Here is a 49,287-nt window from a genome sequence, read left to right on the forward strand (position 1 = left end):
TTTGAAACGTTTCGCGGGGACGGCTTAATCATTGCTACCCCAACAGGAAGTACAGCTTACAACAAATCCATCAATGGAGCCGTTGTTGATCCTAAACTTCCTTGCTTCCAAATTAGCGAACTTGCTTCCCTTAATAATAATCGTTACCGTACACTGGGTTCATCGTTCATTCTCAGTGGAGAGCGAACATTGAAGCTTACCGTCCGTCAAGATGGAAACGATCACCCGATTATCGGTATGGACAACGAAGCATTCTCTATACGTAACATCCATGATGTAACCATTAAACTTAGTGAGAATGTCATTAAGACAGTCAAACTTAAAAACAATACCTATTGGGATCGTGTTAAACGAACATTCCTTTAATGGAAAACGAGGGGCTTCCAAATAATTGGAGGCCCCTCGTTAGTTAATATCATTCAAATAAGGTAAGGATCTTTGTTCATTACTATTACCTTTGATAAACAATTTCTTCATCAACCACTGTCATGGTTACAGTAGCGTCAGCAAGCTCGTGGGATTTGAGTGCAAAGAGATCCCGGTCCAATACCGTAAAATCTGCGAGATAGCCTTCCTCTATCATTCCTTGTTCCCTTTCTTTGTTGATCGCTTGAGCGCTTCCTTTCGTATAGAGAGAAATAGCCTCATAAACGGTCAATTTTTCCTCTGCTTGGTAAACCGCATGATCATATGTGGCTCTTCGATCGACTGCTGCCCTGATTCCAAGCAAAGGATTTATTTCTTCAATGGGGGCATCGGAGCCGCCCGCACATTTGATACCTGCATCTAATAGTGTTTTCCAAGAATATGAATTTTTCAACCTTAAATTTCCTAGGCGTTCGATTACCCAAGGAAAATCAGAAGCAACGAAGGTCGGCTGAATATCCAGCACAATATTTAAACGTTGCAATTTATGAATAAGATCAGGACTTAATATTTGCGCATGAATAATCCGATCACGCTCTCCGTTTTTCAGTGGATTAGCCGCTATAGCATCAGCAACTGCTTCAACAGCCCCATCTCCGATAGCATGGACAGCTACCGGCATATCCCTTTTTCTCGCTTCCTTTACTAACGAATCAAGCCCCTCATCTGTATGAATAGCGACACCTTTATTTTCAGGGTCATCGGCATAGTCATCTTTCAACCACGCTGTTCTGCCTCCTAAGGCTCCATCAGAAAAAATTTTCAATGCACCCAATTCTACAAAATCAGTCCCTTGCTTGAACCCAAGTCCTTCTTGGTCTACTTGGTCGATCACTCCATGATGGACCAAAAGATGAGCCCTGAATTTTGTCTGTTTGCCATCGATCACATGAAGGAAAGCATCAAACGTTTTTCTAAAGCCCCCGTAATAATTCAAATCTTCACTATGACCACCAACAAGACCATAGGAATGCATATCTTTTACTGCTAAATCAGCAGCTTTCCTTAAATATTCTGGTGTTACTTCCGGCATGGCTTGTTTGATGATTTCCTGGGCTTGGTCATGGAAGTACCCGACAGCCTCTCCCTGTTCATCTCTTACAATTACTCCGCCTTGAGGGTCTGGTGTGTCTTTGTTAACTCCGGCCATGTCCATTGCTTTTGAATTAGCAAGCAAGGCGTGACGACAGACCCTTGTGAGCATCATCGGATGATCAGCAGAAATTTCATCAAGCTCTTGCTTATGTATAATCCGTTTATCTTCCCACTGATTTTCATTCCAGCCATCACCGATAATCCACTCTCCAGCAGGCAGTTGCTCAGCATGCTGTTGCAATGCTTGTTTTACCTCTTCCGCTGATTTCATAAAGGAAAGATCCAATCTCATGAGGCGTTCTCCATGACCAATGATATGCAGATGACTGTCAGTGAAACCTGGATACATAACTGAACCTTTCAGGTCACATTCTTCAGTAATATCCTCTTTATAAATTTTATAAAGTTGTTGTGTATCCCCAGTCGCTTTAACTTTTCCCTCGGAGGTTACAACCGCTTCTACCCATTCTCCCTCATTTTTCATCGTATAAATTTTTCCACCGTACCAGAGTTTCATTTTCTCCACTCCTTCTCTCCTTTAATTCTATCTATATCCTATTTTACTTAAAAAAAGAAATATTGTCCTAAAAAACCCCAGCTTTTTATAGCTGGGGGGAATTTTATAATAAATCATCAAAATCATCTTCCTCTTGACCTGTATGTTCGTCTGGTGAGACTTCAATAATATAACTTTCTTGCAATGCCTTTTCAATATCTCCATTAAAGTCTACATTTGATTCGTAATAGTTCGCTTTCTCTCTTGTAGGTTTTGTCTTTGGAGATTTGGGTACAAACACTGTGCAACAATCTTCAAATGGACGAATGGAAATGTCATACGTTCCAATTGTTCTAGAGATATCAATAATCTCAATTTTATCCATAGATACGAGTGGACGAATAATTGGATAGTTAGTTACCTCGTTGATTGTATTCATACTTTCCATCGTCTGACTTGCAACTTGCCCGAGGCTTTCCCCTGTAGTAATAGAAAGAAGACCATTTCTCTCAGCGATCCGTTCACTTATTCGCATCATCATTCGTCTCATGATTGTCATACTGTAGCCTTCAGGCATTTCACGATGAATTGTTTGCTGAACTCCCGTGAACGGAATGACATGAATTTTCACCTTGGAACCAAATTTGGACAGCTCCTGTGCTAAATCAATAACTTTCTGTTTTGCTCTCTCACTTGTATATGGAGGAGAATGGAAATGAATCGCTTCAATTTCCACCCCACGTTTCATAGTTAAATAGCCGGCGACCGGACTATCAATACCCCCAGAAAGCATCAACAAGCTCTTCCCTGTTGTTCCTACAGGTAATCCTCCGGCACCTGGGTAATCCTGTGCTGTAACATAACAGCCTTCATGACGGACTTCCACTTTTATCTCAACATCAGGGTTATGGACATCAACGGTGACCCCTTCAGTGTGACGTAAAATATGTCCACCTAATAAGGGATTCATTTCTTGAGAAGGAATAGGAAAGGTTTTGTCCGTACGTTTAGAAGAAATCTTGAACGTTCGAGCACCTTTCGCATCTTGGAAAGCTAGTAATGCCGCACCTTTCATTTCTTCCTCATCTTTTTCAATTTTTACAGCAAAACTCAAACTATGAATGCCGAAAATTTCCTGACATTCCTTCATCACCTGATGTGGATCTTCTCCATTTAATAAAACATACATCCGTCCTTGAGTCTTTTGTATAGTTGTATTTGAATACTTTTTTAGTTTAATGGCAATATTGCTTTGCAACTTTTGTTCAAACGCTCTTCTGTTTTTTCCTTTTAGTGCCATTTCACCATAGCGGATCATAATGCGATCGAATTTCATTCAACTCACCCCATCGTTGCTTTTAAATTTTCTACGGTTTGATCTAATTTTCTCAGAAAAGTGTGGATCTCATCCATTTCATTCAACGTAGAAAGACTGACTCTTAAAGCAGAGGTAGTTCGTTCATAATCTAAATGACATGCCTTTAACACAGCACTTACATCTGGCTGCTTGGAAGAACATGCGGATTTAGTAGAAATGAATATTCCTTCCTCTCCTAACGCATGAATGACCACTTCTGGTTTGTACTTCGGAATTGAAAAGTTAAGAATATGAGGAGCCCCATCTTCTGGAGAATTAATCATATAACTCGCTCTTTCTTCAAGGCCTTTCCACAAAACCTGTCTCATTTCTGCCAAATGGGCCACCTTTTGTTCCAGGTTTTCATTCAATAGTCGAAGGGCTTTCACGAAAGCTACAGTGCCTGGCAGATTTTCTGTACCTGCCCTTACCTCCGACTCTTGACTCCCTCCATGTAAGAGGGGAAACAGTGTAACATGTGGTTGTTTAATAAGTGCGCCTGTCCCTTTCAAACCATGAATTTTATGACCGGATAGTGTACACAAATCAATGCCCCATTCTTTAATGGAAAGATCCACTTTTCCTAAGCCCTGTACATGATCAACATGGAAAAAGACTTTAGGGTATGATCTCAGAAACTGTCCGATTTGTCTTACAGGTTGGATGGTACCTACTTCATTATTCACGCTCATTACACTGACAAGGATTGTATCGGGTCTTATAGCATTTTTAATATCATCGGGGTTAACCTTCCCGTTCCGGTCCACATTTATATAAGTAACATCAAAGCCCAGTGTCTCCAGTGCCCGAAATGCTTCCATAACCGACGGATGTTCAATCTGAGTTGTAATTAAATGTTTTCCTCTGGATTGGTGCTGCAGAGCTATTCCTTTAACAGCCATATTATTTCCTTCCGTTCCTCCTGAAGTAAAAATAACCTCTTGGGGGGCTACATTCAATATTTGAGCTGCCTGTTTTCTTGAGCGGTCCAGCAAACGTTCCGCCTCACTTCCAAAACTGTGTACAGAGGAAGGATTGGCATAATATTGGTCCGCGACCTTTTGGAAACTATTTAACACTTCCGGATGCGGGTGTGTAGTAGCACTATTATCTAAATAGATCATGAGCTTTGACTCCTTTACTTCAAATTGCAGTCCATTATTTTATCATAACATGTAAACAAAAGAAACAAATTGTTCTATGCCTACAAAAGCGTCTAACGGAATTTAATCATGTTAAGCCGAGCATTAAAATAAAAGTTTTTTCATAGAGTCACTACAGATTTAAGGATCCAGGGATATTTAAAATCATTCCTGTTATATAGCTTCTGAAAATTGCAAAAGAGCGGCTGCCGACGGCAGCCGCTCTTTCCTTAACTAATCTTCAACATCACTCACCAAACTCTTAGATAGGCACTTCCCCACACGAGAAAGGTTCCTGATGCAAGTCCAATCAATAGGCGTTTTTTCATCGTTTCCCATCCTAGAGAAGAACTTCTTCCTCCTTATCGATCTTAGAAAGGGCTGCAGGATCCACTTCCTTAATGGCTTCAGAAGCAAGTTTCAGTGCCTCCTCATAATGACAGGACCTAAACTTTTCTTCTGATTCGAGAAGTTTCGCAGCCAGAATAGGATATTTACTTCTGTACCGGTTGCCGTATTGAATGACACGTTCAGCTAAATGGGCCGTTTCCATTACCTTCTCAGCATCTTCATTTAGCTGCTCTATCATACCGGAAGCTTCTTCTAACATCTCATTCACCACAACCATATCTAAGGGATGCATCTCCATGCCTCGAAAAACTTCATCTACTTTCTCACTGGCAGCTTTCATATCATCATAGACAGAAGTAGGGATGCCAGGGATATTACTGCGTTTGAGCCGTCGGTGTGTGTCAAGAAGCAGATTTTCCATTTTTGTTAATTTCTGTTTTGCTTCCCGCTCATCTTTTCTAAGGTTTTGTACACGTTCATGGAAATAACTATGTTGTTCTTCAAGCTCCTTCAATTGCCTCTGGGCTTCTTCTAAGTCATCACGCAGACTGGCGTAAGATGTTTCCCCATCCTCCCGCCTGAATTCAAGGCTTGTTACACGTTTATGCATTTGACTAAACCAATTCATTAGGCTGCGATGTGCTTCTATATCTTCTTGCTCTACTTGATAAGTTTTCTGAATCTCATCCAATTCACGTTCAGTTTCTGCCAATACATGCCCCAATTCATCCAATTGGACTTTCAGGGGTACGAATTGTTTTTCTACATAATGATGAGCAATTGCTTCACTTTCTAATAATTGATACATCTCCTGGATTCGGGTTTCGATTTCTTGCAAAGACTCTTCCACACCTGTCTGATCACCCATTTCCAGCTGACTCATCATTTCTTCTAGGGAGCGCTCAAAACTATGTATCTCTGGAAGCAAATCGAATTGAGAAATTCGATAACCTTCTGCTTTCATATCTTCCACACCATTTTTTAGCTCTGCCAACTGCTCAGGGAGTTCTGTTCTCACTAACTTATATCGTTCCGGGAAGTACTGAACATCTTCTTGGAGCTTCGTAGTCTCTTGACGAATCGTACGAACGAGAGCATTTGCTTCAATATAATTCCCTTTATTCGCTAATTGTTCGTACCCCTCAAGCTGTTGTTTTAAGTCTTCTACCCTTTGTTCGAATACACGTACCGCTTTCCCATATTGGTGGCGGTTCTGAATTAATACTTTCGTCAGTTCTTTAAGATCCGGCTCCATAGATTCAATTTCCAAACGGCTTTGCTTTTCAGAATCCAGAAGATCTTCTAATTCCTGAAGCATCGCTTTGATGTCTTCCTCAATGGCTACCAACTTTTTTTCCGTTTTTCCTAAAACGACTTTGACACGTTTCATGCGATAACGGTCAGCCGCTTCTTCCGCATCGAAAAGATCTTCCTCAAGCTCAGGGAGCTCCTTCGTCAAAATCTGATCCCAGCGCTCCCGCCACTCTTCAAATTTTTCTTGAGTCTCGCCGGAAAGGTTCAAGCTTTTCACTTTAGATAACTCTTCGGTTACGCGCCGATTCATGATATCCATTTTCCAACCTTCTAGGCGATCCACTTCATCATAGACCTTTTTCCGCCAAATCAGCCCGATGATGAACAATGCGATGAGTAGTAAAATAGCCCCGATGACGAACTTCATAAATAGCCTCCTTACAATAAACGTGCCATACGGATGTATTGCGTTCCGATATATGATTTAGTTGTTTATAATGATACCATGTAAATCATACTTTTGGCTAAAATATTTCAAATTTATTATCGTATTGACAAAAAATTCAATCACAAGGGAGAGACCGCAAAATGATGGATGGACACATTCATTCCCCATATTGTCCACATGGGACTTCTGACTCCTTAAGAAACTACATTGAACAGGCGATTGATCTAGGTTATCATTCCATGACTTTTACTGAACACGCTCCACTTCCGGAATCTTTCTCAGACCCTGTCCCTGAAAAAGACAGCGGCATGTCCTTACACATGGTGGAAAAGTACTTACAAGATGTTCAACAACTGAAAGAAGAATATGAAAGTGAGATTCAAATTAACAAAGGGTTTGAGGTTGACTTCATCGAAGGTTATGAAAGAGAGATTGAAGGTTTCCTTGATACCTACGGGCCCTCACTTGATGACAGCATTCTCTCCGTCCATTTCCTAAAAGGGCAAAAACATTGGTATTGTATTGATTACAGCCCTGATATGTATACAGAGGCGGCTAACGACTTAGGCGGAATCAGTCAACTATACACGGCTTATTACAAAACATTAGTTCAATCAGTCAAAGCGGAATTAGGGAAATATAAACCCACACGGATCGGGCATATGACCCTTGTGAAGAAGTTCCAACATCTATACCCTGCACCTGAAGGTTGGGAGACGGATGCCGCTGCCCTTCTAAAAATAGTTAAAAACTATGGTTATGCCCTCGATTATAATGGAGCAGGCATTCATAAAGAACATTGTAAAGAGACTTATCCGCCGTTGTATTTGGCAAGACAAGCCTCATCTATGGGAATCCCTCTGGTATATGGTTCGGATGCGCATCACGCCCTCGGTCTAGGACAGGGGGGCCATGCTATTGACAAGAAATTACTTACGCTTTAGCCAATACTTTTACCGATGGGTAATCATTCATTAAACTGCTGTACATGTCAACGAAATGATTTAAAGATGCTTCTGTAATAAAAGGGTCCTTAAATTCATGAGGCATCATAAAAGGAGCATTTAAAAGCCCTTTTAATTGTAACAAACATAATTTTTCCTTAAACGTTACCTCAATGTGTGATTTCTTCTGGAAAAGAATCTGAGTAAACAGATGATTTTCTTTAGCCAGATAGGTCACAAGCATTTCCCTGGCGAATGTTGTATTTAAGGTTAATTCCCTGTTTAGCAAACACGAGAGTTGATAATGGGATTGTTTATAATGTAAAATCTTTTTCACTAATTCATTTAATCTATATTCTTCCTCTGAGGGTAGCTCACACTCAAGCATTTCCAAATAAGGTTCGAAATAGCTGACAGCGAGCGATTCAAAAAGTCCTTGTTTGCTCTTAAAATAGTAATGGATTAATGAGACATTAACATTAGCAGCCTTTGCGATATCCCGGACAGATGTTCCATTGAAACCTTGACTGTAAAAAAGGCGACACGCTACATCTAACACTTTGTCGCGAGTTACATTTGTTGGTCGGCTCATTATTTTTCCCCCTCAGGAAAAGATTCTCTATATTTGTGGGATTTCCTGCTGACAATCGTCCATCAAATACCGACAGCTGATTCATGATTTTGTCGAATTGTATATATTTTTAAGGAGGTTTATTTATGTTCCAGTCCACGGTTTACACAGGTACAAAAACCAAAAATTATGATCTAGTAATCAAACAATTAACATCTCTCCTTGAGGATGAACCAGATCCTATTGCAAATTTAGCGAACGCTTCTTCGTTATTAAATCAATTCTTAGAAGATGTCAATTGGGTTGGTTTTTACATATGGAGGAAAGACCAACTTGTCTTAGGGCCATTCCAAGGGCTGCCTGCCTGTGTGCGAATTCCATCAGGGAAAGGCGTTTGCGGCACCGCTGTTTCAGAAAATAAAGTCCAGCGCATCCAGGATGTCCATGCTTTTCCTGGTCACATTGCCTGTGATGCAGCAAGCCAATCAGAAATCGTTATCCCTATTGAGAAAAACGGAGAGATTTACGGGGTTCTTGATATCGACAGCCCTTCAAAAAATAGATTTGATGAAGTGGATGAAGAAAAATTAGTAGAATTTGTCCAAACTCTCCAACAGTATATTTAGGACTAAGATTTAACTGTTTAAAATGAGAATAAATGATGAACGCCATAAAAAGTAGTGGACCACCATTTAGAGGTGGTCCACTACTTTTTATATATAGCGCCTGAACATCCTGTTGAACAATTGATTTACGATTAGGTCTGAATCCTCCCTTCAAGGGGCAAGTTCACATGAATAGTCCCTTTCTCTTTGGTTCTCCCTATCCCTTACTAACTGCCATGAGAAGACAAACCTATCGATCAGTCGTTTAAAAACTGAAAACATGAAAGTCCCTTGACTTCTTTCCTAAATAAAATTATAATATTCGTTGTGTAAAATAAATGGCAGCCTATGTGAACCACCATTGTCATCATTTTGTTCCTCTACGGAGGTGCATCGTGTAACTCTCTGCTGCTGGGGCGAAGGTGCATGAAAACATAATGAGCAATGGAAGAAGGGACACACTGTTTTTATTTTATGCAAAATAAAATAAAAAGGAGGAAATTCCTATGGCACGATATACAGGTCCAACCTGGAAAAAATCACGTCGCTATGGCATTTCTTTAAGCGGAACTGGTAAGGAACTTGAAAAGCGTCCTTACGCACCTGGACAACATGGTCCAAACCAACGTAAAAAACTATCCGAATTCGGTCTTCAACTACAAGAGAAGCAAAAGCTTCGTTTCATGTACGGTTTGACAGAACGTCAATTCCGTCGTTTGTTTGAAGAAGCGGGTAACATGAAAGGGATCCACGGTGAAAACTTCATGATCCTTCTTGAATCCCGTTTGGATAACTTGGTTTACCGCCTTGGTCTAGCTCGTACGCGCAATCAAGCTCGTCAGCTAGTTACACACGGTCACGTAACAGTAGATGGTGGTCGCGTCGATATCCCATCTTACCGCGTAGCTCCTGGTCAAGTGATCAGCCTTCGCGAAAAATCTCAAAAACTTAACGTTGTCGAAGAGGCAATCGAAGTCAACAACTTCGTACCAGAATACCTTACTTTCGACGAAGACAAGCGTGAAGGTACGTACACTCGTTACCCTGAGCGTTCTGAGCTTCCTTCTGAAATCAATGAAGCTCTTATCGTTGAGTTCTACTCTCGTTAATTCTTTACCGAGAAAAAACCGTCGGATTTTCCGACGGTTTTTTATATCCAGTATTAAATATAAAAATTGCCCCCATCCATAAGGAGGGGGCAATTTTTATATTTTATTGAAACTTAATTAAGAAATATTTTTTCTTCCCACGTCTGATAATTGTAAAACGATCTTCGATACGGTCTTCCTCGTTAATCGTATGCTTTAGATCCTGATTACGTTCACCATTAATATAAACCGCACCGTTACCAATGTCCTCTCTCGCTTGACGTTTAGATGAAGAGATGCCCGCATTTACAAGCAAATCTAAGAGCTGAGGTTCTTTTTCTTCAGATGTATACGTAGGAACATCCTTAAACCCTTGCTCAATCTCCGCTCCAGACAATGCTTTAATATCACCACTGAATAAAGCAGCAGAAATGCGTTCTGCTTGTTTCAAAGCTTCCTCATCGTGGACTAGTTTTGTCATTTCTTCAGCTAAACGGCGTTGAGCGACCCGTTTCTCCGGTTGGGTCTCCACTTCTTTTTCAAGCTCTGCAATTTCGTCAAAACTAAGGAAAGTGAAGTACTTTAAGAAGCGAATAACATCACGGTCATCAGCATTGATCCAGAACTGATAAAATTCATAAGGGGATGTTTTTTCAGGATCGAGCCAAATGGCTCCTCCTGCGGTCTTCCCAAATTTAGATCCATCAGCTTTTGTAATTAATGGAACGGTCAAACCATATGCTTCTACCTCTTCTTCTCCACCAGCAGACCGTCTTAACAATTCAAGACCAGCGGTAATATTTCCCCACTGATCGCTTCCTCCAATCTGAAGGGTACAATTCTCTTTCTGATATAGTTGTTGAAAGTCAAGAGATTGAAGGATCATATAAGTGAATTCCGTAAAGCTGATTCCCTGTTCAATACGAGATTCCACCGAGTCTTTTGCTAACATGTAATTGATTCCAAAATGTTTACCCGTATCACGCAGGAAGTCAATAATCGTCATTTGGGACAACCATTCATGATTATTTCGTGCAACAGCTGCATTATCTCCTTCATCAAAGTTAAGAATTCTGGCTAACTGCTCCTTAATTCTTTCACTATACCCTTTAACGACTTCTGCACTATTCAACTGTCTTTCCGTCGACCGTCCACTTGGGTCGCCAATCATTCCAGTTCCCCCGCCCACGAGTGCAATAGGGCGGTGCCCAGCTTTTTGGAATCTCTTTAACATCAGTACTGGAAGCAGGTGGCCAATGTGCAAACTGTCCGCAGTTGGATCAAATCCACAATAAAGAGTTACTTGTTCATTTTCTAAATGGCTTCTCAAACCATCTTCGTCTGTCACCTGATTAATTAACCCACGCTGCTGCAAGTCTTTCAATATATCCATTCGATCACTCCTACTTAATAATGGTGAAAATGGTGCTGCGTTTCTAAAGGATGTGGAGGCGAATGTTCTAAAAAAGAAAAGACCCCATCCCCTGAAAAGGGACGAGGTCTTTCGCGGTACCACCCTTGTTGCACACCAAACGTGTGTGCCACTTCTATCGATAACGGTATTTCACCGTCCTCTGATTTATACCAGAAGATTGCTCCAGGTCGTAATTCAAAAACAAGTATGTGCCGACTTGCACCAACCGCCGACTCTCTGTACCAGTGACTTGTTTTTTACTCCAATCCTTCAACGCACACATATTTAACTATGTATATATTTATCATATTCCTCTCTAAAAAGCAACAAAACCACGTGTGGAATTATGTCCTATTATAGGCGGGTGTGTTATAATGTTGTTGGATTTTTTAGGAGGTATTATCATGTTTAATAACCAAAAAAATGGGCGAAAAAAGCTGGATTTCCGCTCTTTGTGGGAAAGTGGGACCATCCAGAAAAACAGCCGGATTACCTATGATGTCGTATGGAACGTCATCTTATTTTTTATCATCATCGGTGTAATCGGGCTGTTCTTCGCTGGTGGAGTCGGCGCAGGCTATTTCGCTTCCCTGGTCAAGGACGAAGAGGTCCGAAGTGAAGAAAATATGAAAGAAACCATTTATAATTATGCTGAAACCTCGACCATGTATTTCAATGACGAAAATGAAATCGGGGACATCAGATCAGATCTCTATCGGGAAGAAGTCCAATTGGACCAAGTTAGTGAGCATTTAAAAAATGCCGTGATTGCGACAGAAGATGAATATTTCGGTGAACATAAAGGCGTCGTACCTAAAGCTGTTATGCGGGCTGTGGTACAGGAAGTAACCAACTCTTCTGTTAAATCAGGGGGGAGTACCCTGACTCAACAGCTTGTTAAAAACCAAATCTTAACGAATGAAGTTTCTTTTGAAAGAAAAGCAAAAGAAATGCTTCTTGCTTTAAGGATTGAAAGGTTCCTTGAAAAAGATGAAATTTTAGAAGCCTACTTAAATATCGTATCTTTAGGCAGAAATTCAAATGGTCAAAATGTTGCGGGTGTCCAGACTGCCGCGCAGGGAATCTTTGGTGTGGATGCTAAAGATCTAACGCTCGCACAATCGGCCTATATTGCCGGGATGCCTCAATCCCCATTCGGCTATACCCCATTCTATAATGATGGTTCAATTAAAGAACCAGAAAACTTGCAGCCAGGAATTGACCGAATGCACGAAGTTTTAGAACGGATGTTGGAGGCTGGTTATATCACGAAGGCTGAATATGATGAGGCCATGGAATTTCAAATTAATGAAGAAACCTTAGCTGATCCAAAAGCTACTGTTCTAGGTACTTATCCAGCGATCAATCAGGAAGTTCACTCCAGAGCTAAGAAACGAATCAAAGAATACTTAATGGAAAAAAATGGCCACACAGAAGAAGACCTTGCTGAAGATGAATCTCTTCGTGAAGAGTATAATACAATGGCCGAACGTGAACTATCTTCCGGCGGATACAAGATTCATACAACAATAGATAAAGAAGTCTATGATGCCATGCAGAAAGTAAGAGATTCATATACAAAAAACAACTGGCCATGGGGGCAGAAGACTGTCCTTAACAATGAAGGACAGGAAGTAAAAGTAGACACTCCCCTTCAACTGGGTAGTATGATCATTGAGAACTCCACAGGAAAAATATATGGCTTTATTGGTGGTTATGATTTTGAAGAAGAAAATATGAACCACGCCACACAAGCCCGTCGTTCCAATGGAAGTACAATGAAACCCCTTCTTGTGTATGGACCAAGCTTTGATATGGGAGCTGCTCAACCAGGATCTGTTATTGCGGATGTCCCTTATTACTATAACGGCGGAAAAGAAGTTCGGAACTTCTCAAGAAGTCACCGAGGGTTTGTATCCGCGCGATATGCGCTGGCAAACTCCTATAATGTTCCAGCTGTCAAGCAATACAACAAAATTTTAGATCAAAATCCTGTAAAAAACTATCTTGAGAAGATGGGAATGGGAGAAGACCTTGTTAAACAAGATTATTCTAGCGAATCGATGGCCTTGGGGGGGCTAAGTTACGGGGTTACAGTTGAGAACAATATTAATGCTTATGCTACTTTCGGCAACATGGGGAAATTCGTTGATGCCTATATGATTGAAAAAATCGAAACTAAAGACGGAGAAACGATTTATGAACATGAGACTGAAGAAACAGATGTCTTTAGCCCACAGGCCGCTTATTTGACAATCGATGTCATGCGGGACGTACTAGAATACGGTACCGGACAAAGAGTACGCGGGTTGCTGTACAACCGCGGAGTTGACTGGGCAGGGAAAACCGGAACCTCTCAATCGACCAAAGACTCCTGGTTTGTTGCTACAAACCCTAACGTAACCGTTGGAATGTGGACAGGGTTTGCTGAAGGAAATATGCAGCACTTAAATTACAACCAGCGTACACAGGGATTGTGGGCAGATGTTGTGAATGCTGTTTCTGAAATCCGCCCTGAATTGATGATTCCAACTAGTGGATTCCAAAGCCCTGGTGGTCTTGTTACTAGGTCTTATTGTGCAACCTCTGGTTTACTTGCATCCAACTTATGTTCATCTATCGGTCTGGCTAAGAGTGATATCTATGATGCAAACTATGCCCCTAGTAAAGTAGATGACAGTTTAATCAGCGGGGATTTTGTCAGAGTCAAAGATCAACTCGTTGTAGCAGGCCAAAATACACCTAGTGAATTCATTATAGATGGCGGCGGCGTCACATTAAGCCCTGAATTTTTAAAAGAGAATGGTTACACAAGCAGTGAAGTTTTGAGAGAGCTTCTACCGAATTCCGGTGCGTGGTCTAAGGTGGCTCTCCCATCTACACAATCGGTCGGCTCGACTTCTTCTTCCATTGATAATGATGGCCGGGCGCCAGCAGCACCTAATTCCGTTAAAAACAGTGGCTCTTCCATCTCTTGGGCACCATCCTCCAGTAATGATGTCGTCGGATACCGCGTTTATCGGGCTTCTACACCTGGCGGTTCCTTTTCTCTTATCGGAAGCACTGTAGACCATTCACTTAGCTTCTCAGGGGATGAAGGGATATATGCTGTTCGAGCCGTCGATTACTTTGGTGAAACCTCAGGGTTATCCGAAACTATTACCGTAGGAAACCCTGGCGAAACTGATCCATCAGGGAGTGACTCTGGCTCTTCTGGTGACTCTGAAGGGGATTCTGGAGCTAATTCTAATTCAGGTAACTCAGACTCTGATAATGGTGAATCCAACGAAAATGATTCCGGAGAAAGCGAAAGTGACTCAGAAGAAGGTAACTCTGATGGAGGGGAATCTGGTTCTGGTGATGACTCTAGTGAAAGTGATACCGACAGTGAGTCCGGTAACGGGGATAACAATCCTGGCTCTGAAAGCGACTCCGAAAATGAGGATTCGGCAACAGATGATGGAGCAAATGATGAACCAAACGATGAATCAAACTCCGGAGATGAATAACTATATTTTATTAAATCCGATCGGGTACCCGATCGGATTTAATTTTTACGGCAGAATGAAAATATCAGGCCGTTTCATGTATAATGAAGGAAATCGGTAATAAATCTACTAATCTATTTCAGGTGGTGACTGAATGAATCATGCAAAAACCTATCATTATGAGGCCTTGGACACGGAACACGGACCGGTCATCGTCGAAGGTCCACTGCCTTCAAAAGAACTGAATAAATACACGTTTAACGAAGGATTAACGGCCTTCCGACCTGCAGAAAAGCAGTTCGATGCAATTAAGGGCATTGCAGATTTTGATGAAGGGCGAATTATCATAGCAAGGAATAATGAGGAAATTATCGGTTATGTTACTTACCTTCACCCTGATCCATTGGAACGTTGGTCTGAAGGAAATATGGAAGACCTCATAGAACTTGGTGCCATTGAAGTCATCCCTAAGTTCCGCGGCTATCGAATCGGTTCCCGTTTGCTGAAAGTTTCCATGATGGATGACTATATGGAAAATTACATTATCATCTCTACCGAATATTATTGGCACTGGGACCTAAAAGGAACGGGACTGAATATTTGGGATTATCGTAAAGTAATGGAAAAAATGATGGCAGCCGGAGGACTGACCCCTTCTCCGACAGATGATCCGGAAATCATATCCCATCCTGCCAACTGTCTGATGGTTAAAGTAGGTCAGCTTGTTCCAGAAACATCTGTTGAACAATTTGACAAACTAAGGTTTTTAACAAGACATCAATATCGCCAAACAGGGAGGTAGTTGTATGTTAGTGGAAGAGATAATGAAGGAGAAAGTGATCACCCTATCCCCCGAAGATACAATCGAAGCTGCTCTGAAACTACTACAGGAACATCACATTCGACATATCCCAATCACCAATGATAAGAATGAAGTTGTCGGCATTGTTTCTGACCGGGATATCAGGGATGCAAGCCCAAGTATTTTCGAAAAAGAAACGATCCATGAAGAGCTAAAAAACCCGATTTATTCCATCATGACGGCACCCGTAACAACAGTCCATCCATTGGATTTCGTAGAGGAAATTGCGTCTATTTTCTACGAACAGGAGATCGCATGTGTCCCTGTTACAAGAGACGATATGCTTGTCGGGATTATTACAGAGAAAGATATGCTTTATACACTGATCCAACTGACAGGTACACATGTGCAAAGCTCTCAAATAGAAATAAAAGTGATCAACAAACCTGGGATACTTCCTCAAGTAACACAAGTTTTTGGTAAAAGAAAAGTGAATATCAGCTCTGTCCTCATCTATCCCTATAAGCCAGATCCTAGATACAAAATTATCGTCGTAAGAATCCAAACCATGAATCCCTTATCAACAATAGAAGACCTCAAATCAGAAGGCTATGAAGTACTATGGCCGAAGATGCCAGGGATCCCATCATGACTTGTCATTCTGGATTTGTCTATACCGATGACTTTACGACATACCGCTTCCGTGACGATCATCCATTTAACCAAATGCGCGTCGTCCTTACTAAAGAACTGCTGGAATCTACAGGCTATTTATCAGAAAAAGATATAATAGCCCCTCGCCTTGCAACAGAAAAAGAACTATTACTGGCGCACAGCAGATCTTATATTGAAGCTGTAAAAAAAGCTGGTCAGGGATTATTAACAGTAGAGGAAGGGATGGAATATGGAATAGGGACAGAAGATACTCCCATGTTCAAGGGGATGCACGAAGCTTCCCAGTTGCTTGTGGGAAGTACCCTAGCTGCCATAGATGCTGTAATGAAAGGAGAAGTAAAACATGCGTTAAATCTAGGAGGAGGACTCCATCATGGTTTCGAACGTAAAGCATCCGGCTTTTGTATATATAATGATTGTGCTGTTGGAATTAAATACCTTCGACAGAAATACAATTGCAAGGTGCTTTATGTAGATACAGATGCTCATCACGGAGATGGAGTTCAATGGGCTTTCTACGATGACCCTAATGTTTGTACCTTCTCTATTCATGAAACCGGACGGTACTTATTTCCAGGCACAGGTCATGTGAATGAGCGAGGATTAAAAGAAGGGTATGGATATTCCTTTAATCTCCCCATTGATGCCTTCACAGAAGATGACTCCTTTTTACATGTTTATGAAGACGCTTTCAGTGAAATCGTAGAATTCTTCCAGCCAGACGTTATCATCACTCAAAATGGTGCCGATGCCCACTACTTAGACCCATTAACTCATTTGTGTTCCACTATGAAGATTTACGAACGTATTCCAAAGTTGGCGCATAGGCTTGCTCATGAGAATTGTCATGGGAAATGGATTGCTTTAGGTGGCGGAGGTTATGATATATGGAGAGTTGTTCCACGCGCCTGGGCTCAAATATGGAAGGTTATGAATGATGACATCCCCTTCCAGGGGGAACTGCCTGGAGAATGGCTTCAGAAATGGCAGAGACATGCCCCTTTGCCTTTAATAAATACATGGAATGACCCACCCGGGGCGTGTAAACCAATTCCACGCAGAAGGGAAATTAACGAGAAAAATAAGAAGCTCCTTGAAAAGGCCTTACAGTTAATCCATAACCAAAAGAAGTACAATTCCATTCAATAGAAAATTAAAAAGCTCATGCGCCTCATTCATCTCCTTGGTTTCTTATGCACCTTGAGGAATGGCATAAAACCAGAAACACCTTGGTACCTCTTGAAAAAATGAAAAGCCACTACTTTGTCAGTAGTGGCTTTTTAAGTAGATTCTTTTGCATCAGAACTATTATATTCCGGATCTAGGATCACGATTTCAACCCTACGGTTCTTGCTCCAATTCTTTTCTGAGTCATTAGGAACAACCGGCCTTGTTTCTCCATAGGCGACAGCTGTAAGTCGTTTAGGATCCAACCTCTCTGTCTGATTGATTAAATAGCGAACCACACTGCTTGCCCTTGCCCCTGAAAGTTCCCAGTTCGAAGGGTAACGATAGGTGTTAATTTGACGGTTATCCGTATGTCCTTCTACTTTAACGAAATTAGGTATATTTTCTAATAATGTACCCACCTTCGTCAAAAATGGTTTGGCTCCATCAAGAATTTCCGCTCGGCTCGTTTCAAATAGTAATTGTTCTTCTAAGACTAATACAACTCCACGGTCGGATTGTGTAGCCGATATGATATCACTTAAGTCATTCTCCTTTAGATACTCATCGACTTCTTCTTTAAGCTTATCAAGATCTTCAGCAGCATCCTTTTCATCCATATCAGCAGCCAGATGGTCTGGATTCTCTGTAGGGGATTCAAACTCATTGTTTTTCTTCCCATTCTCTTGAATTTTCGTTTGCTCTGTAGGGTAGTCGTTCTCTACTGCCAAGGGATAAAAGTCAAAAATCATACGGTTACGAAATGACTCTGCAATAGCTTCGAATTTAACAAGATTAATTTGCGACATCGAGAATAAAAGGATAAAAAATACGAGTACCAGTGTTATCATATCAGCATATGTAGTCATCCATTTAGGGGATCCTTTACGTTTTACTTTTCTAGGTCTAAGCTTCATTAGCTGCTTCCCCTACTGTCCCGTCCTGCGGCAATTCCTCTTCCTCTACCCTTTTTTCCTTTTCAGACAAGAAGGCACTCAATTTTTCTTCCAGGATTCTTGGATTCTGTCCATCCTGTACTCCCATAACTCCTTCAATAATGATTTGCTTCAAGTATATTTCATGATAGGTTTTATTCTCAAGCTTACCAGCCATTGGAATGAAAACTAAGTTTGCAAGCAAAGTACCATAGAAGGTCGTTAATAACGCAACAGCCATTTGCGGTCCGAGAGTGGAGGGGTTAGTTAAACTCTGCAGCATTAACACAAGGCCGATGAGTGTACCAATCATTCCCCACGCAGGCGCATACTCTCCTGCCTTTTCGATTATCGCCCTGCCCCTTTGATGGCGTTCTTCAACAGCAACAATCTCCGCTTTCATAATATCATTGATAACCTCAGGTTGAATCCCATCTACAGCAAGTAGGATCCCTTTCTTAATAAAAGGGTCTTCAACTTCTTCTAATTCTGTTTCCAGTGCCAATAACCCTTCTCTTCTTGCTTTTTCAGACAATCTTACAAAAAGAGCCATTAATTCTTTCACATTCATATCACTCGTTTTGAAGGCCTCTTTTGCCACACGAATAGTCAGTTTCACTTCACTTATATTGAAGTTTACTAGTATGGCCGCTCCAAGACCACCAAGAACGATAAGAATCGAAGAAAGCTGTATAAAGGATCGAAAACCTCCGAAACCAGCATTTGCCATGATCCCAAACATGACCATGGCAAAACCAACAGTGATCCCGATGGGAGTCAATAAATCTTTTTTTGTCATTCTACTCTCTCCTCAGTTTCAAACAAGTACCATATAGTACTTTTATCGGTACTATTTCTTCTGAGTTGAGTTTCTTTCGATTATTCGATGAGGCAAAATGACATTTTGTTCTTCCACTTCTTCTTTGTTCATAAATTTAGTCAATAAGCGCATAGCTACGGCACCGATATCATACATCGGTTGTACAACTGTAGAAAGAGTCGGGCGAACCATGGTAGCTAAGCGTGTGTTATCGAAGCCAATAACTTCTAAGTCTTCCGGAACACGGATCCCACGATCTTGAGCGCCATGGATCACGCCAAGAGCCATTTCGTCAGAAGATACGAAAATCGCTGTTGGTTGAGTTTCCATTTCTAAAATCTGCTCTAATGCCTCTAGACCAGAATCATAAGAATAATCACCTGTAACCATCCATTTCTCCGGATGATTTTCTCCATTTTCTTTCATCGCACGATTAAAGCCCTCTACTTTTTCTGTATTAATTACAGTATCTTCAGGACCAGAAACATAAGCGATGTGTTTGTTATTTTCAAGCAGTAGTTTGGTTGCATCGTATGCTGCCTCTTCATAGTTGATATTAACAGAAGGTGTTTCTTTTGTTTCATCCACTGTGGCAGCAAGTGCGATTGGTACAGAAGATGTTTTAAATTCACGGATATGATCTTCTGTAATATCTCCGCCCATAAAGATCAAGCCATCTACTTGTTTTCCTAACATTGCATTGATTAGTCGAATTTCTTTATCCTTATTTTGATCAGAGTTACTTAAAATAATATTGTAATTGTACATCGTTGCAATATCTTCAATTCCTCTTGCAAGTTCAGCAAAGAAAATGCTCGAGATATCAGGAATAATCACACCTACAGTAGTCGTCTTCTTGCTTGCTAAACCACGTGCAACTGCATTGGGACGATACCCTAACCTTTCAATTGCATCATGTACCTTTTTTCTTGTGGCAGGTTTAACATTTGGGTTTCCATTCACTACCCTGGATACCGTTGCCATTGAGACATTTGCTTCTCTCGCTACATCATATATTGTTACATTCATCATGCATCCTCCTTCATCAAATCCTATCGTGCAATTTATTCAATAGGATAATCATACGATAAATCGCTTCCCTGCGCAATATTCGTAGTTTCTTGTATTATTATACCCTAATTATTATAACGGATAGCCTTTTCATCGCAAAAGGATATGACAGTTTCCGTATGGAATAAAAAAAGAAATAAGCTCATCCTCCAATTCGCTCTTGCCCATCATTATTTATCCAAGAATGGTTTAGAAAGTCCATTGAAATTGAACAGGCTCGTCTCCATTCAATACGGGAACAACAACCATAAATTTGATCATCTTAAACAAAAAAAGTTAGGCTAGTCTCCTAGCCTAACTGATATTATGATTTTTATCCGTCTTTTTTTACTTTCTTAACTCTTCCATGAAAGAGTGGAATGTCGGAATATCCATTTGTTGGGCTGAATCAGACAGTGCTACAGCAGGATCAGGGTGAACCTCTGCCATCACTCCATCTGCTCCAATTGCTAGTGCGGCTTTAGCAGCTGGAAGCAGCAAATCACGGCGACCCGTTGAGTGGGTTACATCGACCATTACCGGTAAGTGAGTTTCCTGTTTCAAGATTGGGACAGCGGATATATCCAGCGTATTCCGGGTCGCTTTTTCATAAGTCCGGATCCCACGCTCGCAAAGAATGATATTCTCATTCCCTCTTGAAATAATGTATTCAGCTGCATTAATGAACTCAGAAATCGTAGCTGACATTCCTCGTTTTAGCAACACTGGTTTATTTACGGAACCTGCGGCTTTAAGCAACTCAAAGTTTTGCATATTACGTGCTCCGATTTGAATTACATCCAGGTAATCTAATGCTTCCTCAAGGTCAGCAGGATTTACAATTTCACTAACTACTGCGAGATCCTGTTCATCTGCTGCTTGTTTCAACATTTTCAAACCTTCCAGGCCAAGGCCCTGGAAATCGTAGGGTGATGTTCTTGGTTTGAATGCACCTCCACGTAAGAGTTTTATTCCTTGATCCTTAACTGCTTTAGCTACAGTAGAAACCTGCTCATAGCTTTCTACTGCGCAAGGTCCCATGACAAAAGAAGGTGCACCGTTTCCAACCTTTTCTCCTTTAATTTCAACAACTGTGTCTTCAGGCTTCTTCTTCCTGGAAACAAGCAAAGCTTTCCTGTGATCATCTTCCTGAAGCTCCAAGGCAGCTTTGAAAATTTCTTTGAATAAGTGAACGATCGTTGAATCCTCGAAAGGACCGTTATTATGTTGAGACAATAGGTCTAGCATAGCTCTCTCTCTTACGGGATCAAAACGATTCATTCCTTGTTGTTCTTTGATCCTGCCAATATCCTTTACCAGATCACCGCGTTTATTGATTAAATTTAAAAGCTGTAAATTTACATCATCTAACTGGCTACGCAACTGGTCAAGCTTCTGATTACTCATTGTTTCGTCCCCCTACAAAGAATTTAGTAAAGTTAATTAGAAAGATAATTTAAATAATTAGGGACAATTATAGCTAATATTTCGACACTTGTCACCCCTGTAAAGGGTTTTCATTAAATTCTTTAGTAAAAGTTGCCCGCTCAGGGATTCTGATTCTTTGACATTAGTAATAAAGAGCTAGCTTTAGCATGTACATCCCCTTAAAGTTGGTTTAGTTTTTCTGAGGTAATGGCCGAGTGACTATCATGCCATACAGCTTCTCCTTCTTTAAATTGCAGAACTTGCGGCGACTCATGTCGTATCCCTGTAAAGTCCGCAATATGATTGGACAGCTCTCTTGCTTCCTGAACATAGAGGGAGAAGCAAGGTACGTCCGTTTCTTTCATAAAACGTTGATACTGCTCCTGAGCTAAACCACTAATAGGACAGGTCAAACTATGTTTCAGTAAAAAGAACTCCCCATACTGTTCTAAAACTTGTACAAATTCTTCCTTGGTTTTAATGACTTCGTGGCTCATACATTTACCTCCTAAAACAAAAAAGGAATGAAGGCTGAACGCTCAACCTTCATCCCTTCTTTAAAATTAAAGATTGGATGATGTCGTGGAATCTTGTTGCTTTTCAAGTTCCTGTGCAGCCTCTTCAATTGCTTCAGCAACTTCTTGGGCAGCTTTTTCAGCTTCATCTTCTTCACTAGTACGGAAATTCTTAACCTTATCTTTTACAACCCCGCTGAATTGTTGTGATTTCTCTGAAACGTTTTTAGATAATTGGGAAGAAGATTCGACGGCTTTGTTTTTCCACTCACCGCTTTTTTCGTAGGCAACATCTTTCCACTCACCGGCACGTTCTCTCCACTCATTAGAACTTGTATTAATGTCCTCTCTCAGTTCCCGACCTGATTTTGGGGCAAACAACAGGGCAACTGCTGCTCCTACTAACCCGCCAATTAAAGAACCTAGTACAAAATCTTTTCCACTGCCATTTTGGTGTTGTTGCTGTTGACTCATAATCGAATTCCTCCTTAAGGTTTAGTCTCTTCCTTTTTTGCTTTCTTCCATAAATTGATGGCCACCTGGCCCCACTTCATGGCTTGAGCTGCCGTATCCGTATTTTCATGGGCAGATTGAGTCAGTCCTCTGGATACAGACCGGATAGATTGATTGAACTCCTGAACAGTGTCCCCAATGCCTTTGACTCCATCAACTAAAGTATTAAGCTTTTGTGACTTCTCTCCGACATCTTCTGCTAGTTTATTGGTTTTATTCAAGAGCTCTGTAGTCTCTAAGGTGATCCCTTCCATTTGCTTTTCTACACCCTCAAGGGTGTCAGCAACATTGTTCATTGTACGGCGCACAGCCGTTAGCGTTCTCGCCAAGAAAATGACAAGAACAGCAAAAGCCACTGCTGCAATAAGTGCAGCAATGTACAGAATAATAATCATGCCCTGCACACTCCTTCTTATGTAATCAACACAGTTTAGTTTATACCCTAATTCAGGCATTTCTAAACGTGATGGCTACTATAAATGGACTTATTCGCTATTCATTCCCTAAATTCCTTCATGATAAAGGGATTTTAGACGAAAAAAGTTTCTTTAGATTGCAGCCTTTCGAAAACCCTTTCAAAATCCCCCAAAAATCTGAAATTAGGAAGTCGATGATGTATTTGGCTTACGTGTCCCACACTGGATTGTGAGCCCTTGTGGTTGATGCCGTAAACAAGCCGTCAGCCCCCGCCCACCTTTAAGCTGTACGGGAAAAGAACTTACAAACCAATATGTAAGCTTCCTTTATAAAGGAACAGATCCATTTTAGTACAATCTCTTTAATAAAGGAAACTAAAATTCTAACAACCCATTCATATACTACACAGCAAAGAAAAAACATGCGGCTTACCAATGAAGCCGCATGTTCAATTAGCTGCTCTGTTTTTCATAAGCTTCTTGGAATTTCTGAATATCTCCAGCTCCCATAAATAATAGTACACCATTATCATGGGCCGCAAGTTGCTCCGTATCTTCCAACTGTAATACATGGGAGTCCGGAATTAATTCTTGTAAGTGATCGATGGTCAGCTTCCCTTCATTTTCTCTTGCCGATCCAAAGATATCACAAAGATACACTTCATCAGCTTCTTTTAAACTCTCTGCAAATTCGTGAAGAAATGTTTTTGTCCTCGTGAATGTATGTGGCTGGAAAATGGCCACAACTGATCGATCTTTATATTTCTTACGTGCGGTTTCAATTGTTGCCGTAATTTCAATCGGGTGATGAGCATAATCGTCAACGAGAACCTGATCGTTCCATTGTTTTTCTGTAAACCTGCGTTTTACACCTTTAAATGTAGACAACTTCTTGATTTCTTCAGGCAGTAAGTTTTCGTAATGACACAAGGCAATCACGCTCAAAGCATTCAATACCGTATGATTACCATACTGAGGGATCGTAAACGTATCATAATAGTTATTACGGACAAAAACATCAAATGTTGTACCTTCAGATGTTTCTTTTATGTTTTGGGCCTGAAAATCATTCGTGTCTGCCAGTCCATAATATAAGACAGGGACATTAGCCTGGATATGCTGCAAATGCTCATCATCTCCACAGGCAATAATGCCTTTCTTCACTTGTTTGGCCATTTCCTGAAAAGCTTGAAACACATCATCAATGCTTTTGAAATAATCCGGATGATCAAAGTCAATATTCGTCATAATCGCATAATCTGGTTCATATGAAAGAAAATGACGACGATATTCACAAGCTTCAAACGCAAAATACTGGCTGTTCTCATGTCCTTTACCCGTACCATCCCCGATTAAATAAGATGTAGGGTAATTCTCTGATAGGACATGAGCCAACAATCCTGTTGTAGATGTCTTTCCATGAGCACCTGTAACCGCAACACTTGTATAGTTCTGCAGCCATTGCCCTAAAAATTCATGGTAGCGGTAGAAAGGAAGGCCCAGTTCTTTCGCTTTTACAATTTCTTCATGATCATCACTAAAAGCATTTCCAGCAATAATCGTTAAGCCTTCTGTAACATTGTCCTTTGTAAAAGGCATGATTTCTATATTCTTAGCTTCTAATACTTCTTGAGTAAAAAAACGTTTTTCAACATCTGATCCTTGAACTTTCTCCCCAGAATCGTGGAGAATCTGGGCAAGCGAACTCATTCCTGTTCCTTTGATACCAATGAAATGGTAAGTTGTCATAAACAAGAACCTCCAAAATAAAGTGGGTCACTTTAAGTATAGTGTATGTAATATTAATGAATATGCGATTTAAACTTCACAACTTTCATGAAGGATGAATTTAGCATTATCCTATCATATCACGGAATTGACTTCATAAAAAGTAGATGGAACCCATTAAAAAGGCACAAACGAAACGACGTCCGTGCCTTTTTAATGGTCATGAATCATCTCGTCCAGTATATTCCACATATTCCAATCGCGGGTTATGTTTATACCTTCTGCCTTCTTTTGCTTCCGGCTCCCCATCAATGATGACATTATCCCCTGTAAAGCCGATGCCAATCTTCAATAGGCTTCCCCCTACACCATACATATCTACAGGGACTTTCTTCTCTTCAAATGCACGAATACGCTCCTCAGTAAAACCACCACTTACAACAATTTTTACATGACGGAAGCCTTCCTGATCAAGAGATCGTCTAAGAGCAAAAATCAACTCTGGATTCACACCTCGCGGGTCAAAGGTTCCCATTAAATGTTGGTTTCTAAGGAAGTACTTGTCCACTAAATTCCTTGAAGTATCCAGACGTACACCTTTCAATTCATCCCCAAATTCGCGAGCGACTTTCAAAGAGTCCGTGATAACATCATTATTATAGTCCACCAATGCCATAAGCTGGTCATCTGGAAACTGTTGGTGGTAGGCCCTGGTTGCAGCCACCACATCACCTTTAAACATTTGAATTAATGCATGAGGCATGGTGCCCATACCTTCTTTTCCCCACCACTCATTCATCGCATGGGTAGCTTGTGCTGTGGAACCCCCGATGAATGCCGAATAACCATCACCTGATTGCTGAGTAAAGTGGTCGTCACGATCACCCATGAAGATAATTGGCTTTTGTTTACCAGAAAAGCGCGCTGCTTTTACAACATTATAAACATTTGTAGCAACAGACGTTCGTCTCGCTAAAATACCGTCAATAATACCTTCTAAAAAACCAAAATATTGATACGGCCCCGTGACAGTGAGAACCGTTTCATATGGACTGATTTTGTCTCCATCTTTCAGAGAATAGATCTCCAGTTCTTCCGGATGTTCAGCAAACGTGTGGATTAAGGCAATCACTTCATCCGTTCCACAAAGAACAGCATGATCTTTCTGGAAAAATTGCATAGTTACTTTATTATTTGGTAAGTTTTTCTCTACTATATCTCTTGTTTTCAAGAAATAAACAGCAGAAAACCATCCTTCAGCTACCCGCTCATCAAATTTAAATGTTTTATTAGTTAACCGGCTGATTTCCCCGTTTAACTTCAATGCTATTTCCTTCATGGCTTAACTCCTTAAACATAGAGGTCAGTGTATTTCTGTAATTATTCATAGTCCATCATATAAAATTGAGAAGTTTTGCACAAGTTTTTTGCCGGATTGAATCGATTCACTCCATCATTTCGTCAATTTGCTGCTTCGTCAACAAAATATCTCTCGGCTTACTTCCTTTTTGCTCGGAAATTATTCCATAAGCCTCCATTTGGTCAATCAGTCGAGCTGCACGATTATAGCCTACTTTGAACCTTCGCTGGATTAAAGATGCACTAGCCCCGTTCTGATCAATAACGAAATCGACAGCTTCATCAAATAATTCATCCGTCTCTTCTTCTGTTGAAACCTGCTTCATTAATTCTTCTTGATGGAACAAGTATTGAGGCGGAGCTATTTTTTTCACATAATTTGTTACCCGTTCAATTTCATTGTCGGAAACAAAAGCACCTTGAATTCGGACGGGCTGACCGGAACCATTCTCTACAAACAGCATGTCGCCTTTGCCAAGAAGCTTCTCAGCTCCACCGGAATCAATGATTGTCCGTGAATCGACTTGTGAGGACACACTAAAAGCGATTCTTGTCGGAATGTTTGCTTTGATTAACCCTGTTATAACATCGACTGATGGGCGCTGAGTCGCTAAAAGAAGGTGAATTCCACAGGCCCTTGCTTTTTGGGCAATTCGACATATCGCATCTTCCACATCCTGCGGAGAAACCATCATTAAATCAGCAAGCTCATCAATAACAATGACTAAATAGGGAAGCTTTTCAGATCTTCTGTTTTGTTTCATCATCTTTTCGTTATAACGCTCGACGTCCCGAACGCCTTCTTCAACGAATTTTTCATATCGTTCTTCCATTTCTTTTACGGCCCACTTCAATGCCGTTGTAGCAGCCTTAACATCTGTAATAACTGGTGAAACAAGATGAGGAAGCTCATTATATGGCGCCAGTTCAACCATTTTCGGGTCAATAAGTAAGAATTTCACATCCTCATGGTGTGCTTTATACAAGAGGCTTACCAAAATGGTATTAATGCAGACACTCTTTCCTGAGCCTGTAGCACCAGCAATTAAACCGTGAGGCATTTTCTTCAGGTTGGTAACTATGGATTCCCCGCCAATATCCAGCCCTAAACCTACGGACAATGGAGAAGGGTCATCCATAAATGCTTCCGACTCAAATATCTCCTGCAATCCGACCATCGTCGATTGATGGTTTGGAACTTCAATACCTATCGCTTGTTTACCAGGAATCGGTGCCTCAATTCGTATATCTTTAGCCGCCATACTAAGCTTGATATCATCTGTAAGATTGGTTATTTTACTTACTTTCACACCTGGTTCTGGTTGAACTTCAAATCTTGTAACTGTAGGACCTTTCATTGCATTGACGACTTTTGCCCTTACATGAAAGTGGCGTAATGTCGTTTCCAGTAGTTCCATTTGTTCGGTGGTCCAGCTATCATCCTCTGAGGATCGACGAACGGGGTCCTCAAGCAAGTGTAAAGGAGTTTGATACTCCACTCGTTCTGATAGATCCTCTTGACTTTCTGTTTTTAAGGTTTCTTGTTTATCTTCACTATGCTGCTCTTCTTCCACCGATTGTTTTTTTATATGGTCCCGGTTCCTTTTATCACGCGGAGTCATCAGAACGTTAAAAGGAACACTCCGCTTCCGTCCTTCTTTTTTCGGTGTCTTTTTTTCTGCTTGCGAAGTAGATTCCACCTCACCTTGGTTATCTGTATGAGGCTTTTCATCCTTTTTAGGTTTTTCTACCTGCTCTTGTTGATACATTTCTGCCTCATTGATTGCATTCTCATTTTGGGAAGAAGCCTGATCCTCCCTCATTTCCTCTTCACTCTCAAAAAAACTCTCTTCCGTATGCTCTAATTCAGAAGAAGATTCTTCTTCTGAATACGTAACGAGAGAAGGCTCATCTGATGATTCTTCCGATACATCCATTTGGGAAGAGGATTCCTCAGACACAAGTTCTTCCTTACTATTTTCACCCTCAGAACTTATCTCCGACTCCCACTCGTCCGCTATATATTCTTCCGTAGAAGGTTGTTCTTTTCTGTCAAGGTTATTTTCTGTTTCCACCTTAGATGCAGGTTCGTCCCCCAGAATAAACTCAGATTCTTCTGTGCTTTTCTTCACCGAAGATTCCTCAAATGCTATCCCTTCATCTTCAGCTGGTTCCATGCTTTCAGAAGATGGAGACTTGCTCCCCTGCACTTTTTCTGTTTCCTCTTTCTTTCCTTCCACGTCGAACTTAAGATCTGTTTCATTCTTATTTGTCCAGGTCGCTTCCTCTGTAGCCGCTTTCTCTTGTTCAGCAAGTTCATGGTCACCAAGTTCATGGATTTCAGGAGTTGATGCGGGCTTGGAACTTTCTTCATCAACCCTCGCCCTCATCCGTTTACGCAAATCCTGCCATTGTTTCTCATCATTAGAATCGGTAAAGAATTCTGGCTGTGATTGTTGCTCCTCCACCGCATATTCTAAGTTCTGCAGACCTTTCGTTAATTGTCTGTTTTGATACCCATAGATTGGTGAGGGAACATCAGTGGGTGTGAAAGGAACGGAAGATGTTTCAGGTAATTCCTGCGCTTCCTTTTTATCCTTCGTTCTTTTCTCTCTTTGAAAAAACCTATCCTGAGGGGGATCATTTTCAACAGGCTTCTTCCTGCGTGGACGCTCCCTTTGATAAGATTCACTTTGACTGCCCCCTGGACCATCAGGGATTACAGGAAAACGGAACTCCCCTTGCTTCGGATATCGGTAAGTCATTTTAGTTTTTGCGTTAACTTCATGCTTCTCTTCTTTATTATTATGTAACGTCTGCTGTTCGCTATTTTCTTCTGAATCAAATAAACGTTTCATTTTATTTTTAAAGTCTTTCCACATTACGTTCACTCTCTTTTCAAGTTTTAAATCATTTCTATGATTATCCCTATTTTAACAGGTTTGAGGCATTGGTTGGTTTACAATACCTTTAAAAGTGACTTTTGAATCAAAAAAAGCAAAGCAGCTGGGCTACTTTGCTTATCTTTTGTTTCTTTTAGAATTCAAACGGCTGACCGACCTCGTATTTTTCATCAAGCACCAGAATTCCTTTTTCTTTTGGTGCATCTGGTAAATTCAGTTCTTTGGCAGAGCAAATCATACCAGTGGAAGGAACGCCTCTTAATTTGGCATCTTTTATTTTCATACCGCCTGGCATAATAGCGCCCACTTTAGCCACAACGACCTTCTGTCCCTGGTCAATATTCGGTGCTCCACAAACAATTTGGAGAGTCTCATCGCCTATATCAACTTGACAAACGCTCAACTTATCGGCATTTTCATGGGCTTCTTTTTCTTTAACATATCCAACAACAAACTTAGGGGTCAAATCAAAGTCCAGCACGTCATCCAATTGGTTTTGTGTGAAAAGTTCTTTAATAGGAGATAGCATTTCCTCTGTGAGACGCATTTTTCCATTTCCATCAATATTAAAGTATTTAGAAGCATTAAAAATGTTATAACCGAGCAAGGAACCATCCTCACGGTCCGTTATTTTCACTACATCTCCATACGTTTCCTGCTTGAATGTGTCCCTGTTGCCTTCTTTAATAGGGATAATCAAAACATCACCAATGCCTTGCTGATTGTAAAATACATCCATGTACTACTCTTCCTTTCGATCCTTTTTCGGTTTCTTTTGGGCAAGAATGAATATCGGCTCCAACTGTTTATCTTCGTATAAGAAAGATAAAGAGGTTACCGGAACCGTTCCTTCCGCAAAAAACTTCATAGCCATCTGAGCTAATATATCATACCCTTCAGGATTTTGAATATCAGCAAAAATAATAACATCTTGATGCGGAATACTTATGGCAAGCTCCCCTTTAAACTCCGCTTTCAACTTCTCCAGTAAAGCTTCGTTTAAAATCCTGCTCGCATCATAGCCATCTCTTAGTGAATGGAAATAGAAGTCATTTCCATAAACATGATCTTTTTTCATTTCGACAGGGAGGGATCGTACGTTAAAACCAGCCACTTCCTTGATTCTCTCAAGTGTCCACCCTTCATCTTCAAGCATCTTTTCATCAATTAACTGATAAGACTTTCCAAGATCCAAAGCGTAGTAAATGCGTGTTTCTGCTGTATGATCGGCAAAAACCAATTTCTTTCCCTGCTCCGTTTCCGTTGGGAAGGAAGCCGCTCTTATAACCGGGAATATATGCTGCTCTTTTCCTGTTAATTTATGCTTTTCATTCATCACTCGAAGGGCTTCTCTTACATGATCTTCAAGTTCATCCACCGCTTCTTCTCCACGAGATTCGAATTTGGAGATGACATTAGGCAACGTAATGGTAATCCCTTTACCAGAATCATTCCACTCAATTCGGAATGTATCTTTATCTCTATTGAATGTCGTTTTCCATTGGTCATTCGCAAGACGTTCTTCTAATTTTCTTTTCATTTTAATACTTGTCATCTTCATGTTTTTTCCTCCTTTAATGTTGGAAGAAAGAGTACGATTCTTTAAACCATATTGAATTCTATTATACACATTTATACCTTCAGAATAAAAGTGCCAGCTCTATAGCTTATAAACTTTTTGAAAATGATCATTCAGGGCTTTATATAAAGAGATTTGCGATGGGTAAAAACTTAATATTTTCTCTGGAACAAAAGTTCAAAACACCTAGCTTATCTCCGACCTGCCTATGGAATGACTAAAAAGAACAGGCTGTGTTTTGCACAGCCTGTCCCTTTATTGGTCCAGCTTAGTAATGAATTCTTCTATTTCTTCTTTTGTCTTTCGGTCTTTACTTACAAAACGTCCGACTTCTTCTCCTTCTTTGAAGGCCAAGAAACTTGGAATACCGAACACATCGTTTTCTGCACAAATGTGAATAAATTGATCACGGTCAACGTACACAAATGTCCAGTCAGAATATTGTTCTTCCAGTTCAGGAAGGAAAGGCTCGATTACTCTGCAGTCCGGGCACCAATCGGCAGAAAAAAGAAAAATAACAGATTCATTATTTGTAAGGTCTTTCATTTGTTGGTCTGATTCTAATGTAAGCATGATTATAGCACCTCCACCGTTATTCTAGCATAAGGTCAATCGTATTCGATAGTAAGGTCACCTGGATTAATCCAGCCCTTCTTTCTAAACCAGAATGCAAAAGTATAGCTGATCAAAGCAGGTCCAAGAAAGTGAAGAATAACAACCATACAAAAAATTTCCCAGGAAAAGCCCATCGAATCGAATGTCATAATTTGCCCTATAAATCCACTTGTCCCCATTCCAGCCCCAGCTGAGTTATTTTCAACGTTCAACCAAACAGTAGCTACGGGGGCTAAAATAGCTCCTGCCATTGTTGGTGGAACTATAATAATCGGTTTTCTCATAACATTTGCAATTTGCAACATAGATGTACCTATTCCTTGAGCCAGCGCTCCACCAAAGCCATTATCCTTGTAACTTATTGTGGCAAAACCGATCATTTGTGCAGCACACCCTACTGTAGCTGCACCGGCTGCTAAACCATCTAATGACAACATCAACGCAATGGCAAGACTAGAAATAGGTGCCGTTAAGGCCATCCCCATTAATACAGCAACAAGAACTCCCATAATAATTGGCTGTTGCTGAGTTGCCCAGTTAATGATAGATCCAATACCTGTCATAAATTTCCCAATGGGAGCTCCAACCCATGCCCCCACTACATAACCAACAATGATAGTAGTGAAAGGAGTCAAGATAATATCAATTTTCGTTTCTTTACTGACAATTTTCCCGAATTCTGTAGCTGCTACAGCGGCAATATATCCCCCTGCAGGCCCCCCCAGTTCTGCACCAGAAGCTCCACTGAATAGTGCGGCAAATATGACAAGCGGTGGAGCTTTCAGCCCATATGCTATGGCTGCCCCGATCGCTCCTCCCCATATTTTTGTATCCATTGCAAATGTACCCATTTCAACAAAAGAGTCAGAGATCATCAGGATATCCGTTTGTTCTCCGATAGTCTTAATAATTAAACCTATAATTAGAGATGAAAACAGACCTAAAGCCATATAGCTCAAAGCAGTCACGAAATAGGCTTGAAATGAAAGTTCTATTCCCTTTCTCTTCAAAAAGCGATTCATTTATAAACCTCCCCCTGTTACCCCTATCAATAATACACATAATCCCGACAGGTGTAAATACACTAAAGCGTTTGAGTTTAAGTGATATAGAGCACAACTGTATCAACAAACTCTATTGTCTCACCAGATAAAAAGTTCTATGTTAATAAGTGCATAAAGAAATAGGTAACATTTTTAAGGGGACATCAAATGATGTCGATTAGAGGCGGGATGTGATTTCCTTTAATTTCGTATCTTGTTGGCTTACTTGTGAACTTTGTTTTTCTCCATACTTTTTTCAAGAACAACCGGAGAAAACACAGCGTACGGAGCGGATCACACACTCTCTCTGTCCGACAGCCAGGAAATTAACCATTTAATGTCTGATATGCTGCTAGACCACAGGAATTCTTCAGGGATCTAAGCGCAGAACAAGGGGGGAGGCTGATTAAAATCATTCCGTTCACTTATTACCAAACCACTCTCATCTCGTTGAATCCCTTATAATCAATGCCTATGATGCGCAAACCTTCTTCCTCAGTAAAACCACTAGTTTATACACATTAACCAAAGAATCTAATTTAGTGATCGAGAAGAAATCCATTCAAAGAAGTCCATTCCTCTTACTGGACTTCCTTTTGAACTTCTTCCATACTAATATCAAAAGAACTTTAAGGAGGTCATTTATATGGCACTATCCGTGTATCTTGCAGGTCAAATTCATGATGATTGGCGTAATGAAGTGCGAAAAAAAGCCGAACAAAAAGCTCTACCCCTCCATTTTACAGGTCCTCAGGAGGACCATAGTCTATCTGATGATATCGGAGAAAAAATCCTTGGGGAACAACCATCAAAAGAATATCATGATGATGCAGCATCAAGCATAAATAACTTCAGAACTCGAATTTTGCTCCAAAAGGCTGATGTTGTCATCGCTTATTTTGGTGAATCCTATAAACAGTGGAATACAGCCCTTGATGCTGGTTCAGCCATTCAAGCAGGAAAGCCACTTATTTTAATCAGACCTGATTCTCTTATCCACCCTCTCAAAGAACTGTCAAACCAAGCGGATGTAACAGTGAAAACGATCGATCAAGCTCTGGAAGTACTTGCTTACTTGTATAAATAAGCGTCCTAGTTTTGTCAAAGGGCAGACCACCGTGAAATACTTACAAGAAAAAAGGTACTGGAGTTGAATAATACCCAGTATAAAAAATTACCCACAATTAAGGGGTTTATAATTTCCTAGACCACAAAAAAACTTGTAGAGAAATAATGAGTTCTCTACAAGCCGAAGGATGCATCGAAAAGCGGATGCATCCTTTTTAATGATTATAGGTCCATTGACCTTTCAATAGTTTAACTACGTGAGTAAACATTTCTTCTCTTTGAATGGCCCCATTGGTAAAAATACCAATTGCGCCTTCATTTTTTCTGACATCGTGCTTTTTAGTGAATTCGTCCATGACGTCTCCAAGTTCTTTTCCCTTTTCCAAATCCCTTTTAATCTCCTCAGGAAGTAAAATACGAGCACCACTTGCTGTATAAATATTTTCTTTATTATCCACTAATGCTCCCCAATTACACAGGTAAAGATCATCGTCAATTTCCATCACTCCACCTTCGAGACCAATTCCTAAATAGGCTTTATTATGAGAAGCACATTCCCTTGCCCGATTGATAGCTCCCTCCAGCGTCTCTTCATCAGAAAAAGGTTGTGCAGCCACCTTCGATTCAACTTCTATTCCTATGGCTTCCATTTCTGGGAACACACTTTTAACAGATTCTATTTTTGTAGGGTTTTGTGATCCAACATAGATTTTCAGCATAGCGAGTACTTTTCTCCTTCTCTAGCCGTTTACTGCCATTATTTCTTTCACTTGACCTCTTCATACAAAATGATTGGAATCAACGTGATGTCTACCTATTCTAGCACAAACTCAACCCTGCTGACATCAGTTTGCGTGACCGGAATGAGTTTATACGTTGCGTCTGATTTGATCAACTGTATTCTGGTCTGTAGTCTTTACAAGATGAACAAGTAATTCTTTTGCTGCTGCATAATCATCTACGTGAATAATAGAGGAAGAGGTATGAATATAGCGAGAGCAAATTCCGACCACAGCAGACGGAACTCCATTGTTTGCCATATGAACTCTCCCTGCATCTGTGCCTCCTTGAGACACGAAATATTGATAAGGGATATCATGGGTTTCTGCCGTGTCCAAAATAAATTCCCTGATGCCGCGGTGAGTGACCATAGAGCGATCAAGAATCCTCAGTAGCGCCCCTTTTCCAAGTTGGCCAAACTCTTTTTTATCCCCGCTCATATCATTGGCAGGGGAAGCATCCAGGGCATAGAAGATATCCGGATCAATCATATTAGCTGCTACCTGTGCTCCCCGTAGTCCCACTTCCTCCTGAACAGTAGCTCCAGAGTAGAGCTTATTCGGTGTCTCCTGTCCCTGAAGGTCCTTCAAAAGTTCGATGGAAAGACCACAGCCATAACGATTATCCCATGCCTTGGCTAACACTTTCTTTTCATTAGCCATTGGAGTAAATGGACAAATAGGTACGATCGACTGCCCAGGTTTGATTCCAATATTTTGGGCGTCTTCTTTATCATCTGCACCGATATCGATCAACATGTTTTTTATTTCCATTGGTTTTTTTCGCTGCTCAGGGGTTAGATTATGGGGAGGAATAGAGCCGATTACACCTACGACAGGGCCCTTTTCTGTTATCACTTGTACACGCTGGGCAAGCATCACTTGGTTCCACCAGCCTCCAAGGGTTTGAAATCGAAGCATGCCATTCTCTGTAATTTGAGTTACCATGAATCCGACTTCATCCATGTGACCCGCTACCATTACCGTTGGACCATTGCCATTCTTTAATCCAAAAACACCACCAAGACGGTCTTGAACAATCTCATCCGAATACTTCTCAAGTTCTTGTCTCATGAACTGACGAACATGGTGTTCATTTCCTGGTGCACCAGGAAGTTCAGTCAATGTTTTAAACAGATTTTGTGTATCTTGATTCATATGTACATCTCCTTTTTTGGCTTCTTTCCATAGTTTAACGGAATTTTGAAAACGTTTCTACAAATGAAACACGTTTATCAGTTTTGATTTCCTTTTAACGGGTAAATTTAGTATACTTGGATTTAGAAATAAGTTGTGAGGTGATTGGTTTATGAATTGGAAAAAAGTCGCACTAGCTGCTGGTGTAGGAGCATTAGCTGGCTATGTTGTAAAAGAACAAATAAGCAATGGTCAAGGAGTAACACCCGAAAAAGCACTAAAAATTGCAAAGGAAGCTTTTAAAAAACAAGGACCGATCAGTGGATCCTGGATCTACATGAAGCCTGAAGAACTAAACAAGAACGGAATCAACTATGATGTGTACCGTGGTGGAATTTCAAAAAACCAGGATGGAGAAACCTCCCAATTTGAATTTTATATTGATACGGAAACAGGAACCATCGTTGACGTTGCTGAAACCACTGCTTAGAGATTGAAATACCCTCGTAGAAACGAGGGTATTTTTTATACATTATAGGTGTGTTTTTTCTGCTTCCGCTCATCTATTATTTTTCCTTCTTCGTCAAATTTCAATGCCCTGTAGATAGCATCATGATAAAAAACATACCACGCACTTCTTTGATAACCATAATCCATCCATTTTTTCTTCTCATGGACTGATGTCACGGGATAATCATCATAGGCAAGCGCCCATAAAACATTTTGATGCGCATGGGTAGGCATAAGATCAGCCATGTGGATAAAAACATCGTGTCCATCTTCAAACGTGAGTATAGAATGGCCATTGCTGTGCCCGCTCGTATGAATCATTTTCAGACCGGGGGCAACTTCCAGCGATTCAGCAAATGTATGTACCTGACCTTCGACCGCCTTCCAATTGGCTTCCCAATACGTATTCTTTGATCTCATGTTAGGTTGACGCATTTCTTCCCATTCCGTTTCACTTGTATAAATAGTTGCATTAGGAAAAGTAGGCACAAGTGTCTCCCCTTCCCAGCGAGTCAACCCACAAGCATGATCAAAGTGGAGATGAGTCATGAGTACAGCATCAATATCCTCTGGTTTTAAGCCTATTTCATCCAAACACTGAGTAACCGATGATTCTTCCCATACTCCAAAATTACGTTTTTGCTTTTCGTTCATTTTTTCATTACCAATCCCTGCGTCCACCAACATTCTTTTCCCGTCAACCTCTAATAAAATCGGGTCTGTTCGTAATTCAATTTGATTGCGATCATTCACAGGGTATTTTTTACTCCACAAGGGTTTTGGAACGACGCCAAACATCGCTCCGCCATCCATGTGGGTTACCCCTCCATACAACCATGTTAATGAAGCACGTCCGATTTTCATATGTTCCACCGGAAATCCCCTCCCATACAAAGATAGCTCTAGTTTATCATACCAACTAGAGCTATTGAAAACGTTATCATGAGGTGAATCGTGCTGTACAGCGGTAGATAGGTTGTCCTTTAGCTGAGAACTTCTCCTCATATTCAGTTGTGACGTTTAAAGGGTCTTCCTTAGCATGGAGATCGACAGACACATCTTCCAGAACCATTCCATAATTTGAAAAACTAACAAGAGAATACTCAAAAAGACCCTTGTTGTCTGTTTTCAATGTAACGGCTCCTCCTGGTTTTAAAACAGCTTCATATTGTTCTAAAAATGTATGGAAAGTTAAACGTCTTTTTTCATGTTTATTTTTGGGCCAAGGATCGGAGAAGTTCAAGTAAATATGATCCACTTCATTGTCCTCAAACAAGTCCCTCAAATCCTTCGCATTTTCGTTAACCATTCGTACGTTATCCGTTTCAGCATCAAGGACCTTTTTCACGGCCCCAACAATCACACTTTTAACGAATTCTAATCCGATAAAATTCATTTCTGGATGTTGCTTGCCCATCCCTGCAATGAACTGTCCTTTTCCTGAACCTATTTCTAAATGTAAGGGTTGTTCTTTGTCGTGGAACAGACCTTTCCATTTCCCTTTCATATTAAATGGTTCCTGGACAACAACTTCGTCATGCTCTCTCAAAAAGTCGTCTGCCCATGGTTTATTTCTCAATCGCATGTATGGAACTCCTCCTTCTTATCGTTAAAATGGTACCACGAAGCTGTTAAATTTTAAAATTTTTTTCATTTCTCGTGTTACTTGAGGAAAAACAGCTGTAACACTCCTATTTAGGACAATGAAAGAGCTAACTTTTCCCTAGCAGCATTCTTCCATAAAAAAGTGGGATTATCCATGGTTAGAGGGTTTGTCATGTAAGCGCTTACTGATTTAGTATTAAAAACGTGCTTTTATAAATAAAAAATAGGAGTGATGATCAAACTTATGAAATTATTCGCTAAAATGATGGAAGTGTCTGTAATAGCTGTTTTCTCTGTACTATTCGCTGGTTACGCTTTGTTTATATATCCTTTTGAGAAATTAGCAGAAATGATGAGTGCCGAAGTTAAAGAAAAGAAACTTAAATATACACCAGCCACAGAGAAAACCGTTGCCTAACAGCTTCGGTTTTTTTGTTTATCTGTATTTCCATAGGACAAGAGTTCACTAACACCCTTATCCTCTTCCCCTTTTTTATTTCAATATCGAACCTTCCCCACATTTAATATCCCCCATAAAAAAGTCCGTCTTTAATATGTAAAGACGGACTTTTTCTTCTATAGGATTTTATGCTTCTGCATAATCTTTGTTAATTTATCCGCTCGAATGGAGGCCTCATCGTATTCGCCTCTCATTTGGTGCCATTGAATAAAAGCTAAAGCTTGTGAAACTGAGTACCATTTCATCCGTTCAAACATAGGGTAATCCGGAACAATCCCGTATTCTGCAAGCCATGTATTCCAATGATTCTCTGGGATATAATTGTACAAAAGCATACCAAGGTCGAGTGCCGGGTCAGCTACCATAGCATTATCCCAATCAATGAGATACAGATGATCGTTTGACGATAACAACCAATTATTATGGTTCGTGTCACAATGACAAACGACGTGGACATCATGGTGGACATGATGAACATGCTTTTCAAGATATTTGATAGCTTGGTGGATCTCGATTCGGGGATCTACCTGATCAAGAATTTTTTGGTTTTCTTTTATATCCTTCAAAATTTCATCAGGGGTTAAAGGGTGTTTCCCCAGTCTCATAAGCATATCTAACAGTTCAGTGGAATGGTGGATTTTACTTAAAAGTCCAGCGACCCGCCTATGCTTCATTTCCTCAGGTTTTAATTCGCGGCCTTCCAACCATTCCTGCGCGGTAATTACATCTCCATTTTCCAGCCGTTTGGTCCAAACAAGCTTGGGAACAATACCTTCAGCCGATAAAACAGCTAAAAAAGGCGATGAATTACGTTTTAGGAATAATCGTTTCCCTTCAGTGTGAGCATAATAGGCTTCTCCTGTCGAACCGCCTGCTGGTGTTATCGTCCAATTACTACCAAGAATATGTTCCAACCAATTCACCTTCAATTCCTCAAATCCTCTTGTGATTGAATCACGTCGTTTTGTTGTTCCAGTATATCTTACTTTTGGAATGATCCAAAATTTCTATGACATCGATCCAACAGTTACCTTATTTTAGATTAACCCATCATTCTGCTAACTTTCAAGAGATATCTATCAATCCACGTAGAATGTTGTTGATGTTTCCGCTTTCTTACTATAACACTCCTAACAACTCTCATACTGGCCATCCATTTGAAAGAGAACCAACTGTTTTGAGCGGACAAGGTTCGAGGAGCCATTCTTCCATTTGTACTTCTCTTAATTGAGGGAGGAGTACAAAAACACGGATAAATATCGTCAATAATTTCTTTTTTGGACAGAGGACAAATAAACAGGCTATGGGACTTTCTGCTCTTTATGTTTGCTTTGGGTGCTATTTTTATCCCACCGCTGGGATAGGAGGACTTGGATTGGTTACCAACATAGCTTCATGTATTGGAAACACCTGCGCATCCATGATCAGATTACCTTGAATGGACCGGGCTATTCGAATTGAGCGAAGTAGTGCTAATGTGTATGTAAATTTAGTTAAATGGAAATAGTGTCCCTTTACGATTTTTGCTTGTTTGCTTTCCTTACTACCCTTCTTGATCCAAGCCAAAATCAATGATATTAATAAGCTTACGTTTTCATATTTCTCTCTCTTATTAAGAACGGCGTGTCCTTTCCTAAAAACAGCTGATGGATTAGCAAATCCTTACTTCAGTAGGTTAGAATGAGCAGAATCCAAATCATTTAATCATCATCAAAGTCCCATTCTGGGCGTTTAACAGATATCGTGCGACAGTGCTTTAATAAAGCTCCCGCCACTTTTAATTGCTCATGTTTTAAAGGAGCCTTCATATTCCTTTTCTTTCGGAACCAATCAACATAACGCTCTTTACCGATCCAATCCGTCTGATATGGCTCATTACCGCTTCCAAAATATAAACCCTTAGCTAGGATGATTTTTCGACATGGAAAGTCCAATTGATACTTATTCAACACACTTTTAACAAATGATTCTGTTCTTCGTAGTGAATGTTGAGGGTTCCTTATCTTGTGCAGATGGCCGCCTTTTTCTTTTATGGACCAGTTCATTTCGTCTTTCGGGTAGATCACTCCACCGTTTAAATGATTCACGCAAGAAATAATATCCACGCCGGTTGGGGTAATCAAAAGATGGTCAATCTCAACCTCCGCCTTTTTTATTTGGGCTATCGGGCTGAACATGAGTAGGTAAGTATCTGGAAAGCGCTGTAAGAAGTATTTCAAGTCAGTATTTTCTTTATAAAAAGGGGATGCAAAAGATTTCTCCTGTAAGGTCGTCGTTGCCCATTTTAATTGAAAGGGGATTAAGCCATCCAAATAATCATGCTTTAATTCTTCAATGGAAGAAGGGACTGCAGCTAGCCCTGTTTCTTCCTGCTCCACATCCTCTAGCTGTTTTTTCTTGAAGAAATTCTTCCACCCCTTTCGATTCTCTTCTTTTTTTACGGAAGAAAGGGAATATTGTTCCATTTCTTCCTTTATCCATCCTTGCTCGTAATTAATTTTCGCTTTTTTCCAATGGTCATTTTTTAGCTTTATATATTGGCTTGGATACTGATATATATCCACTTCATACCTTGAAATGTAATCTTTTAATTTAATCAGCTGTGCCATATTTATCCCCTCTTACTACACTTAATTGTTGCTATTTCTTCATATTTTGGCTTTTGTTGGGGATGAATACGGAATATTGAAAAACTATCTACTGGCATATGATACGATTGATGAAATATAGAAAACTTTGGAGATGTTGATAAGGGCGATGCCCCTTCAGCTTGTTTTTTTGCCAGTGTTACATGCGGTCTGTATGTGCGGTTCTCTCTCGGAAAACCTAACTCTTCGCCAACCGTTTCCACCTGTTTTTTCATTTCTACCAAAGAAGGGGCCTTTTCTACATCCGCATAAAAAACCCGCGGCCTCTTCTCTTCCCCGAAGGATCCAGCTGGCCCAATGGTAAGTGTAAAACCAGGCGGCCATTGCTTCGATTGTAGCTCATGAACGTATTCTTTAATCTTATCATCGGAACAACTGCCTAAGAACTTTAACGTTATGTGCATGTCTTCTTTGTCTGTCCATACTTTGTAGTTCATTGTTTTTTTTAAGCTGTGTTGCCACTCCATCAACTTTTTGCTTATTTCCTCACTTGTTTTGATCCCTATGAAATAATGTTCGCTCATAATATTGGCTCCTTCCGACCAGTTTGTATTATAGGATGGACGAATTATAGAATGATAATCCTCAGAAAAGACACAAGCGTAACACTCCGTATGTCGATAACGATCCCGCATAGATGTAAAATATGCATTTTCCAAGGCCAATCCGACGGCAGGAATCCGCCCACTTTTGTTGCTCTTACATCTTCAAGCGCACGTTTCGGGAATTTTAATAAGCTGCCCCCATTTTCTTCCCCAAAAACACAGGTAAGAGTGGAATACACTGTAAGCGAATAATATAAAAAGGGTTAAGCAAGTGGAAGAAACGATATGTTTTTTCAGTGGGTTCTTTAGATATCACAGGAGAATTCTTTCCTTATCTTGTTAATTTATAAAGACTCTCCGCATAAATTTCAATCGCCTTGGTCATATCCTTAATTCTTACATGTTCATCTTTTTGATGGGCTGTATCAGGACTATCATTAAACAGAGCGCCAAATGCTACACCTGCTTTAAGCGACCTTGCATAAGTCGCTCCCCCCATGGATTGAGCTTCTGCTTGTTCACCTGTAGCTTTGTTATAAACAGACAACAATGTCTTTACAAACGGATGATCCTTTTCAATATGAATGGCAGCTAAATGATCATAAACCTCCATTTCCCCTTCTCTCTCCAGCGCTAAATAGTTTAATTGATTATAAATCTGATTATAATTTGCCGTTACAGGATATCTAAGATTAAAGCCTACTTTACAAGACCCATCCTTATATTCGATGGAGCCAAGATTAGAAGTGAGAGATCCAGAAACCATATCTGATTGATCCAATCCCAGACCTTTACCGGTTGTTTCCCGGAAAGATTTATAAAGCCATGTCACTAATTCCCCTGCTTCTCCATTGTTCACTAATGTTTGCAAATAACCTAAAAGAGCTGTTATAGCGTTGAGTCCTTCCTCTGGTTTACTGGCATGGACAGCTTTTCCTTTCACTGTTAATAGGTGTTTATTTTCCGCATATTCGACATTGCCCTCTAGTTTATGGTCACTTAAATACCTGTGGAACGTATCATTTATATCCATGTTTGACTGAACAATCGCTTTTGCTTCATCTGGCACCATATTTAACCGATCCCCTCCATAAATCGAAATAATGGCGGTTTCAGCCTCACTCCCAGGTACGGGAAAAGTAATATAACTATCTAACAACCCTTTTTCTGCATGAATCACAGGAAAGGAAGCATCTGGTGTGAATCCCATAGAGGGCATGGTCTCATGTTTAAAATAATATTTAATTCCTTTCCAATCCCTTTCCTCGTCCGTTCCAAGAATCAAGCGGATTTTCTTCTTAGGTTCAAACTCTTGATCTTTCAGGAGTTTCATAGCTATGTAGGCAGCCATAACCGGTCCTTTGTCATCCTGCGCCCCTCGTGCAAACAATTTCCCATCGCTAATAGAAGGTTCAAAAGGCGGTGTCGTCCATCCCTGGCCGGCTGGGACAACATCTAAATGCCCAAGAATTCCGATGACCTCTTCACCTTTTCCAAATTCAATATGCCCTCCGTGTCCATCAACATTCTTTGTCACAAATCCATCGTTTTCTGCCATCTCCAACATTTTTCCTAATGCTTCATTAATAGGTTTTCCGTATGGATATTCATCATCCTTTTCATAAATACTCGGGATTTTCAGCAGATCGATCGATTTATTAAGAAATTCATTTTCATAACGTTGGCTTAAGGTATTAAAATCCATCGCTATTCTCCTTTACTCATGATCTTTTGGTACGTTGCCTGGTCACACACTGCGTAAAGTTCCGCACGTTCAGGAATAGCTTCATTTAATTTACGATTAATTGCAAGATCATTTCCATCAGCAATTAACGTAGCCCCCCTCTTCAAGTAGAGACTGAAAAGCATCGCGGTAAGTTTTCCATACGGATTTAGTAGGAATATAATACAAATCTTCTCCTACCGATCTCTTAAGCAATTGTCCATATATACCGGACACACCTTTCCGGAAAGCTGAACGAACGGCAAGCGAAGAAATGGTTTCATTAGATACGATAAATTCATCTATTTGGGCATGTTTGAAATTCTTAATATGCCTTTCTTCCATAACTTCTACAATCGTATGAACTCCTGGTGCAACGGTTTCAATGGAGGATGCAATTAACAATGTTTTACCATCTATCATCTGTTCGTTTTCCATTTGATCATCAGCAAAAATCAGCACCGATCTGGCTCCTGATATGTTCGCTTTTTCAAGAATGTCTGTATCAGAGGCGTCCCCTTTAATATAATGGATATTTTCTGTCAGGATCGGTGCTTCTTTTAATTGATCAATGATGACAATATTGCACTCTTTGTTCGTTTCTATAAACTCTTTCACAGCAAAGTGAGCTTTCTGAGACCAGCCGATAATGACAAAGTGGCCGTTTTCCTTATACACAATATCACCCTCCAAACGTTTTTTTCGAAAAATGGCGAATCCATCAATAATTTTACCTATAACAATACCAATAAGTCCGATTCCTAATACATATAATAGTATGGCAATGGAACGACCAGCTACTGTAACTGGATAATAATCACCATAACCAACTGTCGTAACGGTCGTCATTACCCACCAGAAACCGTCAAATAGTGTAGGGAACGTATCATTTTCTACGATTACGATAAAAATAGTGGATAACAGGATTAACAAAGCACTAGCAATAAATAAAACAACATTACTGATGTTCACCATTTTTAAGAAGAATTTTCTTAGTAAAACCATCTATTTAAGCCTCCCAACTTTAATAAGAAGTAAATTAGGTGAATAATCTGTAAATTAAACCGATTATAGTAGCACGATTCGTCACAATATTGTAGAATGAAATCAACTTCAGAGATTAACATGCACCACTGGTTCCATATAATGATGATTAAGGAGTGGTTTTTTGAATCATCCATCTTCCCGAATGCTCAATCGCATTAAAGCTGTCTATCTTTATATTAAAGACCAGGGGACAGTTTCGACAAACGAGTTAGCAGACGAGTTCGGTATTACGGATCGTACGATGCAAAGGGACTTAAGCATTTTGGAATATAACGGGCTTGTATCGAGTCCGCACCGTGGAAAATGGACAATCACTGAAAAAAAAGTAAAGATATCATAAAACTGTTATACAGCTATTAAGGACACCCGGAAGAAATCTTCCGGGTGTTTTTTTCTAGAGGTTATAAATTTCAGCGAGGTTACGGTTAACCAAGGGATCTTTTTATGAATCAAGGTTCGTAATATTCATCAAATATTCAACTTCTTCATCTGTCAGTTCTCTGTATTCTCCAAGATCAAGTTCTTCATCAAGTTCAAGAGCTCCAACCATTATTCGTTTGAGATAGGTCACTTCTTTACCTATAGCCTCAAACATTCGTTTCACTTGATGAAACTTCCCTTCCGTTATGGTCAACTCAATTTCTGAAACCTCGTCAGAATGGAGTACAACTAACTTTCCAGGCTTTGTATGATAACCATCATCTAAGGTGATTCCCTTTGCAAATATTTGTACATCCTCTTCGGTCACTTTCCCATCGATTATAGCAAAATAAGTTTTTCCTACATCTTTCTTTGGTGAAGTGAGACGATGGTTCAACTGTCCATCATTCGTTATTAACAAAAGGCCTTCTGTATCTTTATCAAGACGTCCGACTGGAAAGGGGTCAAAAACCTGATCCTCAGGCTGCAATATATCAATTACCGTAGGATCATGCGCATCTTCGGTCGCAGAAATTAAATCCCCCGGCTTATTCATCATAAGGTAAATATATTTTCTATATTCTACTTCCTCTCCCATGACCGTGACTTGGTCTTCTTCTGGATTTACATGGGTTTTTGCGCTTTTTTCTGGGTTACCATTGATACGAACATTTCCACTTTTCAACAGCGTCTTCACTTCTTGTCTCGTTCCATAACCCATATTTGCTAAAAGCTTATCAATCCTCAATAGAAGACTCCTCCTTTACCCTCTTTTTTAAAAACTTATCGAGTATACGAACGCGGCCACCTAATACACGCTCCAGTAATGTTGTCTGATAAGTTAACCATAAGTAAACCAATCCACCTGTACCAATACTAAAGAATAATACAAGCAGCGAATCCAGCCGTTTTTCTGTTGGATCAAATATAAAACCAAGAACCCATTTGACAGCCAGAACGACTATAGCCATAATCATGGTTAAGATTAATACAAGTAATGTCCGTTTAAACAATTGCTGGTAAGAAAATTCAATTGTAGTAAATATTCTCCAGAAGTTCAGGGTAACAGCCGTGGCCACACCAAGTCCCGTAGCTATGATTGCACCTTTCGCTCCAAACAACTGGATCAGCCACCAGTTTGTGCTAAGCTTGATTAGGATCCCTGTTCCAAGACTAATCACTGCAAAGTTCTGCTTATTGATTCCTTGAAGAATAGAGGAAGTCACCGTGTATAGGGCCAAGAACAAACCAACAGGTGCGTACCACCTTAACAATTCCCCACGATAATTAATTTCCTCCACCCCATAAAATGTACCATAAGCTTCAAACGCGACTACTGATAGTCCGACAACTGCTGGTATGATTAACAAAGCTACAATTTGCAAGGCTTGGTTAATTTGATGGTTTAACCGATTCATTTCATTTTTTGTGAATGCCTGTGTAATCGCTGGTAAAAGAGCCAGAGATAAACCGAGTCCTAAAGTAACTGGAATCATAATAAGCTTGTGACTTAAAAAGTTAATAATAGAAAATGCATTATGATATTCTGCTCCAGAAGCTTTGATTGCTTTCTCTAAAGTGAACTGATCCACAAGTTGATAAAGTGGGGTAGCAATTCCTACTAATATAAATGGCCCTGCATACGTAAATAACTCTTTAAACATCTCTTTGTTAGATAGGCCATACGTATACTCCTGTGCCTCTAATTGACGATCGAGATAGGGCTTCCGTTTTCTCCAATAAATATACAGTACAATACACGAAGCAATTCCACCAATAAAAGCAGCAAAAGTTGCAAACCCTACAGCTTGAGGTTTAGGTCCCTGCATCACTTGAACGATAATAAAGACGGAAGTAAGCAAGAACACAATCCTTACAACCTGCTCTATCACTTGTGAAACGGCAGTTGGAGCCATGGATTCATGCCCTTGAAAGAAGCCCCGGGTTATACTCATCGGCGGGATGACCAATAAAGCAAAACTGACCATTTGTATAACCATTGTTGCGTGTCCAAGACGATCAGATTCTTCTCCAATTGTCCAGGCCGCCACCTGTTCTGCTGAGAAGAATAAAACGAAGAATGCTAGTACGCCTGTAAGGGACATTAAAGTTAGACCCGCTTTTAACATCCTGCGTCCTGTTTCGTAATCACCTAAGGAATTATATTTAGAAACAAACTTTGATACAGCCACAGGCACCCCCATACTTGATAAGCTAAGCAGGATGCTGTATGGAACATAAGCAATAGAAAATAAATCTGTCCCTTCTGCACCCACCATATTTTCAAACGGAACCGTATAAATCATTCCCAGGAACTTCGATAAAAACGTTCCTGCCGTTAATAACATTGTACCTTTAAGTATCTTTGACATAATTTCCTTTTCACCTTCAATTTTATTGTAGAATCGACCTCATCTATTTTATCATAGATAAAGGAAGAACAAGAACGAATGACCTAAGAAAGGAAGACAACCATGACTTACCAAGTAACAGTCATTGGTGGAGGCCCATCAGGACTAATGGCCGCAATCGCAGCCGCAGAGCAGGGAGTACAAACCCTACTAATCGATAAAGGCAAGAAATTAGGTACAAAATTAGCTATATCCGGCGGAGGACGATGTAATGTAACCAACCGTCTGCCAGAAGAAGAAGTGATCAAGCATATCCCCGGAAACGGGAAATTTTTATACAGCCCTTTTTCTGTCTTTAATAATTATGACATTATTGATTTTTTTGAAGGACTGGGAGTAGCCCTGAAAGAAGAAGACCATGGCAGGATGTTTCCTGTTAGTAATAAAGCAAAGGATGTCGTTCATGCCTTATTAAACAGAATGAAAGAACTAAACATTGAAGTACGAACGGAAACACCGGTAGAGGCGATCCATTATGGGGAAGATGAACATCAAGTGATTTTGAAATCAAAAGAAAAAATCACAACCCGGTCGCTAATTCTGGCCGTAGGAGGAAAAGCAGTCCCTCACACTGGTTCTACAGGGGATGGATATGCGTGGGCCAAAAAAGCAGGCCATACAATTACTGATCTCTTCCCGACAGAAGTTCCACTTCTATCCAATGATTCATTTATTAAAAACAAAACCTTACAGGGACTCTCATTAAGAGACGTAGACGTGTCTGTTTTGAATGAAAAAGGGAAGAAAATAGTTACCCACAGAATGGATATGTTATTTACCCATTTTGGATTATCCGGTCCAGCTGTCTTGAGGTGCTCTCAGTTCGTTGTGAAAGAATTTATGAAAGGGCGCAAGCTTGTAACGATCGAAATTGACGCTCTTCCTAATCAAAAAGAAAATGAATTACTAGAGCAATTACAAAAATCCATCAAAGACCATGCCAAAAAAACATTTCGGAATGTTATTAAAGGAATAGTACCTGAACGACTGCTTGATTTTGTTCTCGAGAAAGCTGAAATCTCTCCTGAAGAAAAATCTGCCAATATTTCAAACGAAAAGCTGAGAAGCTTTACCCAAATGTTAAAAAATTTCCATGTACACATCCATGGTTCCCAACCTCTTGAAAAAGCCTTTGTTACCGGAGGGGGAGTTTCAATCAAAGAAATCGTTCCAAATACCATGCAATCCAAGCTTATGGAACGCTTATATTTTTGTGGAGAGATTTTGGACATTCATGGATATACTGGGGGCTATAATATTACATCAGCAATGGTTACCGGAAGAGTAGCAGGTATGCATGCCGCTTGGGAAGCTATGGCGTAAACAAAAATTGATGTAAAATACTTTCTCACTACTAATGGGGATGGAGGTGATATTTAGACAATCAAAAAGTCGAGAAAGACTTTAAACCTTTCTCGACTTTCTTTGCTCATAAGCTTTCAACCTACCCAGCTCTTTGTTAATCAACTGCTGCATTATCTCACGATCCTCCTTTTTAATAAGAGGATCCCCTTCATCCCAATCTACCATATATACCATATAAAAATCCCGAATTCTGCGAAAGTAGACCGTAGAATTCGGATACTTATCAAAATATCCGCGGACCATTTTCCTTTTTGAATAACTCCATCGTTCTAGTTGAATATTGATCCCTCCGAACATATATTCTCTTTTGAGTATATCGAGAAATCTAGTTAATCTCCATCATTATTACCAAATCAATACAAGTCCTAGGTAAGCAAAAACAAGACTGCTAGAAAGGTATAAATAACCATATACTTTCAATCGCTCGAAGCGATTGGTCACACCAAAAACCCCTATTACTGCCAACCAAATGATAATAGCTATAAATGCCGCATGCTGAAGGAAGCTAATCTCCTCTTTTAAAGAAGCTAAATAAAAGCCAATGGGAATAAGAAAAAGCATTACTGCATACTTCCAATTCCAAAATGTGTTTCTTTTCCTTACTAATCCAGCCATTTCATACATCCTTTCTTTACCGGTCGCCTCATATGAAGATCTGGTTACTAAATACCGATGCCCTAAATATTTGATAGAACTATTATGTACTCTTATATTTTATCACATTCTTCACGTCTCAGAAGTGGACTCACAGATGTTCAAAGCATCAGAATCACCCTTTTGGGATATGCGAAAACTTGCAGCCATATTATTAAACTCATTTTTTATAAGAAATTATATATTCTAATAATGTGTTGGGGCTGCAAAAATTAAGAAAAACAAATGCACAATACCTCACTCTTTTTCGCGATAACTCAAGTGTAGAAGATAGAGGAGCTTGTATATTTTTTGGTCTAACTCTTTTACGAGACAAAAAACAACCCTACAGGAAAGAATCCTGAAGGGTTGTTGAATGACATGGCGGCGTCCTACTCTCACGGGGGTAAACCCGACTACCATCGGCGCTGAAGAGCTTAACTGCTGTGTTCGGCATGGGAACAGGTGTGACCTCTTCGCCTTCACCACCACATCAATATAAAGTTTGAGGTAAACCCTCAAAACTGGATAAGGAAACATTCAAGAATGAAAAAGGAAGGATCTTTTCACGAACGATATTGATCAGATAGATAAGTCATCGATCCATTAGTATCCGTCAGCTCCACGTGTCACCACGCTTCCACCTCGGACCTATCAACCTCATCGTCTCTGAGGGATCTTATTTGCTTAAAGCAAAGGGAAATCTCAT

The 49,287-nt window shown here is 40.2% G+C and carries 46 protein-coding genes, 2 rRNA genes and 1 other annotated feature (1 of these 49 cut by a window edge); of the genes, 13 read left to right on the top strand and 35 right to left on the bottom strand.

Going from position 1 to position 49,287, the window contains the following annotated elements:
• On the top strand, positions 1 to 366 hold the final stretch of the coding sequence (locus BLW54_RS16530; protein ID WP_035509658.1) for an NAD kinase. 438 nt of this gene lie to the left of the window's left edge; 366 of the gene's 804 nt are visible here — the last part of the coding sequence; its start codon lies beyond the left edge, outside the window; it ends in the stop codon at positions 364 to 366.
• 85 nt (positions 367 to 451) lie between these two features.
• On the opposite strand, the gene BLW54_RS16535 is transcribed toward BLW54_RS16530, so the two are convergent.
• The 4 genes from BLW54_RS16535 to ezrA form a co-directional block, all read right to left on the bottom strand.
• Positions 452 to 2,038: an amidohydrolase gene (locus tag BLW54_RS16535; protein ID WP_035509660.1), complete on the bottom strand. Its 1,587-nt coding sequence runs from the start codon at positions 2,036 to 2,038 to the stop codon at positions 452 to 454.
• 103 nt (positions 2,039 to 2,141) lie between these two features.
• Complete coding sequence (gene thiI / locus BLW54_RS16540; RefSeq protein ID WP_074735959.1) at positions 2,142 to 3,353, bottom strand: tRNA uracil 4-sulfurtransferase ThiI; 1,212 nt, start codon at positions 3,351 to 3,353, stop codon at positions 2,142 to 2,144.
• 5 nt (positions 3,354 to 3,358) lie between these two features.
• Positions 3,359 to 4,498: a cysteine desulfurase family protein gene (locus BLW54_RS16545; RefSeq protein WP_074735963.1), complete on the bottom strand. Its 1,140-nt coding sequence runs from the start codon at positions 4,496 to 4,498 to the stop codon at positions 3,359 to 3,361.
• A 358-nt stretch (positions 4,499 to 4,856) separates the two neighbouring features.
• Positions 4,857 to 6,548, bottom strand: coding sequence for a septation ring formation regulator EzrA (gene ezrA, locus BLW54_RS16550; RefSeq protein ID WP_074735966.1), 1,692 nt, complete (start codon positions 6,546 to 6,548; stop codon positions 4,857 to 4,859).
• Between the two features lie 161 nt (positions 6,549 to 6,709).
• Between ezrA and hisJ the strand changes: the two genes are divergently transcribed.
• A complete protein-coding gene (gene hisJ / locus BLW54_RS16555) occupies positions 6,710 to 7,513 on the top strand; it encodes a histidinol-phosphatase HisJ (RefSeq protein ID WP_074735969.1) in 804 nt (267 codons plus the stop codon).
• Here hisJ and refZ read toward each other — a convergent pair.
• A complete protein-coding gene (gene refZ / locus BLW54_RS16560; RefSeq protein ID WP_035509668.1) occupies positions 7,503 to 8,105 on the bottom strand; it encodes a forespore capture DNA-binding protein RefZ in 603 nt (200 codons plus the stop codon). The genes hisJ and refZ overlap by 11 nt on opposite strands.
• Positions 8,106 to 8,230: 125 nt before the next feature.
• Here refZ and BLW54_RS16565 point away from each other — a divergent pair, with 125 nt between their 5' ends.
• Both BLW54_RS16565 and rpsD read left to right on the top strand, forming a co-directional pair.
• Positions 8,231 to 8,710 (top strand): free L-methionine (R)-S-oxide reductase MsrC, encoded by a 480-nt coding sequence (locus BLW54_RS16565; RefSeq protein WP_035509669.1) that lies wholly within the window; start codon positions 8,231 to 8,233, stop codon positions 8,708 to 8,710.
• 485 nt (positions 8,711 to 9,195) lie between these two features.
• Positions 9,196 to 9,798, top strand: coding sequence for a 30S ribosomal protein S4 (gene rpsD, locus BLW54_RS16570; RefSeq protein ID WP_035509671.1), 603 nt, complete (start codon positions 9,196 to 9,198; stop codon positions 9,796 to 9,798).
• A gap of 103 nt (positions 9,799 to 9,901) precedes the next feature.
• On the opposite strand, the gene tyrS is transcribed toward rpsD, so the two are convergent.
• Positions 9,902 to 11,170: a tyrosine--tRNA ligase gene (tyrS, locus tag BLW54_RS16575; RefSeq protein WP_035509672.1), complete on the bottom strand. Its 1,269-nt coding sequence runs from the start codon at positions 11,168 to 11,170 to the stop codon at positions 9,902 to 9,904.
• Between the two features lie 94 nt (positions 11,171 to 11,264).
• Positions 11,265 to 11,474 (bottom strand) — a binding site (T-box leader).
• A gap of 121 nt (positions 11,475 to 11,595) precedes the next feature.
• Between tyrS and BLW54_RS16580 the strand changes: the two genes are divergently transcribed.
• The 4 genes from BLW54_RS16580 (at position 11,596) to BLW54_RS16595 (ending at position 17,305) form a co-directional block, all read left to right on the top strand.
• Positions 11,596 to 14,700 (top strand): transglycosylase domain-containing protein, encoded by a 3,105-nt coding sequence (locus tag BLW54_RS16580; protein WP_083391572.1) that lies wholly within the window; start codon positions 11,596 to 11,598, stop codon positions 14,698 to 14,700.
• Positions 14,701 to 14,833: 133 nt separating this feature from the next.
• Positions 14,834 to 15,481 carry a GNAT family N-acetyltransferase gene (locus tag BLW54_RS16585; RefSeq protein WP_074735971.1) on the top strand — a complete coding sequence of 216 codons (648 nt, stop codon included), beginning with the start codon at positions 14,834 to 14,836 and terminating at the stop codon, positions 15,479 to 15,481.
• A gap of 4 nt (positions 15,482 to 15,485) precedes the next feature.
• Complete coding sequence (locus BLW54_RS16590; RefSeq protein ID WP_074735973.1) at positions 15,486 to 16,133, top strand: acetoin utilization AcuB family protein; 648 nt, start codon at positions 15,486 to 15,488, stop codon at positions 16,131 to 16,133.
• On the top strand, positions 16,130 to 17,305 hold the full coding sequence (locus BLW54_RS16595; protein WP_074735976.1) for an acetoin utilization protein AcuC: 1,176 nt from the start codon (positions 16,130 to 16,132) through the stop codon (positions 17,303 to 17,305). Before BLW54_RS16590 ends, BLW54_RS16595 begins: the two co-directional genes overlap by 4 nt.
• A gap of 131 nt (positions 17,306 to 17,436) precedes the next feature.
• Here BLW54_RS16595 and motS read toward each other — a convergent pair whose 3' ends face one another.
• The 14 genes from motS to BLW54_RS16665 form a co-directional block, all read right to left on the bottom strand.
• Positions 17,437 to 18,240 carry a flagellar motor protein MotS gene (gene motS / locus BLW54_RS16600; protein ID WP_074735978.1) on the bottom strand — a complete coding sequence of 268 codons (804 nt, stop codon included), beginning with the start codon at positions 18,238 to 18,240 and terminating at the stop codon, positions 17,437 to 17,439.
• On the bottom strand, positions 18,230 to 19,057 hold the full coding sequence (gene motP, locus BLW54_RS16605; RefSeq protein WP_074735981.1) for a flagellar motor protein MotP: 828 nt from the start codon (positions 19,055 to 19,057) through the stop codon (positions 18,230 to 18,232). The genes motS and motP overlap by 11 nt, the downstream gene beginning before the upstream one ends.
• Positions 19,058 to 19,108: 51 nt before the next feature.
• Positions 19,109 to 20,107 (bottom strand): catabolite control protein A, encoded by a 999-nt coding sequence (ccpA, locus tag BLW54_RS16610; protein ID WP_035509687.1) that lies wholly within the window; start codon positions 20,105 to 20,107, stop codon positions 19,109 to 19,111.
• A gap of 369 nt (positions 20,108 to 20,476) precedes the next feature.
• Complete coding sequence (locus tag BLW54_RS16615; RefSeq protein WP_035509688.1) at positions 20,477 to 21,535, bottom strand: bifunctional 3-deoxy-7-phosphoheptulonate synthase/chorismate mutase; 1,059 nt, start codon at positions 21,533 to 21,535, stop codon at positions 20,477 to 20,479.
• Between the two features lie 200 nt (positions 21,536 to 21,735).
• Positions 21,736 to 22,053, bottom strand: coding sequence for a bacillithiol system redox-active protein YtxJ (gene ytxJ, locus BLW54_RS16620; RefSeq protein WP_035509690.1), 318 nt, complete (start codon positions 22,051 to 22,053; stop codon positions 21,736 to 21,738).
• A 66-nt stretch (positions 22,054 to 22,119) separates the two neighbouring features.
• Positions 22,120 to 22,545 (bottom strand): YtxH domain-containing protein, encoded by a 426-nt coding sequence (locus BLW54_RS16625; protein ID WP_035509692.1) that lies wholly within the window; start codon positions 22,543 to 22,545, stop codon positions 22,120 to 22,122.
• A 14-nt stretch (positions 22,546 to 22,559) separates the two neighbouring features.
• Positions 22,560 to 22,979, bottom strand: a complete 420-nt coding sequence (locus BLW54_RS16630) for a DUF948 domain-containing protein (RefSeq protein ID WP_035509694.1) — start codon at positions 22,977 to 22,979, stop codon at positions 22,560 to 22,562.
• A 474-nt stretch (positions 22,980 to 23,453) separates the two neighbouring features.
• Positions 23,454 to 24,749, bottom strand: a complete 1,296-nt coding sequence (gene murC, locus BLW54_RS16635; RefSeq protein ID WP_074735983.1) for a UDP-N-acetylmuramate--L-alanine ligase — start codon at positions 24,747 to 24,749, stop codon at positions 23,454 to 23,456.
• A gap of 199 nt (positions 24,750 to 24,948) precedes the next feature.
• The gene (locus BLW54_RS16640; RefSeq protein ID WP_035509699.1) at positions 24,949 to 26,067 is read right to left on the bottom strand and encodes a nicotinate phosphoribosyltransferase; all 1,119 of its coding nucleotides are present in this window, start codon (positions 26,065 to 26,067) and stop codon (positions 24,949 to 24,951) included.
• A 106-nt stretch (positions 26,068 to 26,173) separates the two neighbouring features.
• A complete protein-coding gene (locus BLW54_RS16645; RefSeq protein ID WP_074735986.1) occupies positions 26,174 to 28,969 on the bottom strand; it encodes a DNA translocase FtsK in 2,796 nt (931 codons plus the stop codon).
• Positions 28,970 to 29,123: 154 nt separating this feature from the next.
• A complete protein-coding gene (ytpR, locus tag BLW54_RS16650; RefSeq protein ID WP_035509706.1) occupies positions 29,124 to 29,729 on the bottom strand; it encodes a YtpR family tRNA-binding protein in 606 nt (201 codons plus the stop codon).
• 3 nt (positions 29,730 to 29,732) lie between these two features.
• On the bottom strand, positions 29,733 to 30,551 hold the full coding sequence (locus BLW54_RS16655) for a DUF1444 domain-containing protein (protein WP_074735988.1): 819 nt from the start codon (positions 30,549 to 30,551) through the stop codon (positions 29,733 to 29,735).
• A gap of 273 nt (positions 30,552 to 30,824) precedes the next feature.
• Positions 30,825 to 31,142, bottom strand: coding sequence for a thioredoxin family protein (locus BLW54_RS16660; protein ID WP_074735991.1), 318 nt, complete (start codon positions 31,140 to 31,142; stop codon positions 30,825 to 30,827).
• A gap of 35 nt (positions 31,143 to 31,177) precedes the next feature.
• On the bottom strand, positions 31,178 to 32,206 hold the full coding sequence (locus BLW54_RS16665) for a PTS sugar transporter subunit IIC (RefSeq protein WP_035509711.1): 1,029 nt from the start codon (positions 32,204 to 32,206) through the stop codon (positions 31,178 to 31,180).
• Positions 32,207 to 32,873: 667 nt separating this feature from the next.
• Between BLW54_RS16665 and BLW54_RS16670 the strand changes: the two genes are divergently transcribed.
• Positions 32,874 to 33,314, top strand: a complete 441-nt coding sequence (locus BLW54_RS16670) for a YtoQ family protein (RefSeq protein ID WP_035509713.1) — start codon at positions 32,874 to 32,876, stop codon at positions 33,312 to 33,314.
• A gap of 196 nt (positions 33,315 to 33,510) precedes the next feature.
• Here BLW54_RS16670 and BLW54_RS16675 read toward each other — a convergent pair whose 3' ends face one another.
• Together BLW54_RS16675 and BLW54_RS16680 are read right to left on the bottom strand one after the other, a co-directional pair.
• A complete protein-coding gene (locus tag BLW54_RS16675; protein WP_035509847.1) occupies positions 33,511 to 34,011 on the bottom strand; it encodes a DUF84 family protein in 501 nt (166 codons plus the stop codon).
• Positions 34,012 to 34,164: 153 nt separating this feature from the next.
• The gene (locus BLW54_RS16680; RefSeq protein WP_035509716.1) at positions 34,165 to 35,232 is read right to left on the bottom strand and encodes a M42 family metallopeptidase; all 1,068 of its coding nucleotides are present in this window, start codon (positions 35,230 to 35,232) and stop codon (positions 34,165 to 34,167) included.
• A gap of 151 nt (positions 35,233 to 35,383) precedes the next feature.
• Between BLW54_RS16680 and BLW54_RS16685 the strand changes: the two genes are divergently transcribed.
• Positions 35,384 to 35,701 carry a PepSY domain-containing protein gene (locus BLW54_RS16685; protein WP_035509717.1) on the top strand — a complete coding sequence of 106 codons (318 nt, stop codon included), beginning with the start codon at positions 35,384 to 35,386 and terminating at the stop codon, positions 35,699 to 35,701.
• Between the two features lie 35 nt (positions 35,702 to 35,736).
• Here the strand turns inward: BLW54_RS16685 and BLW54_RS16690 are convergent, their stop codons facing one another.
• Entirely contained in the window at positions 35,737 to 36,594 is an 858-nt protein-coding gene (locus BLW54_RS16690) for a YtnP family quorum-quenching lactonase (protein ID WP_035509720.1), read from the bottom strand.
• A 67-nt stretch (positions 36,595 to 36,661) separates the two neighbouring features.
• Positions 36,662 to 37,306, bottom strand: a complete 645-nt coding sequence (gene trmB / locus BLW54_RS16695; RefSeq protein ID WP_035509722.1) for a tRNA (guanosine(46)-N7)-methyltransferase TrmB — start codon at positions 37,304 to 37,306, stop codon at positions 36,662 to 36,664.
• A 264-nt stretch (positions 37,307 to 37,570) separates the two neighbouring features.
• On the opposite strand from trmB, the gene BLW54_RS20785 reads away from it, so the two are divergent.
• On the top strand, positions 37,571 to 37,744 hold the full coding sequence (locus BLW54_RS20785; protein WP_167358833.1) for a hypothetical protein: 174 nt from the start codon (positions 37,571 to 37,573) through the stop codon (positions 37,742 to 37,744).
• 158 nt (positions 37,745 to 37,902) lie between these two features.
• On the opposite strand, the gene BLW54_RS16705 is transcribed toward BLW54_RS20785, so the two are convergent.
• The 5 genes from BLW54_RS16705 to BLW54_RS16725 form a co-directional block, all read right to left on the bottom strand.
• Positions 37,903 to 38,709, bottom strand: a complete 807-nt coding sequence (locus tag BLW54_RS16705; protein WP_181949645.1) for a phosphotransferase family protein — start codon at positions 38,707 to 38,709, stop codon at positions 37,903 to 37,905.
• Between the two features lie 777 nt (positions 38,710 to 39,486).
• Positions 39,487 to 40,395, bottom strand: a complete 909-nt coding sequence (locus tag BLW54_RS16710) for a nuclease-related domain-containing protein (protein ID WP_035509727.1) — start codon at positions 40,393 to 40,395, stop codon at positions 39,487 to 39,489.
• A 2-nt stretch (positions 40,396 to 40,397) separates the two neighbouring features.
• On the bottom strand, positions 40,398 to 40,958 hold the full coding sequence (thpR, locus tag BLW54_RS16715; protein WP_035509731.1) for an RNA 2',3'-cyclic phosphodiesterase: 561 nt from the start codon (positions 40,956 to 40,958) through the stop codon (positions 40,398 to 40,400).
• 352 nt (positions 40,959 to 41,310) lie between these two features.
• Positions 41,311 to 42,684 (bottom strand): dipeptidase PepV, encoded by a 1,374-nt coding sequence (gene pepV, locus BLW54_RS16720; RefSeq protein ID WP_035509734.1) that lies wholly within the window; start codon positions 42,682 to 42,684, stop codon positions 41,311 to 41,313.
• A gap of 117 nt (positions 42,685 to 42,801) precedes the next feature.
• On the bottom strand, positions 42,802 to 43,707 hold the full coding sequence (locus BLW54_RS16725) for a potassium channel family protein (protein ID WP_231622400.1): 906 nt from the start codon (positions 43,705 to 43,707) through the stop codon (positions 42,802 to 42,804).
• A gap of 163 nt (positions 43,708 to 43,870) precedes the next feature.
• On the opposite strand from BLW54_RS16725, the gene BLW54_RS16730 reads away from it, so the two are divergent.
• On the top strand, positions 43,871 to 44,089 hold the full coding sequence (locus BLW54_RS16730; RefSeq protein ID WP_035509736.1) for a DeoR family transcriptional regulator: 219 nt from the start codon (positions 43,871 to 43,873) through the stop codon (positions 44,087 to 44,089).
• A gap of 102 nt (positions 44,090 to 44,191) precedes the next feature.
• Here the strand turns inward: BLW54_RS16730 and BLW54_RS16735 are convergent, their stop codons facing one another.
• Both BLW54_RS16735 and BLW54_RS16740 read right to left on the bottom strand, forming a co-directional pair.
• Positions 44,192 to 44,917: a pseudouridine synthase gene (locus tag BLW54_RS16735; RefSeq protein WP_074735993.1), complete on the bottom strand. Its 726-nt coding sequence runs from the start codon at positions 44,915 to 44,917 to the stop codon at positions 44,192 to 44,194.
• Positions 44,907 to 46,541 (bottom strand): putative polysaccharide biosynthesis protein, encoded by a 1,635-nt coding sequence (locus BLW54_RS16740; RefSeq protein ID WP_035509740.1) that lies wholly within the window; start codon positions 46,539 to 46,541, stop codon positions 44,907 to 44,909. Before BLW54_RS16740 ends, BLW54_RS16735 begins: the two co-directional genes overlap by 11 nt.
• Before the next feature lie 102 nt (positions 46,542 to 46,643).
• On the opposite strand from BLW54_RS16740, the gene BLW54_RS16745 reads away from it, so the two are divergent.
• Positions 46,644 to 47,903 (top strand): BaiN/RdsA family NAD(P)/FAD-dependent oxidoreductase, encoded by a 1,260-nt coding sequence (locus BLW54_RS16745; protein WP_035509742.1) that lies wholly within the window; start codon positions 46,644 to 46,646, stop codon positions 47,901 to 47,903.
• Positions 47,904 to 47,984: 81 nt separating this feature from the next.
• On the opposite strand, the gene BLW54_RS16750 is transcribed toward BLW54_RS16745, so the two are convergent.
• From BLW54_RS16750 to BLW54_RS16765, 4 genes are all read right to left on the bottom strand, one after another.
• Entirely contained in the window at positions 47,985 to 48,242 is a 258-nt protein-coding gene (locus BLW54_RS16750) for a protein YuzH (RefSeq protein WP_051744260.1), read from the bottom strand.
• A 48-nt stretch (positions 48,243 to 48,290) separates the two neighbouring features.
• A complete protein-coding gene (locus BLW54_RS16755) occupies positions 48,291 to 48,560 on the bottom strand; it encodes a hypothetical protein (RefSeq protein ID WP_035509745.1) in 270 nt (89 codons plus the stop codon).
• Positions 48,561 to 48,957: 397 nt separating this feature from the next.
• Positions 48,958 to 49,071: ribosomal RNA gene (rrf, locus tag BLW54_RS16760) — 5S ribosomal RNA — on the bottom strand.
• A 93-nt stretch (positions 49,072 to 49,164) separates the two neighbouring features.
• A 23S ribosomal RNA gene (locus BLW54_RS16765) occupies positions 49,165 to 49,287 on the bottom strand; the annotation flags it as partial.

Origin of the sequence: Halobacillus karajensis (assembly GCF_900108515.1) — a bacterium.
Lineage (GTDB): Bacteria > Bacillota > Bacilli > Bacillales > Halobacillaceae > Halobacillus > Halobacillus karajensis.

Bases quoted from the DNA above. Each gene is read 5' to 3' on its own strand.
- BLW54_RS16535 (WP_035509660.1), bottom strand. From the start codon at position 2,038: ATGAAACTCTGGTACGGTGGAAAAATTTATACGATGAAAAATGAGGGA.
- thiI (WP_074735959.1), bottom strand. From the start codon at position 3,353: ATGAAATTCGATCGCATTATGATCCGCTATGGTGAAATGGCACTAAAA.
- BLW54_RS16545 (WP_074735963.1), bottom strand. From the start codon at position 4,498: ATGATCTATTTAGATAATAGTGCTACTACACACCCGCATCCGGAAGTG.
- ezrA (WP_074735966.1), bottom strand. From the start codon at position 6,548: ATGAAGTTCGTCATCGGGGCTATTTTACTACTCATCGCATTGTTCATC.
- hisJ (WP_074735969.1), top strand. From the start codon at position 6,710: ATGATGGATGGACACATTCATTCCCCATATTGTCCACATGGGACTTCT.
- refZ (WP_035509668.1), bottom strand. From the start codon at position 8,105: ATGAGCCGACCAACAAATGTAACTCGCGACAAAGTGTTAGATGTAGCG.
- BLW54_RS16565 (WP_035509669.1), top strand. From the start codon at position 8,231: ATGTTCCAGTCCACGGTTTACACAGGTACAAAAACCAAAAATTATGAT.
- rpsD (WP_035509671.1), top strand. From the start codon at position 9,196: ATGGCACGATATACAGGTCCAACCTGGAAAAAATCACGTCGCTATGGC.
- tyrS (WP_035509672.1), bottom strand. From the start codon at position 11,170: ATGGATATATTGAAAGACTTGCAGCAGCGTGGGTTAATTAATCAGGTG.
- BLW54_RS16580 (WP_083391572.1), top strand. From the start codon at position 11,596: ATGTTTAATAACCAAAAAAATGGGCGAAAAAAGCTGGATTTCCGCTCT.
- BLW54_RS16585 (WP_074735971.1), top strand. From the start codon at position 14,834: ATGAATCATGCAAAAACCTATCATTATGAGGCCTTGGACACGGAACAC.
- BLW54_RS16590 (WP_074735973.1), top strand. From the start codon at position 15,486: ATGTTAGTGGAAGAGATAATGAAGGAGAAAGTGATCACCCTATCCCCC.
- BLW54_RS16595 (WP_074735976.1), top strand. From the start codon at position 16,130: ATGACTTGTCATTCTGGATTTGTCTATACCGATGACTTTACGACATAC.
- motS (WP_074735978.1), bottom strand. From the start codon at position 18,240: ATGAAGCTTAGACCTAGAAAAGTAAAACGTAAAGGATCCCCTAAATGG.
- motP (WP_074735981.1), bottom strand. From the start codon at position 19,057: ATGACAAAAAAAGATTTATTGACTCCCATCGGGATCACTGTTGGTTTT.
- ccpA (WP_035509687.1), bottom strand. From the start codon at position 20,107: ATGAATGTAACAATATATGATGTAGCGAGAGAAGCAAATGTCTCAATG.
- BLW54_RS16615 (WP_035509688.1), bottom strand. From the start codon at position 21,535: ATGAGTAATCAGAAGCTTGACCAGTTGCGTAGCCAGTTAGATGATGTA.
- ytxJ (WP_035509690.1), bottom strand. From the start codon at position 22,053: ATGAGCCACGAAGTCATTAAAACCAAGGAAGAATTTGTACAAGTTTTA.
- BLW54_RS16625 (WP_035509692.1), bottom strand. From the start codon at position 22,545: ATGAGTCAACAGCAACAACACCAAAATGGCAGTGGAAAAGATTTTGTA.
- BLW54_RS16630 (WP_035509694.1), bottom strand. From the start codon at position 22,979: ATGATTATTATTCTGTACATTGCTGCACTTATTGCAGCAGTGGCTTTT.
- murC (WP_074735983.1), bottom strand. From the start codon at position 24,749: ATGACAACTTACCATTTCATTGGTATCAAAGGAACAGGAATGAGTTCG.
- BLW54_RS16640 (WP_035509699.1), bottom strand. From the start codon at position 26,067: ATGAAGGAAATAGCATTGAAGTTAAACGGGGAAATCAGCCGGTTAACT.
- BLW54_RS16645 (WP_074735986.1), bottom strand. From the start codon at position 28,969: ATGTGGAAAGACTTTAAAAATAAAATGAAACGTTTATTTGATTCAGAA.
- ytpR (WP_035509706.1), bottom strand. From the start codon at position 29,729: ATGGATGTATTTTACAATCAGCAAGGCATTGGTGATGTTTTGATTATC.
- BLW54_RS16655 (WP_074735988.1), bottom strand. From the start codon at position 30,551: ATGAAGATGACAAGTATTAAAATGAAAAGAAAATTAGAAGAACGTCTT.
- BLW54_RS16660 (WP_074735991.1), bottom strand. From the start codon at position 31,142: ATGCTTACATTAGAATCAGACCAACAAATGAAAGACCTTACAAATAAT.
- BLW54_RS16665 (WP_035509711.1), bottom strand. From the start codon at position 32,206: ATGAATCGCTTTTTGAAGAGAAAGGGAATAGAACTTTCATTTCAAGCC.
- BLW54_RS16670 (WP_035509713.1), top strand. From the start codon at position 32,874: ATGGCACTATCCGTGTATCTTGCAGGTCAAATTCATGATGATTGGCGT.
- BLW54_RS16680 (WP_035509716.1), bottom strand. From the start codon at position 35,232: ATGAATCAAGATACACAAAATCTGTTTAAAACATTGACTGAACTTCCT.
- BLW54_RS16685 (WP_035509717.1), top strand. From the start codon at position 35,384: ATGAATTGGAAAAAAGTCGCACTAGCTGCTGGTGTAGGAGCATTAGCT.
- trmB (WP_035509722.1), bottom strand. From the start codon at position 37,306: ATGCGATTGAGAAATAAACCATGGGCAGACGACTTTTTGAGAGAGCAT.
- BLW54_RS20785 (WP_167358833.1), top strand. From the start codon at position 37,571: ATGAAATTATTCGCTAAAATGATGGAAGTGTCTGTAATAGCTGTTTTC.
- BLW54_RS16710 (WP_035509727.1), bottom strand. From the start codon at position 40,395: ATGGCACAGCTGATTAAATTAAAAGATTACATTTCAAGGTATGAAGTG.
- thpR (WP_035509731.1), bottom strand. From the start codon at position 40,958: ATGAGCGAACATTATTTCATAGGGATCAAAACAAGTGAGGAAATAAGC.
- pepV (WP_035509734.1), bottom strand. From the start codon at position 42,684: ATGGATTTTAATACCTTAAGCCAACGTTATGAAAATGAATTTCTTAAT.
- BLW54_RS16725 (WP_231622400.1), bottom strand. From the start codon at position 43,707: ATGGTTTTACTAAGAAAATTCTTCTTAAAAATGGTGAACATCAGTAAT.
- BLW54_RS16740 (WP_035509740.1), bottom strand. From the start codon at position 46,541: ATGTCAAAGATACTTAAAGGTACAATGTTATTAACGGCAGGAACGTTT.
- BLW54_RS16745 (WP_035509742.1), top strand. From the start codon at position 46,644: ATGACTTACCAAGTAACAGTCATTGGTGGAGGCCCATCAGGACTAATG.
- BLW54_RS16750 (WP_051744260.1), bottom strand. From the start codon at position 48,242: ATGTTCGGAGGGATCAATATTCAACTAGAACGATGGAGTTATTCAAAA.
- BLW54_RS16755 (WP_035509745.1), bottom strand. From the start codon at position 48,560: ATGGCTGGATTAGTAAGGAAAAGAAACACATTTTGGAATTGGAAGTAT.